Origin of the sequence: Tatumella sp. UBA2305 (assembly GCF_002345795.1) — a bacterium.
GTDB lineage: Bacteria > Pseudomonadota > Gammaproteobacteria > Enterobacterales > Enterobacteriaceae > Tatumella > Tatumella morbirosei.
Genome location: NZ_DDVT01000027.1, coordinates 1 through 50,690, shown reverse-complemented (window position 1 = coordinate 50,690; position 50,690 = coordinate 1). Strand labels below are relative to the sequence as shown.

Annotated in this window: 47 protein-coding genes; 12 read left to right on the top strand and 35 right to left on the bottom strand. The window is 48.9% G+C overall.

Going from position 1 to position 50,690, the window contains the following annotated elements; all coding sequences use genetic code 11:
- From fimA to B3Z23_RS18625, 7 genes are all read right to left on the bottom strand, one after another.
- Positions 1-589: type 1 fimbrial major subunit FimA (gene fimA, locus B3Z23_RS18655; RefSeq protein ID WP_294912911.1), on the bottom strand; the 589-nt coding region annotated here is incomplete at its 3' end.
- Positions 590-1,500: 911 nt separating this feature from the next.
- Positions 1,501-2,031, bottom strand: a complete 531-nt coding sequence (locus B3Z23_RS18650) for a phospholipase D family protein (protein ID WP_414716516.1) — start codon at positions 2,029-2,031, stop codon at positions 1,501-1,503.
- Positions 2,032-2,238: 207 nt separating this feature from the next.
- Positions 2,239-3,291 carry an ureidoglycolate dehydrogenase gene (gene allD, locus B3Z23_RS18645; protein ID WP_294912917.1) on the bottom strand — a complete coding sequence of 351 codons (1,053 nt, stop codon included), beginning with the start codon at positions 3,289-3,291 and terminating at the stop codon, positions 2,239-2,241.
- Positions 3,281-4,525, bottom strand: a complete 1,245-nt coding sequence (locus tag B3Z23_RS18640) for an amidase (RefSeq protein WP_294912909.1) — start codon at positions 4,523-4,525, stop codon at positions 3,281-3,283. Before B3Z23_RS18640 ends, allD begins: the two co-directional genes overlap by 11 nt.
- A 32-nt stretch (positions 4,526-4,557) precedes the next feature.
- On the bottom strand, positions 4,558-5,529 hold the full coding sequence (locus B3Z23_RS18635) for an ABC transporter substrate-binding protein (RefSeq protein WP_294912907.1): 972 nt from the start codon (positions 5,527-5,529) through the stop codon (positions 4,558-4,560).
- Positions 5,517-6,281 carry an ABC transporter permease gene (locus tag B3Z23_RS18630; protein ID WP_038016227.1) on the bottom strand — a complete coding sequence of 255 codons (765 nt, stop codon included), beginning with the start codon at positions 6,279-6,281 and terminating at the stop codon, positions 5,517-5,519. Before B3Z23_RS18630 ends, B3Z23_RS18635 begins: the two co-directional genes overlap by 13 nt.
- A gap of 11 nt (positions 6,282-6,292) precedes the next feature.
- Complete coding sequence (locus B3Z23_RS18625) at positions 6,293-7,102, bottom strand: ABC transporter ATP-binding protein (RefSeq protein ID WP_294912904.1); 810 nt, start codon at positions 7,100-7,102, stop codon at positions 6,293-6,295.
- Positions 7,103-7,475: 373 nt separating this feature from the next.
- Between B3Z23_RS18625 and B3Z23_RS18620 the strand changes: the two genes are divergently transcribed.
- The gene (locus tag B3Z23_RS18620; protein ID WP_294912901.1) at positions 7,476-7,610 is read left to right on the top strand and encodes a hypothetical protein; all 135 of its coding nucleotides are present in this window, start codon (positions 7,476-7,478) and stop codon (positions 7,608-7,610) included.
- Here the strand turns inward: B3Z23_RS18620 and kch are convergent.
- The 5 genes from kch to B3Z23_RS18595 form a co-directional block, all read right to left on the bottom strand.
- Positions 7,607-8,788 (bottom strand): voltage-gated potassium channel protein, encoded by a 1,182-nt coding sequence (kch, locus tag B3Z23_RS18615; protein WP_294912898.1) that lies wholly within the window; start codon positions 8,786-8,788, stop codon positions 7,607-7,609. The genes B3Z23_RS18620 and kch overlap by 4 nt on opposite strands.
- 193 nt (positions 8,789-8,981) lie before the next feature.
- Positions 8,982-9,866 (bottom strand): LysR family transcriptional regulator, encoded by an 885-nt coding sequence (locus B3Z23_RS18610; protein ID WP_294912895.1) that lies wholly within the window; start codon positions 9,864-9,866, stop codon positions 8,982-8,984.
- Between the two features lie 82 nt (positions 9,867-9,948).
- Entirely contained in the window at positions 9,949-10,821 is an 873-nt protein-coding gene (locus B3Z23_RS18605) for a DMT family transporter (protein ID WP_294912893.1), read from the bottom strand.
- Positions 10,822-11,002: 181 nt separating this feature from the next.
- Positions 11,003-12,340, bottom strand: a complete 1,338-nt coding sequence (locus B3Z23_RS18600; RefSeq protein WP_294912891.1) for an amidase — start codon at positions 12,338-12,340, stop codon at positions 11,003-11,005.
- The gene (locus tag B3Z23_RS18595; protein WP_294912888.1) at positions 12,341-13,171 is read right to left on the bottom strand and encodes an MBL fold metallo-hydrolase; all 831 of its coding nucleotides are present in this window, start codon (positions 13,169-13,171) and stop codon (positions 12,341-12,343) included.
- Positions 13,172-13,257: 86 nt separating this feature from the next.
- On the opposite strand from B3Z23_RS18595, the gene B3Z23_RS18590 reads away from it, so the two are divergent.
- A complete protein-coding gene (locus B3Z23_RS18590) occupies positions 13,258-14,190 on the top strand; it encodes a LysR family transcriptional regulator (RefSeq protein WP_294912886.1) in 933 nt (310 codons plus the stop codon).
- Positions 14,191-14,223: 33 nt separating this feature from the next.
- On the opposite strand, the gene B3Z23_RS18585 is transcribed toward B3Z23_RS18590, so the two are convergent.
- Together B3Z23_RS18585 and B3Z23_RS18580 are read right to left on the bottom strand one after the other, a co-directional pair.
- Positions 14,224-14,640 carry an Exc2 family lipoprotein gene (locus tag B3Z23_RS18585; RefSeq protein ID WP_294912883.1) on the bottom strand — a complete coding sequence of 139 codons (417 nt, stop codon included), beginning with the start codon at positions 14,638-14,640 and terminating at the stop codon, positions 14,224-14,226.
- A 142-nt stretch (positions 14,641-14,782) separates the two neighbouring features.
- Positions 14,783-15,739 carry a LysR family transcriptional regulator gene (locus B3Z23_RS18580; RefSeq protein ID WP_294912915.1) on the bottom strand — a complete coding sequence of 319 codons (957 nt, stop codon included), beginning with the start codon at positions 15,737-15,739 and terminating at the stop codon, positions 14,783-14,785.
- A gap of 185 nt (positions 15,740-15,924) precedes the next feature.
- On the opposite strand from B3Z23_RS18580, the gene B3Z23_RS18575 reads away from it, so the two are divergent.
- Together B3Z23_RS18575 and B3Z23_RS18570 are read left to right on the top strand one after the other, a co-directional pair.
- Positions 15,925-16,674, top strand: coding sequence for an SDR family NAD(P)-dependent oxidoreductase (locus B3Z23_RS18575; RefSeq protein ID WP_294912880.1), 750 nt, complete (start codon positions 15,925-15,927; stop codon positions 16,672-16,674).
- Positions 16,675-16,865: 191 nt separating this feature from the next.
- Positions 16,866-17,150, top strand: a complete 285-nt coding sequence (locus tag B3Z23_RS18570; RefSeq protein ID WP_294912877.1) for a putative quinol monooxygenase — start codon at positions 16,866-16,868, stop codon at positions 17,148-17,150.
- A gap of 57 nt (positions 17,151-17,207) precedes the next feature.
- Here B3Z23_RS18570 and B3Z23_RS18565 read toward each other — a convergent pair whose 3' ends face one another.
- Positions 17,208-18,281 carry a DUF2817 domain-containing protein gene (locus B3Z23_RS18565; RefSeq protein ID WP_294912874.1) on the bottom strand — a complete coding sequence of 358 codons (1,074 nt, stop codon included), beginning with the start codon at positions 18,279-18,281 and terminating at the stop codon, positions 17,208-17,210.
- Between the two features lie 29 nt (positions 18,282-18,310).
- Positions 18,311-19,081, bottom strand: a complete 771-nt coding sequence (locus B3Z23_RS18560; protein ID WP_294912872.1) for an ABC transporter substrate-binding protein — start codon at positions 19,079-19,081, stop codon at positions 18,311-18,313.
- An 842-nt stretch (positions 19,082-19,923) separates the two neighbouring features.
- Between B3Z23_RS18560 and B3Z23_RS18555 the strand changes: the two genes are divergently transcribed.
- A complete protein-coding gene (locus B3Z23_RS18555) occupies positions 19,924-20,829 on the top strand; it encodes a DMT family transporter (protein WP_294912871.1) in 906 nt (301 codons plus the stop codon).
- Positions 20,830-21,177: 348 nt separating this feature from the next.
- Here the strand turns inward: B3Z23_RS18555 and glmS are convergent, their stop codons facing one another.
- The 18 genes from glmS to ravA all read right to left on the bottom strand — a co-directional run bounded on the left by glmS (position 21,178) and on the right by ravA (position 40,718).
- A complete protein-coding gene (glmS, locus tag B3Z23_RS18550; protein ID WP_294912869.1) occupies positions 21,178-23,004 on the bottom strand; it encodes a glutamine--fructose-6-phosphate transaminase (isomerizing) in 1,827 nt (608 codons plus the stop codon).
- Positions 23,005-23,168: 164 nt separating this feature from the next.
- Positions 23,169-24,536, bottom strand: a complete 1,368-nt coding sequence (glmU, locus tag B3Z23_RS18545; protein WP_294912913.1) for a bifunctional UDP-N-acetylglucosamine diphosphorylase/glucosamine-1-phosphate N-acetyltransferase GlmU — start codon at positions 24,534-24,536, stop codon at positions 23,169-23,171.
- Positions 24,537-24,997: 461 nt separating this feature from the next.
- Positions 24,998-25,417 (bottom strand): F0F1 ATP synthase subunit epsilon, encoded by a 420-nt coding sequence (locus B3Z23_RS18540; protein WP_038016197.1) that lies wholly within the window; start codon positions 25,415-25,417, stop codon positions 24,998-25,000.
- 24 nt (positions 25,418-25,441) lie between these two features.
- Entirely contained in the window at positions 25,442-26,839 is a 1,398-nt protein-coding gene (atpD, locus tag B3Z23_RS18535; protein WP_038016195.1) for a F0F1 ATP synthase subunit beta, read from the bottom strand.
- A 155-nt stretch (positions 26,840-26,994) separates the two neighbouring features.
- Positions 26,995-27,861 carry a F0F1 ATP synthase subunit gamma gene (gene atpG / locus B3Z23_RS18530; protein ID WP_038016193.1) on the bottom strand — a complete coding sequence of 289 codons (867 nt, stop codon included), beginning with the start codon at positions 27,859-27,861 and terminating at the stop codon, positions 26,995-26,997.
- A gap of 52 nt (positions 27,862-27,913) precedes the next feature.
- Positions 27,914-29,455 (bottom strand): F0F1 ATP synthase subunit alpha, encoded by a 1,542-nt coding sequence (atpA, locus tag B3Z23_RS18525; RefSeq protein WP_294912866.1) that lies wholly within the window; start codon positions 29,453-29,455, stop codon positions 27,914-27,916.
- A gap of 14 nt (positions 29,456-29,469) precedes the next feature.
- Positions 29,470-30,003, bottom strand: a complete 534-nt coding sequence (gene atpH, locus B3Z23_RS18520) for a F0F1 ATP synthase subunit delta (RefSeq protein WP_294912865.1) — start codon at positions 30,001-30,003, stop codon at positions 29,470-29,472.
- A 14-nt stretch (positions 30,004-30,017) separates the two neighbouring features.
- Positions 30,018-30,488, bottom strand: a complete 471-nt coding sequence (atpF, locus tag B3Z23_RS18515; protein WP_038016188.1) for a F0F1 ATP synthase subunit B — start codon at positions 30,486-30,488, stop codon at positions 30,018-30,020.
- A 116-nt stretch (positions 30,489-30,604) separates the two neighbouring features.
- A complete protein-coding gene (gene atpE / locus B3Z23_RS18510) occupies positions 30,605-30,844 on the bottom strand; it encodes a F0F1 ATP synthase subunit C (RefSeq protein WP_038016186.1) in 240 nt (79 codons plus the stop codon).
- 49 nt (positions 30,845-30,893) lie between these two features.
- Positions 30,894-31,712: a F0F1 ATP synthase subunit A gene (atpB, locus tag B3Z23_RS18505; RefSeq protein ID WP_038016184.1), complete on the bottom strand. Its 819-nt coding sequence runs from the start codon at positions 31,710-31,712 to the stop codon at positions 30,894-30,896.
- 8 nt (positions 31,713-31,720) lie between these two features.
- A complete protein-coding gene (atpI, locus tag B3Z23_RS18500) occupies positions 31,721-32,101 on the bottom strand; it encodes a F0F1 ATP synthase subunit I (RefSeq protein WP_038016182.1) in 381 nt (126 codons plus the stop codon).
- A gap of 618 nt (positions 32,102-32,719) precedes the next feature.
- Positions 32,720-33,007: a hypothetical protein gene (locus B3Z23_RS18495; protein WP_294912862.1), complete on the bottom strand. Its 288-nt coding sequence runs from the start codon at positions 33,005-33,007 to the stop codon at positions 32,720-32,722.
- A gap of 596 nt (positions 33,008-33,603) precedes the next feature.
- On the bottom strand, positions 33,604-34,224 hold the full coding sequence (gene rsmG, locus B3Z23_RS18490) for a 16S rRNA (guanine(527)-N(7))-methyltransferase RsmG (RefSeq protein WP_294912860.1): 621 nt from the start codon (positions 34,222-34,224) through the stop codon (positions 33,604-33,606).
- 56 nt (positions 34,225-34,280) lie between these two features.
- A complete protein-coding gene (gene mnmG / locus B3Z23_RS18485; RefSeq protein WP_294912858.1) occupies positions 34,281-36,170 on the bottom strand; it encodes a tRNA uridine-5-carboxymethylaminomethyl(34) synthesis enzyme MnmG in 1,890 nt (629 codons plus the stop codon).
- Positions 36,171-36,609: 439 nt separating this feature from the next.
- Positions 36,610-37,050, bottom strand: coding sequence for an FMN-binding protein MioC (mioC, locus tag B3Z23_RS18480; RefSeq protein ID WP_294912856.1), 441 nt, complete (start codon positions 37,048-37,050; stop codon positions 36,610-36,612).
- A gap of 153 nt (positions 37,051-37,203) precedes the next feature.
- A complete protein-coding gene (gene asnC / locus B3Z23_RS18475) occupies positions 37,204-37,665 on the bottom strand; it encodes a transcriptional regulator AsnC (protein ID WP_294912854.1) in 462 nt (153 codons plus the stop codon).
- 99 nt (positions 37,666-37,764) lie between these two features.
- Positions 37,765-39,225, bottom strand: coding sequence for an ATPase RavA stimulator ViaA (gene viaA, locus B3Z23_RS18470; RefSeq protein ID WP_294912851.1), 1,461 nt, complete (start codon positions 39,223-39,225; stop codon positions 37,765-37,767).
- The gene (ravA, locus tag B3Z23_RS18465) at positions 39,222-40,718 is read right to left on the bottom strand and encodes an ATPase RavA (protein ID WP_294912849.1); all 1,497 of its coding nucleotides are present in this window, start codon (positions 40,716-40,718) and stop codon (positions 39,222-39,224) included. Before ravA ends, viaA begins: the two co-directional genes overlap by 4 nt.
- A gap of 272 nt (positions 40,719-40,990) precedes the next feature.
- Here ravA and kup point away from each other — a divergent pair, with 272 nt between their 5' ends.
- From kup to rbsR, 7 genes are all read left to right on the top strand, one after another.
- Positions 40,991-42,859, top strand: a complete 1,869-nt coding sequence (gene kup, locus B3Z23_RS18460) for a low affinity potassium transporter Kup (protein WP_294912846.1) — start codon at positions 40,991-40,993, stop codon at positions 42,857-42,859.
- A gap of 323 nt (positions 42,860-43,182) precedes the next feature.
- Positions 43,183-43,602, top strand: coding sequence for a D-ribose pyranase (gene rbsD, locus B3Z23_RS18455; protein WP_294912844.1), 420 nt, complete (start codon positions 43,183-43,185; stop codon positions 43,600-43,602).
- Between the two features lie 7 nt (positions 43,603-43,609).
- Positions 43,610-45,115 (top strand): ribose ABC transporter ATP-binding protein RbsA, encoded by a 1,506-nt coding sequence (gene rbsA / locus B3Z23_RS18450; RefSeq protein WP_294912841.1) that lies wholly within the window; start codon positions 43,610-43,612, stop codon positions 45,113-45,115.
- 1 nt (position 45,116) lies between these two features.
- Positions 45,117-46,085, top strand: coding sequence for a ribose ABC transporter permease (gene rbsC / locus B3Z23_RS18445; RefSeq protein WP_294912839.1), 969 nt, complete (start codon positions 45,117-45,119; stop codon positions 46,083-46,085).
- Positions 46,086-46,110: 25 nt separating this feature from the next.
- The gene (gene rbsB, locus B3Z23_RS18440; RefSeq protein WP_294912836.1) at positions 46,111-46,986 is read left to right on the top strand and encodes a ribose ABC transporter substrate-binding protein RbsB; all 876 of its coding nucleotides are present in this window, start codon (positions 46,111-46,113) and stop codon (positions 46,984-46,986) included.
- Between the two features lie 61 nt (positions 46,987-47,047).
- Positions 47,048-47,977 (top strand): ribokinase, encoded by a 930-nt coding sequence (gene rbsK / locus B3Z23_RS18435; RefSeq protein ID WP_294912833.1) that lies wholly within the window; start codon positions 47,048-47,050, stop codon positions 47,975-47,977.
- A gap of 2 nt (positions 47,978-47,979) precedes the next feature.
- A complete protein-coding gene (gene rbsR, locus B3Z23_RS18430; protein ID WP_294912831.1) occupies positions 47,980-48,981 on the top strand; it encodes a ribose operon transcriptional repressor RbsR in 1,002 nt (333 codons plus the stop codon).
- Here rbsR and mdtD read toward each other — a convergent pair.
- On the bottom strand, positions 48,978-50,375 hold the full coding sequence (mdtD, locus tag B3Z23_RS18425) for a multidrug transporter subunit MdtD (RefSeq protein WP_294912828.1): 1,398 nt from the start codon (positions 50,373-50,375) through the stop codon (positions 48,978-48,980). The genes rbsR and mdtD overlap by 4 nt on opposite strands.
- Positions 50,376-50,690 lie beyond the last annotated feature (315 nt).

The window sequence follows — 50,690 nt, the reverse complement described above, 5'->3', positions numbered from 1 at the left end:
ACTGATACTGAACCTGGAAGGTAGCATCGGCGTTGGCTGTACCTGCTTTCGCCTCACCCAGAGCGTAGTAACGTGCCTGGAATGGCAGGGTGTTGGTACCGTCAATCAGAGTTTGCGCAGTGCTGAAGCTTGCACCGTCCAGTTTCAGAGCAGAACCGGTGCTGTCCAGGATCTGGATACCAACGTTAGAGGCTGAACCTGCAGCAGAACCCTGCAGAGCTAATACGTCAGGATAAGATGTAGTGCCATAAGTTTCAGGATCGGAAGAATCATCATCGTTAGAAGTTGCAGTCACACCTGCAAACGCGATAGCCGCAGTTTTTGCCACTGTAGTATCACAGTCATCTAACTGGATATTGAAACCTACAGCGCTGCTGGTCTCTCCAACCGCACTCAAAGAACTGGCTTTTACCTGACCCAGTTGTACAGTCTGATTAACTGAACCGGCATCAACGGCACAGGCTGCGTTCACAACTTCGCCTTCGAAGTGCACAGTACCACCGTTGACTGTAGTTGTTGCTGCGTGAGCAACAGTTACAGACAGAGACAGAGCGGAAAGGACGCCAACTACCAGTGATTTTATTTGCATACAGTTTGCCTTTTAATCCAAAGATTAATGAATAAGAAATTGCAAAAAATTAATAAATAAGAAATTGGCGGCCAGCTTTCCGGTATGGTCAGAACCATTATTACAATAACCTTCATTTTGACCTGCCACTCTGGTTTCATCATTACAAAAGTTAACAACTCCGCCAGATGCCTATCAGGATAGGGCCATTACAGGTTATTTGGCAAATAACCACATCACATAAATTAATGAGATAATTAAAAAATTAATTTCGCTAATTTTTTAGACGGTTGACTTATCAAATCCATACTAAAAAGGCGTAGAGATAAATTATATCAATGCGATAAACTCACAATTAATTTAAATACTGTCAATAAGTTAAATTAAAATCCTGTATTATCATTAAATAACAAACCAATCATTAAACCTGAACAAAACCTAATCTATCCATTCTAAAAAAAATCAATTCGGGCATTGCAACACAATAATGAATGTTTTTACCGATTGATTTCCAGATTACAAATTAAATATATTATCTTACTACGATTAAATGCGTAAATTATTTTATATATTACAAACCAAAGAATAATTACTCACGTACTTCCCTATCAATTTCTGTTAATTGATATGTTTTAACGATTTTATGGGATAAAAAACCCGTATGTAAACGATTTCAATTTTTAAAAAATAACTCCTGCGTGAGAGTTATCGTTATAAATAAGCAGAATTAACCTGTTTATTTGCCGTTAATAAAACTATTAACTTTGATTAATATCAATATAAATGGATGACTTTTCATTTCCATGGCAGAAAAACATGATTGCTCTGCATTCACCGGGGAAGAATAATGCTGTCGGAGAAGTAAAAGGACAGGTAAAAATGTTTGGGATGCCAGGCCCGGGATAACAGACTGGCATCCGATGTTTCAGAATCTAATACTGAGAGTGATAATCCTGGCCTTTATCCCAACGATCCTGCCAGTGACTGGTATAAACACGGGCCAAATCAGGTGAATTATGGATCACCAGAACATTCTCAGAATTCCGGCGCTCAGCACTGGCAGTGTAATTAAACGAGCCTGTCTCAACGGTTTGATCATCCACGATGATCGTCTTATCGTGTTGTATCGGATAATGCTTGTCAGTTCTCAGGGGAATCCCCTGATTGACGATGAAATTCATCGCAGCGAGGCTGGATTTATTTCTGTTGCCTCGCTCATCCACCACAATTTTGACATCAACACCGCGCTTTTTGGCACTGGCCAATGCCTGCATGATATCTGGCGCAGTAAAAGAATAGGAAAGCATTCGGATACGATGTTGAGCACTATTGATAGTGTTCAGTACCAGACTGCGGGCCGTGCCTTCCGGTGAAAAACCCACTTCAACCGATGGGCTGGCTGCCATCGTCAGGGCCGGGGCGGCCAGTAATACGGCAGCCAGTAAATATGTACTTCTCTTCATTAATACATCCAATGACAACGGGGGAATCTCTCTGTGCTTATTTGCTATCAGATACGCGTTATTCACTGAATTAACTTTACTTTTCAGTGAGTCAGCAGCACCCTACCATTTATGCAGACAATAAAAAATCCGCATTTCCTGAAAACGGATCTGCGGAGAGAAATTACCGGTTTTCCCCTACGGGAGGAGATTCAGACGGGTCAAAGTTCAGCGACCATTAAACGGATTGCCGGTTTCATAGCGGTCAGAATGCAGAGTGTCGCTGTGCAGATAACGCCAGACATCTTCATTCACTGCCACGCCTTCGACCGCTGCCAGAGCCTCACGCAGAATACAGTCTTCACCCGGATAAAGTACCTGTTCAACTCCCTGCGCCGGTTTACTGGCCTTAAGCTCTGCCATTGAACGAGAAACACTGGCTCTGAAAACAGTACTATCGGTAAACGCCGCAGGATTAAAAATGATGTGTAACTGCCCGAGATTGCGGCCTTCCGACATATTCTGGTACATAGATGAGACATGTTTGCCAAAGGGCAGCCCAAGCAACATCCCTGCCAGCACATCCACCATCATCATTAATCCATAGCCTTTGGGTCCTGAAATAGCATTCAGGCCAGCCACAGCCGCAGGATCAGTGGTTGGCTGACCGCGACTGTCCACCGCCCAGTCGGCCGGGATGGGCTGATGCCGGAGACGCGCATCAAGAATTTTCCCCCAGGCCTGAACGCTGGTCGCCATATCCAGCATCATATAATCATCATCTTCCCCCGGGGCAGCAAAGGCTATAGGGTTGGTCCCGTAATAAGGTTCTGCGCCACCGTAAGGGACCACCATCGGATCAGACTGACATAACGACAACGCCACCATTCCAGATTTTGCTGCCTGCTCTACAAAAAACGACAGTGCGCCACTGTGGCTGATACGGCGAATGCCAACTGCACACAGTCCCTGCTGTTGAGCAATTTCGATTCCACGCTCCATGGCCTGTTGCGCGGCAAAATGCCCGGGGCCATTATCGCCATCAAAAATCATCACGGACGGTAATTCATGGCGAACAGTAAATTCGGGCGTTGTATTGATCCCTCCTTTACAGATTCGTTCCACGTAATATTCGGTCCGCAATGCTCCGTGCGAGTGAACACCGCGCTTATCTGCATGTACCAGCGATGCCGCGACGGTCTCTGCATGGAGTACCTGCAAACCGGCACGCTGCAGTTTATCGCTGATGAGAGTTAGCAACTGTTGAGGATCAACTCTTATCACGGTCATTCCCTCCACCGATCATCGGGGCTTTAATACGGGGTAAGCGAGACTCAAACCAGCAGGCCATCGAGATTAAATCACTTTCCTTCATCGAATGACCAATCAGTTGAAGACCTATCGGTAATCGCTGAGAGGAAATTCCGCCCGGTAACGTCATCGCAGGTAACCCGAGGAATGACCAGGGGGCGCAGAACGAGGCATCCCCCGTTGAAGTCAGCCCTTGCGGCGCTACTGACGGGGCGGCCAGCGACAGAATAACATCGCTGTCGTGAAAATAATCATCACGCTGACGACGACATTGCTGCATAAAGGTTATTGCCCGTTGATAGACCTGTGAAGAGATCTCACTCCCTTGCTGAATGAGTGCAGAGGTCGCTTTACCGACCGCAGATAAGTCCGCGCCAATTTTCGCTGACAGTCCCTGACAGGCTTCATACGCCAGAATGGTGTCCAGTGCCGCCAGCCATTCTGGTGCTTTATCTGCAGCCTCCAACGGCCGGCATTCAATCCCCTGCTCATTCAGCCAGCCAATAATCCCGGAAAACCAGCTTTTCAGTTCCTCATCTGCCGACTGCCACTGCGCCGGCATATACAACCGGACCCGGCGTGGCTTCACAGGGACAGGGGGAGATACTGTAGTCTGGTTGTCGACAATCACCTGCTGGCAAAGGCTGGCATAGTAGCAATCAGAGACAATAAAACCGGTATGGTCAAGCGAGCCTGCCAGTGGCTGAATACCTTCCACTGATACCCTTCCATAAGTCGGTTTAAATCCGACGACACCACAGTAGGCTGCCGGACGAATCACCGATCCTACGGTTTGTGTACCCAGGGCGATATTGACAATACCGGCCGCGACCGCAGCCGCTGAACCGCTGGAAGATCCGCCCGGAGTATGGCGATAATTCCAGGGATTTACTGTGGCGGCCGGGTGACGCCAGGCAAACTCCGTGGTAGCCGTTTTACCGAAAATCGTCGCACCTGCGGCTTTCAGTTGCCGGACTATCTTTGCATCTTCCGCCGGAAGGTGCCCCTGAAACAGCGGGCAACCGTAACCGGTAGGCATATCTTTAGTGTCTATCAGATCTTTTACCGCGACAGGTATACCTGACAGCGGTAATCCCACGGGTGTTTCCGGATAGTGCTCAGGCAGCCAGACAAAGGCCTTCAACTCAGGATTCCGTTGTTGTGCCGCAGCTATCGCCTGCTCCAGCGTGGTGTTCTGTTTCATAGTGCTTCCCGTCATGACCCGATAATCACGGACTATTTCTTATAGATGTTATGCACCACATCCGTGTAGGTGACCTGACCCGGTTTAATATTGCCGATGTACTGCTGCACATTAATGGCATTATTAAAGGCACCTTCGGAAATATACGGATCGACAGCATAAATGTTATTTTTTGCCAGCCGGTCAACCGCATTAGTCACGACTTTAGCATCTAACGTCGGGAACTCTTTAATCGCTACCTGACGGGCAATATCCGGAGAGTTATGGATCACTTTTTCGGCTTCAGCCAGACCTTCGATAAAGTTTTTCACCATCTCAGGTTTACTTTTAATGGTTGACTGCAGAGCATCAATAGCTGAGAAGGCAAATTCTCCCTGATACTTGTCATTAAACGAGTAAACAATCTTATAGCCGCTGGCAATCCCCTGGTCGACCTGAGGTTCATAAACGGTTGCAGCCTGCGCGCGACCGACACCCAGCGGCGATAACTCAGTACCCAACTGAACAGTGCTCAGATTCACTCCCTGAATCCCTTTATCTTTTATCAGTTGCTGTAACAGATAAGTGGTGGTACTCGGTGGCATCGCCGTAGAGACCGTTTTCCCCTTCAGGTCGGCTTCGGAGTGAAGATTGGCAGACGGCGGAGCAATAATCCATACCGGTACCCCGGCAACCACCAGCCCGATATTGGTGATCGGCGCACCTTTAATATGAGCCAGCACAGCCGTCATCGGATCCTGTAAAGAGAAATCGGCGTGCCCGCCAATCACCGCCGCCACGGCCTGAGCACCGCTTCCGGCAGTCATCAGTTTTAAATCCACGCCGTGTTTGGCAAAAATGCCCTGGTCGATACCGACATATAACGGCAGATACTGAATAGAGTGGAAAGCTTCATAAATGACAGCTGGCTGGTTTGCTTCTGCAAAAGAGGCAAATGCGGAGGTTCCGGCCAGCACAGCAACCGCAGCCAGTTTACGAACAGATTTCATTTTTATGCTTTCCATTTAACCACCCTTTTCTCAATATATTGAATACACCAGGTTACTAACGATGCCATCACTGTCAGTACAATGACGCCAAGCCAAACGGTATTAAGATCAAACAGCGAACCCGCCACAAAGATTTCATGGCCCAGACCGTTATTTGATGAGATATATTCCCCCACCACGGCACCAATCAGCGAAAAGCCGACGTTGATACGAATAATGGAAAAAATCCAAGGCACCGACGACGGGATAATCAGTTTCCTGAAAACCTGGGCATTGGATGCTTTAAATGAACGAAACAGATTCATTAAATCGCTGTCAATTTCCCTGGCTACCGCGCAGGCAGAAATCATGGCGACAGCAAATGAAGAGATCGCGGATAGCCAGATTTTTGATGTGGTATCTGAGCCGAACCAGATAATGATTAACGGACCAAGGGCAATTTTTGGGATGCTGTTAAGAATGACGGAAAATTGCTCGCCGACCTGCGACAACTTAGGGTAAAACCATAATCCCAGGCCGAGAATAATTCCTAACCCGCTACCAATCACCAGACCCATGATGGTTTCATAAAAGGTAATCCAGGTATCAAAGAGCAGTTGCCCCTGGGTCAGACCGATAACGGCTGAGTGATAAATACCGTAAGGTGAACCTAATAACTGGCCGTTAATCCAGTTTTGTTGCGCGGCCAGTCCCCATAAACACACAAGTAAAAAAAGAATAAAAAAGACAATGATTGTCGCTCTGCGCTTATCTGCATTTTGTGTCATTGATATCTGTCCTATTGACCGTGAGCCACGTTATTCATTCTTAAGCCGTCCCAGATTTGGGTATGGTAATCATGAAATTCAGGCGCCCCGCGGGCAGAAACGGCCGTTCTCGGTCCCTGGGTGGTAAGATCGATTTTTTGCTCCATCACGATTTTGGCCGGCCGGCCGCCCAGCAAGACCACCCGGTCACTCATGGCAATAGCTTCATCGATATCGTGGGTGACCAGAATGACGCTGGTCTCTCCGGTTCTGGTCAGATTCATGACGTCATCTTCCAGCATCAGCCGGGTTTCATAATCCAGTGCAGAAAAAGGTTCATCGAGCAGGATTACCGTTGGGTCACATAACAGTGTGCGGGTCAGCGCAACCCGTTGTTTCATGCCGCCGGAAAGCGAGGCCGGATAGGCATTCTCTACCGAGGAAAGGCCGTAACGTGCCAGCATATCAAGTGCTCGCTGACGATCAGCCGGAGTAATTTTTCGGTATAGCTCAATACCCAGCAGGGCATTATCCAGAATGGTCCGCCACGGTAATAACAGATCCTTTTGCAGCATATAGGCGATGCGGCCGACAGCACCATTTTTTGCCGGCCCTAATACCACACTACCGGAACTGGGTTTCAGTAATCCTGAGATCAGGTTAAATAAGGTGCTTTTTCCGGCACCACTCCGTCCAACAACCGCAACAATTTCACCGGCTTTTACCACGAAATTAAGAAACTGAAACAGCCGTAACTCTTCACCATTCTCCAGCACAAAATGGTGGCTTAACTGATTTATCTCCAGGGGATGCGGTGATTCAGATTCCTGCAAATGACTCATTATTCCTCTGCCTCATGGTTATCCGTAAATTCTGCTACAGATAACCGCTATGCACATAGCATGCCAGAAATGAATTAAATTAATCCTTTGTTTTATATGTATTTTTAAATTAAGAGTCTGAAACAAATAGCCGAAAAGAAATTCTGAACTCGCGGGAAATCACTGCAATGGTGCAATCGTACAATGATTATATATGACAGATATATATGACTATTTCCTGATACTGGTGCAATAAGTAATAGATGGGGATACTGGCAGGTAAAAAAATCGCCACTGAAAGAAGATAGCGTTTATCACCCATGAACTCTACGATACGACCCGCCGGTTATTACAGCAGGATATTTTATCCTACACTATTGATCAGAATCCGGAATTGCAGGCATTCAGGGCACTGGGTCTGATGATTAGTTATCTGGAAAAGCAAAATATTCCCGGGATGTACGACAGCGGCAATATTGAGTTGTCGATCTTTACCCCTGAAAACTGCGTTTCTCCCTCCGGCCATTAATGTTCTTCCGGCGAAGAGGTATTGTTGAAGAAAATATCGATATTCATCGGACTATTGCCATCCTCGCCATTCAGGGTACGTACCAGAATTTCACTACCAAGTTGCTGCAACGACAGTACGCCATCTGGCCGTACCCGCTTAATCTTAGTCATATTCTGGCTTTCATTGACCAGCGCAATAGTTTTGGTGTCATCGCCACCAGCCTCTTTGGCCGCCAGTACCACAAAGGCGTTATCGGCGTCATTATCCATCAGCGCCACAATATATTTCGCTTTGGAAGCGCCTGCCTGCTCCAGTATGGGAAGTGAGGAGGGATCACCTTCGATAACATCAGCCGTTTCGGGAAATTCAGATTTATTGCCCGGGTAACAGACAATAGTGACATTCCCGCCGGAGTCCGCCAGCCCCTGGCTGACACTTTGTGCCAGCGCTGAAGATCCGGCCACAATATAGTGATTTTTACGTACCACGTGAGAAAACCGTCCTTTTAGAATACGTTGAACATTCTGACTAATCAGTGAACCGGCTATCGAGGCAACCGATGCGGCAAAAATAGTGATACCGAAAATAATCACCGTCAGGGTAAACATCCTGGCCGCGGTGGTATGAGGCAGAATATCGCCAAATCCCACCGTAGACATACAGACAATCACAAAATAAAACGCCGTCGGCAGATCTTTAACCGGCGGGGTAAACTGGTCACCAAGATAAAGTGTTCCCAGCATGCCATAAACGATCAGTGACAGAACGCTGACCACAGCGAAAATACTGGTACTACCGAGGCTGTGCTTATCAAAATGCCGCCAGTAGAACAGTAATCCACCCATGGTAATTAGCGCATAGATCGCCTGAGTATGGTGAGCTTTCAGAATGATCAGGTTGGTCAGTGCAATACAGAACAACAACAGTAATGAACTGAACCAGGCAATCCTGGTACGCATCAGTAACGTAAAGGCCATGCAGAACAGCACCAGGCCCATCATAAATCTCGGGATATCAAAAGTTTCCAGGAAACTTAGTGCTTCCTGCCATGAATGGAAATTCCGGAGTTTTTCTGGTGCGTTCTCCATTACCAGCAATAGTATGGGCCGGAGCATCATGTAGCCGTTGTGCGCAACCATCAGTGCCAGGCAGTACACCACTATCATTGGATTTTTCAGAAAGCTGATAATTTTCATCTGATTGTTCACCACACCTCTGTTACAGGATCCCTTTCTGCATGGTTCCAACTTACGAAAATCACAGACTGATCCGATAAGCTAAAGCGTAGGGGGATTTTGGGGAACATCAATGAAAAAAGGGTGGCAATATGTTGCGGCAGCGCTAAAGAGTCGGGCGACTGAAAGAAATGTCTCCGGTGATTCAGCGCCTTCAGTCCACCACTGGCAGTGGACTGGTGCGAATTTGCTGTAATTTCGAAATAATTTCGGTACTCAGCAGATCATTAATGCTGCCGTCAGGGGATGAAGCCCGGGTAATGATGCAAACCTCCAGCGCTGGTAACGGTGGCAGATCGGGGTGAACAATTTTCTGCAGATAATCCGGCACACTGCACTCCGCCAGCACAGCAACCGCCATACCACTTTGGGCTATCGCTATCTGTCCGGCCAGATAAGGACTACTGTAAGCTATCCGGTAACTTCTGTTCATTTGCTCCAGAGAACTCAGGATATTCTCTCTGGCTTCGCTGCCATACTCATACACCGCGACTGGTAAGGGCTCATGTTCATTTTGCAGATGATGTGGGCTACCGATCCAGACCAGAGGTTCGGTAAACAGAAAAGTCCCTCTCTGAGGGGCATCCCGGGACACAATCGCAATATCCAGAGTGCCATCCTCAATCATTGGAATCAGTCTCAGCGAAGGTTCGCAAATAATAGACAGTTCGATAAACGGGAATTTCTCTCCCAACATTTGCAGAATAAATGGCAGGTAGCCCGCCGCATAATCATCAGGAATGCCCAGGCTGACCTTACCTCGCAGCTCGGTTCCACTGACATACTGTATGGCCTCTGCATGCAATTTTAAGATATCGTGAGCATAGGTCAGTAATTCTCTGCCAGCCCGTGTCAGTATCATTTTTTTAGCTTCACGGTGAAACACCGGCCGTCCGAGCAGAGTCTCGATATTTTTGATATGCATACTTATGGCTGACTGCGAACGAAATACCGACTGTGTGGCATCCGTCATCGAACCGGTACGGGCAACCGCAACGAAGGTTTTTAACCAGCGTATATCCAGCGTTTTATCTGCCATAAATCATCGCTCAGGGTGGTGGTGTCAGCAGGTGCAGTGAGATTACCGGAGCAGTTCACCACAGTGTTTATTAATGGCAGGACTACACATTATCCTGTAGTGCCGGTTTCGGTGGACAGACCACCGACAGTACCGAAGCCCCTGTCACCAAAGCCGCGGCCAGCAGCATTGTCGATTCCGGATTCTGGTGCAGAAATAATTTTGCCAACACCAGAGCATAAACCGGTTCAAGTATCAGGATCAAAGAGAGTGTACGTGGTAAGAGAGTCCTCAGGCTTAATGTCAGTAACCAGTAAGCCAGCGCGGTGCAAATCACCCCGAGCAAAATAATAAACAGCCAGTCGCTGGCCGAACTCCGCACCATTCCATGAAATCCGGCGGGCAGCGCAATCATGGCGCAACCAAAACACTGCCAGCAAGATGACTGCAAGGGTGAGGCGGCGGTGCGGTGATAACGGTTAAACATCACGACGACTGCCTGTGTCGCTCCGGCACTGACTGACCAGAACATACCGGCCATACTGTGATGAGGACCGATAGCTGAGGGCGCCAGAAATGCGATCCCCCCCATAATCATCAGGGCGATAAACAAATCACCACTCGCCGGGATTTTACGCCGTAGTAAACCTTCAAAGAAGATCACAAATGCCGGGAAACTGGCAAAGCCGATAGTCCCCATCGCTACCCCTCCTTCTCTGACCCCCAGAAAAAAACAGATCCAGTGGCATCCGAGCAACATGCCATTAATAAATAATTTCGTTCTGTCTGTTCCTGTCAGTGGATGACGTTTATTTCTGAGCAACAGCAACAAGAGTATCAGTGTCAGCATGCCTGTCAGCCCTCTGCCAGACACAATCGACGCAGCATCTGCAGTGATATGTTCCCCAAAAATGGCAGACAGCCCAAACAACAGGGTACAAAAATGGGCTAACAGTTGTGCTTTCAGAGCGCTCATCAGGTCTTCCATCTGGTAAATAAGAGAATCACGCTAGCATTCGCAGTAAAACCCGTAAAACGAATAATACACTGAAACATAATTTGAAAATCGAATAGATGCAGATAATTCTTTACTACCGTAATCGTACTCACCGGATATCAAAGCACCTGTCTGCACCCTCTGTCAGAATCTCACCACGTCACTCTGGTGGCAGGAAAGTACTGGCTGCTCTCAGCAACAGATCTTCTCTGTCACGCAGAGCCAGTAACTCCAGTCCCGTCGGCATTCCGCTGGAGGTGAAACCGGCCGGTAATGCCAGAGCCGGGGTGCCCGTAGTCGCTGAAATCAAAGCATTACTGCCGGTTTGAGCCTGACCGTGCCTGACCGGGGGCTGGCTTATCACCGGGAAAGCCAGCAGGTTAATCCGGTGACGGTGAAAGAAATCCACCAGATCCTGATAAAATGCGACCTGTTTTTGCTGTACCCGATAAAAATCAGCACTGTCAGTGCCGGGGTGCGCCGCACGGGTCTGAAATATCGTCCCGAGGTCGGGGTGATATTTCCCGGAATCAATAATCTGTGACAATGTTTTATACCGGACGGCTGGTCTGTCAGCTAAAAAGCCAGCCAGGGCTTCAGAGAATTCATAAGCAATAATATTGGCTTCACTGGCAAGATGGCTGATTTCCGGGTGGCTCACGGTGGTTAATCGAACCGTTGCGGGGAAATTCAGTGCCCGTCTGACCTGTTGCCCCACCGGATCCTGTTCATCGAATAACTCAGAAACAACACCTACCGATAACTGTTCTGTGGTCTCCGCCGGAGCCCTGCCGGTCATGATTTCATAAGTCCGCGGCAGATCACTGGCATGGCTCACCAAAGGCCCGGCAATATCCTGAGATGGCGATAGCGGGACAATTCCCTGCATATTCACCCGCCCCTGAGTTGGCCGTAATCCGTAAATCTGAGCAAACGCCGCAGGGATACGCACAGAGCCAGCAGTATCGGTGCCTATCGCCAGTGGAGTATATCCTGCGGCCACCGCCACTGCTGAACCGCTACTGGAACCTCCGGGTGAATAACCCGTATGAAAGACATTTTCGGTATACCCTGTCAGCGATGAAGCCCCGGTAATTCCCGCCGCTAATTCATGCATTGCGGTCTGCCCCAACAGAACAGCCCCTTCGCCGCGTAATCTGGCGATAAGCGGGGCATCTTCGCTGGCGACCAGCCCCTGTAATGCCACCGACCCTGCGGTCTGCGGCCAGCCACGTACCGCAATATTATCTTTGATCAGCAGCGGAATACCCTCAAGTTTCCCGACAGGCAACCCTGCAGCCCGTCGCTGATCACTGGCAGTGGCAGCAGCTCTGGCTTCTGCGGCATGCAGCCGGCTGATGGCATGCAGTCGCCGGTCATCAGCCGAAATTCGATCAAGTGCCCATTCGGTCAGCTGCAGCGCAGTAACCTCCCCCGCTTCTAACGCTTTAGACAGCCTCCCGACTGATGCCCGCGGATAGTCCTTACGCTGAAACATTTACACCTCCTGCCAGTGATACTGTTGATGAAGATCACGGGTCACTCGCCCCACCGAGGAACCGGCAAAGTGGGAACTAAACCAGAGGGCCTGATGCGCGGTAGCCCATTCCAGCGCCTTTTGACGCGAACGTACCGCCTGCAGTTTATTTTCACAAAATACTGAGTTCCATTGCGGAAAACGAAACTGTAGCGGGTGATGCATAATATCGCCGGTAAAAATTGCAGACTTCCCTGCCGAATGAAGGATCAGTGACGCATGATCAATACTGTGACCCGGGGTAGGTAAATAGCTCAGCACTCCGGCAAAACAGGGGGATTCATTCACATTGACAGTATCCAGTTGTCCGCGGGTAATCAATGGTAACAGGCTGTCGTTAAATAGTTCCTGCTGCTGCGGATCTGCCAGGCATGCTTCCAGTTCCGTGGCGGAACAGATATATCGGGCAGAGGGAAACAGAGGCTGCCATTGACCGTTAACCAGATGGGTATTCCATCCCACATGGTCGGTATGAATATGCGTCATTATAACCATCGACACCTCATCGGGATCGACACCACTGGCAAGAAGTCGGGAGTAATAGGGGGTATCCAGTTGATGAAAAAGGGGCTTATTATCGCGCTGACGACCATTTCCGGTAGCTGTATCAATCACAATCACCTGTTCAGGAGTTCTGACAAGCCAGCTATGTATTGATAGCTCAACATTTTGTGGACGGGTTTCTTCCCGTAACGGAGACTGATGATCCGGATAAAGTGCCGCCAACGGTAGGGTCGCCGTTTGTTCGGTAATTTTTTCAACCGTACAGTCGCCTACAATAACTTTTGTCATTTTTTCCTCTCACTGCCTGTTGTAGAAAAGGCTAAATTACCGGCACTATAGCCGGGCGAGTGGCATTAATTAAATTGATTGAAATTATGAATAACATCAAAAATATCGATTTTCATGGCGTAGACCTGAATTTAATCATTGTCTTCAGCGTATTGTATGAAGAGCGCAGTGTGACTAAAGCGGCAGCACGCCTGCACCTGGGACAACCCGCTGTCAGCGCCTCACTAAAACGGCTAAGAGTATTATTTGATGATCCGCTGTTTGTCCGCACCGCTCAGGGTATGCACCCTACACCTGAGGCGACTGTTTTATCTGCCCGGTTCGCTCCGCTGATTGCTGAACTGCATAACGTTTTGTTCAGCAGGCAGACATTTGACCCGGCAACCGATGAAATCACACTCCGCATCGGGATGAGCGACTGGATTGAACACTGGCTGATGCCAGACCTGCTGGCAGAAATTCTGAGGGATGCACCCGCCATTTCCCTTAATGCCGTGGCCTGTGACCCCTGGCAGGTCGTCAGCGAGCTGGAACTGGAAAATATTGATCTGGCGGTAAGCGCAGGTGATCAGTGTTCCTCCGCACTCAACCGTGAGCAACTGGCTACGTGCGGATTCACTACCGTCTGGGACAGTCAACAGATCCCCGTACAAAGACCTCTGACCCGCGAAGTATTTACCCGTCATCCACACCTGTTGGTGTCTTACCGGGGCGCCCGTCAGAGTGCTATGGACAAAATGTTGCTGGAGCAAGGAACATCGAGGCAGGTACGTTATATCAGTACACATTTTTCGGTACTGCCGGTGATTCTCAGCAAAATTCCGGCATTTGCCACTGTGCCGGCTTTGCTGGTTGATGACTGGCAGGAGCGATATGGTTTTGATTCAGCCCCGGTACCCGCAGCAATGCCAGATTTTGCTCTGGCCATACTCTGGCATCGAAACCGGTACAACGACCCTGCAGTACAATGGCTGCTGTCGCGTATCCGTCGCCTGATGCAGGAAAAACTCTCCCGCTGATGCTCCATCTGGAGGACGGCTTACCCGACTGTATTATTTAGCCCCGTTATAACCGTCGATAAAGGTACCCGCGACAGCCTGTGCCACCTGCTTTTTAGAGGCTTCAGACCAGGATGACGTATAGGTTTTCCCTGCAAAAGTATTTTGCGAGGGTAGCTGCCCCTGAACAATTCGCTCCCTCAGCAAAACAGCCACGGCCAGAGCCTGATCTTCCGACACCCCGGCAGCACGCATCTTTTTGCCCTCGTCATAAAAACGCTGCAGGAAATGCGTCAGATTTTTGGCCGTATCCGGAACCTGGGTTCTGAGTGAGGCAGAAAAATCCTGATCGGCCATCTGCCAGGCCAGATGATCTGCATTACGCTGAACAATAGTACGCTGGGTACTGCATCCGGTAAGGATTAACGATAGAGATAATAAGGTAGCGAAGCAGACTCTACTCACCTGCATGAGAACAAATCCTTACTTCCGGGGTAACATCCGAAAAATTGGTTATTTAAAGATAAAATAGCAGGTATCTGCTGCAAAAGTATGATGATCTGGTTAACAGGCCACGGAGGGGCACTATCATGGCTATTACCGCTCCCCGGCATCAAACAGATGGCTTACCGCCCGCCGGGCCTGTCACCTCTTTCCCGGCAGTTTCTCCGCTCAGTAACACCGGAAAGACTTCCGAAAGCCAGTCGATAAACACCCTCAGCCGGTGTGTTACATGGCGGTTTTGTGGATAAACCACATGAAACGGGTAACGTGGAGGTCGCCAGTCGCTAAGAACTTCCACCATTGTCCCCTGCTGCAATGCACTCTTCACTGAATAGGTAAAGGTCTGGACAATCCCTAACCCGGCTTGCGCTGCTGCGAGATGGGCGTTGCTTTCATTTATCCCCAGACTACGCTGTATTTTCAGTTCAGTCAGTTCACCCTCGCAGAGAAAACGAAAGGGAAAAACCCTGCCGGTCAGGGAAGAGAGATAACCAATCAGCCGGTGCTCGCCGTTCAGGTTCTGCGGTGTTGCCGGGATGCCATACTGTTGCAGGTAACCTGGCGTCGCACAGGTGATCATCACAGCATCACCAATATGGCGAGCAATCAATGATGAATCATTCATCGGCCCGCCACGGATCACACAGTCCACATTGCCACTAATCAGATCCACCTGCCGGTCTGCGACGCCCAGATCGAGTGTGATTTCCGGATAGCGCGCCATAAAATCCGGTAATGCAGGAATAAGCACATCGCGGGCGGTGGAGGCCCCGATATCTACACGTAGCTGACCCCGCGGACGCTGCCCGGCCAGACTCAGTGCACTGTCCGTTTCCTCAATATCTCTGAGAATTCTCGCGGTATTTTCATAGTACTCCCGCCCCTCCGGGGTGGGGGTTACCCTACGGGTAGTACGCAACAACAAACGGACACCCAGATGAGTTTCCAGCGATTTCACCAGTTTACTGACTGTTGAAACCGGCATATTCAGTGAATCTGCTGCCCGGGTGAAGCTACCGGTATCGGTGACCCGGGCAAAAGCGCGGATAGCTAATAACTGGTCCAGCACAGTGACTTTCTCCTGCAGGCTGATTCTAATTATCCACCAGTATGGATAGTTATTTTCATTTTTGCATATTTTTCGATAATCCCGTCAGGACTAGAGTAGCGACATCGCCTGTAACCACCGACGGAAATAGTGCCGGTGTCGGACAGACTCTTCATTCACAAGATTTCTGAAGGAATATCACCATGAGCAACTCACTGAACGGTAAAGTCGCGTTAGTCACCGGTGGCACTACCGGTATCGGCCTGGCATCAGCACAGGAACTGGCAAAACAAGGCGCACAGGTTTATATCACCGGACGGCGTCAGGCAGAACTGGATGCCGCCGTTGCCACCATTGGTCATTCAGCCATCGGCATCCGGGCCGATGTCTCGAAATTAGCCGAACTGGATAAACTCTATGACGCTATCGGGAAACATTCCGGACATCTGGATATTCTGTTCGCCAATGCCGGCGGCGGAGATATGATGGCGCTGGGCGACATTACTGAAGAACATTTTGACCGAATCTTTGGCACCAACGTGCGTGGCCTGTTATTTACGGTTCAGAAAGCGCTGCCATTACTGACTCAGGGAGCCTCGGTGATCCTGACCTCTTCCACCACCTCGATAAAAGGGACAGCCAGTTTCAGCGTCTACAGTGCCAGTAAAGCTGCAGTTCGGAATTTTGCCCGCAGCTGGGCGCTGGATCTGAAAGACCGCGCTATCCGGGTGAACGCCGTCAGCCCCGGTCCAATTCGTACCCCGGGATTGGGTGATCTGGTTCCGGAAGAACACCGTCAGGGATTATTTGATGCGCTGGCCGCTCAGGTTCCGTTAGGACGGCTGGGTGAACCTGGTGAAGTGGGTAAAGTGGTGGCGTTTCTGGCGTCCGATGCTTCAGGCTTTATCAACGGTACTGAACTGTTCGTCGATGGCGGACAAGCGCAAATCTGATCTATCGCCGGAAACCTGAGACGGGTTTCCGGCTTTATCGGCCATGTTAATTTTCCGCCGGAAGTCTCCGCAGCCTGCTAACGGCTGGTGAGTAGTAACCCGGCCTTGAACACCACCAGCCGCCAGGGTCTTACGCTGCCGGATCATAATCTGGTATAACGTTGAATCAGTCTGTGACCCTGGAGAATACGATGATCCAACTCAGTGGCCGTTTAATCTGCGAAAATGAACAGCAAGCCGAACGGGTACGCCAGTATCTGCCCGAACATACCCGGCTGACTAAGCTGGAGGCCGGTTGCCTCTCCTTCAGTGTGGCCCCGACAGAAGACCCTTTTATCTGGCGGCTTGAAGAAAGCTTTACGAACCAGCAGGCCTTTGCCCTGCATCAGCAGCGTACACGGGATTCTGAATGGGGCCGCCAAACACAGGGCATCTCCCGCGACATTCAGATTACCGACAGCGATTCGGAGCAGTGATCGAGTCCAGTGCCGCCGCTTCAGAGTAAAGTCGCCATTTCTGTGAAATGGCTCGTTTTATTTCGCAGCGAGAGCTTTCCAGCCACGCTGAAATATTTGCCGGGTACGAAAGGCGGTCAGCGCCCGCCAGTCAGGATCTGCTGGCCAGAAACCTTCAGCCAGTTGCTGTTTAATGGCTATCGCGGGTTCGCTGGTGGTATCCCCCTGCAGATACAGCCAGTGATCGTCCCTGACACGACGATGCATATCTTCTCCGGCATAAGTGCCACACTCCACCACCAGCGGTAATATGCAGGTTTCCGGTAATGAATTAATTAAAAACTGAGAAAGATAGCCGGTAGCAGAAGCCGCGACTCCGGTGTCACTCTGCCTGCCAGGTCCGGTAAACAGAAGGGTCAGCCATTCCCCATAGACTGCTTTTCCCCACTGATGTGCTGCCACCTGCTGCTCAGCTATCGAAAGCAGCATCGGGTGACCCCAGGCTCCTGCCCCGGTATGCAAATCAAAGCTCAGGATCACTTTCGCTTCACTCAGATGGTCCCGCAGGATAGTCTCCATAGTACGGTAAGACCAGCCAGGCTGCTGCCCGCCATAAAATATTCCGTCAGCCGACTGATACTGCCCGGCCTCGACGATTTTCTGCATGGTCTGCCAGCCATATGTCGCCAGCTTTTCTGACAATAAGCTGTCTGCACTGTGACGATCCCCGTGATAGACATCATGCCAGAAAGGATACTCCGGGTTTTCGGGCAACGGCTGGCTGAAATCGACAAAATGACGGTTAAGGTCAATATTGTCTTCATTGACCCGGCGCAGATGTGCAGTGCCCCAGGGATTAATCAGATGAACCAGCACAATGGCGGTATCATCGGGTAACGGGGACTGCCCGATAAATTCCAGCCAGTCAGACTGACTCTCCGAACCGTAATAACCTTCAACACCATGAGTCCCGGAAATGATCAGCATCAGCTTTTGAGCTGCGGGATTTCCAATGACCACAACATCGGTATACAGCGGTTCGCCCTGCGGCCCGGGTAGCGGATGTGGGTATGAAGTAACAATACCATTGCGCTGTTTAGCGGCGGTCATAAAATGCTGACGCTGGGTCTGGTAATCCGGCAATACTGACATACTCTGTCCTGTGGCAGTGGATAAACGGTTTACGGATAGACTTTAAAGGTAAAGTATTTTTTCGTCAGTCGATCATAAGTGCCGTTGGCGTGAAGTTCCGCGAGTGCATCATTAATCAGTTTCAGCTCAGCCACATCGCCTTTACGTACTGCGATACCTACACCGTTACCCAGTATTGCTTTGTCGGTCAGCATGGCTTTAATCTCAAAACCTTTTCCTTCCGGAGTTCCTAAGAACCCCTGTTCGGCCGAAACCGCATTGGCCACACTGGCATCCAGCCGGCCAGCCACTAAGTCCGGATACACTTCCATCTGATTCGCGTACGACACCACATTCACGCCCTGAGAAGCCCATTTCGATTTGGCATAAGCTTCCTGAATGGTGCCTTGTGCCACACCGATGGTTTTACCGCGCAGTGTTGCAATATCTGCGGTGAGTTTGCTGCCTGCCGGGGTAAGTAAGGCACTGGGAGTGTTGTATAGCATATTGCTGAATGCGACCTGCTGTTGGCGCTTTTCTGTCATCGACATTGCCGACAGGATGGCATCAAACTTTTTCGCCTGTAAGGCAGGAATACTGCCATCAAAGCCCATCTCAACCCACTGACATTTCACTTTGGCCTGGGTGCAGATGGCATTACCCAAATCAATATCAAATCCCTGTAATTTTCCATTACTGGCTTTTGATTCGAAGGGAGGAAAGGTGGGGTCTACGCCAAAACGCAGAGTCTGCTCTGCACTCGCCCACTGGCTGAATCCACTCAGCAAAAGTAATACACTCAGGGAGGCTATTTTTTTCATGGTTCTCTCCGGCAGTCAGTTATACGTCATGTCATAAAGAGTTAATAACATAGCCCGGAGACAGTCACCACCTTAAACCCTGATTTATCCAGAGCAAATTCTTATGTAATAACAATTAATTATCCTTTTTTTAAACAAAAATAGCAAAGTCAGTGATACATCCCGGATCAATGCAAATAAATTACATTCATCTATTGCTTCCGGTACCGAAAATAACGCAGATAACTGATCCATTGCCGGTTATTTGTTCGTCCACTAACAAAAAACCGGGACGTGTTAATCACTTCGCCGGGTGTTGATATTTTAGTCTTGATTCTCTTTTTAACCAGAAAATATGGGGTGACATAATAGTTCGAAGGTCTACATCCTTAACCTCCGGACAAGGTAATTTTCAAGGTCCCAACTTAATTTCCTACAACTTATACAAACTTCTCGTTTATCTGGCTGTTTGTTTGTATTTCACCAGAGGATTCATCAGGAAAAGACCCGCCAATAACGACAAACAAGAGAAGATATACAGGGTCTGTTTGAGTAAATGGTCTGTTCATTCGTCTTTTCTCATGTAAGTCAAATAATCATTCATTTACTGGTCAGTATTTATTTTAACTCAGAAAAAAGGCATATCAGACTCCGGGCCGACTTCAGACGAATAAACAGGTTCAGCATTAGCGTTTACCGGGGCATATTTTTTATGCATAAGCATTGCAATAAATATCTGAAGAAAGTGGACAGTTTTGACACTCTCTTCCGGACACTTCACTTGCTGTTGTTTTGCAAACGACTAAACTGATCTGTTTTACACTTTTCACCAGGACAAGAACACTAAGGAGTTTGTTTTGAAAATGTCAGGAGCTGTCGGTGCGCTATCCATATTCACAGGAGCTGTTTCATATGGTATGCCGGGAGTGATATTAAGTCTGGCCACAGCAAGTGGTTCGAAAATTGAAAGCCTTATCCCCACACAGTTTCTTTTTTCCTTCGTGCTGTTTTTCGTGTTTTCCGAGCTGAACCGTAATAGAGCAGGAGCGTTTCATGCCGGAGATAAGCTGCTCGTCCTCGCGACCGGTATTCCCGTTCTGTGCATCACTTACTGTTTTTATAACGCCGTTCATTACGTTGGTGTTCCCACCTCTACGTTGCTGGTGATGCAGTCAGCATGGATGGCACCGGCGATGAATGCACTGATAAAGAAAAAGCCTTTAACACGGCGTGAAATCACCAGCTTTATTTTCATTATGGCAGGTGTCGTGACATCCACAGGTATTTTTCATGGTGCGATAGAGATCAATTTACAGGGGCTTCTTTGGGGATTAGCAGCAGGGATCTCCTACAGCCTCGTTATCGTTTCATCATCGAATATCGCAAACGGTGTTCGCGTTATCGATAAAGCCAAAATACTGACGTTTGGCGCATTTATAGCATCGTTGTTTTTATTTAATAAAAATATAGATATCTCCCCTGTCAGCGAGAACAGTATGTGGTCTGTCATTAATGCTGTTTTTTCTTCTATCCTGCCTGTACTACTCTACGGGTTCGGGATGCCTAAAACAAATTCATCCCTTGCAGGGATGCTGGTAACCACTGAACTACCTGCTGCGTTTCTGTTTTCGCATGTTCTTCTGTCCGAGTCTATCACTCCGGACCAGATTACTGGCTGCGTGATCATTATTATGGCAATAGTAGTGCCAATGATTTTTCCGGGATTTAGAAATAAACCGAAAGATTCTGGACATCCCCCTTTAGGCTAAATCTTTACAAAATCTCTTTCATTTTGATTTCAGGCACAAAACATTGATTTCAATCCATGCCAGTGGGTGATATGACACTTTTATTCACTCAGCGATATGCGGATCAGATGCTGTTTATATAGCTATTTTTCCGGGTTACTTATATGCCCTGTCGATATTATGTGAATCAACCTGATGAAAATATCCCTGTCAGGGAGTATTTTGCACATAAATCCAGGGCTTATTCTTTCCCCAATACTTTGAGCTCTTCCCATAAAAAAGTCCAGTCTGCTTTTTGACCGCATGACTGAACTTTTCCACTTTAAACTATCTTGTCATCCCACAAGGATAACCAACCGAAGCTACGGATTACTCCACCGTCACCGATTTTGCCAGGTTACGTGGCTGATCAACATCGGTCCCTTTAATCAGGGCGATATGATAAGAAAGTAACTGCATCGGGATGGTGTAGAAAATCGGTGCCAGGACTTCTTCCACATGCGGCAGTTGAACGATTTTCATATTAGGGCTGTCGGTGAAACCGGCATCCTGATCGGCAAAGACATACAACAGACCGCCACGGGCGCGAACTTCTTCGATGTTGGATTTTAATTTTTCCAGCAATTCATTATTTGGAGCAATAATGATGACCGGCATATCCGCATCAATCAGGGCCAGAGGTCCGTGTTTCAGTTCTCCCGCGGCGTAAGCTTCAGCATGAATATAGGAGATCTCCTTCAGCTTCAGCGCCCCTTCCATGGCAATCGGGTACTGATCACCACGGCCCAGGAACAGTGCGTGGTGCTTGTCAGAAAAACCTTCAGCCAGGGCTTCAATCTGCTTATCATGGGACAGAATCTGCTCTATCCGGCTTGGCAGGGCCTGTAACGCATGGACAATGTCATGCTCAACCTGTTCCGGCTTACCGTTCAGCCTTGCCATCTGCGCCACCAGCATCAGTAGTACGGTCAACTGAGTGGTAAATGCTTTGGTGGAAGCCACCCCGATTTCCACACCGGCCCGGGTCATCAGCGCTAAATCTGATTCGCGTACCAGAGAAGAGGCTGCCACGTTACAGATAGCCAGAGATCCCAGGAAACCCAGTTGCTTAGACAGACGCAACGCCCCGAGAGTATCCGCAGTTTCCCCCGACTGAGACAGGGTAATCAACAGGCTGTTTTTTCTGACTGCTGGTTTGCGGTAACGAAATTCACTGGCAATTTCGACATCACACGGGATACCAGCCAGCGATTCGAACCAGTAGCGTGAAACCAGCCCGGAATTATAAGACGTTCCACAGGCCACTATCTGGATATGCTCAACTTTGCTGAGCAGAGCCTCTGCATCCGGGCCAAGTTCTTCCAGATCAACGACTCCCTGATGAAAACGCCCCTGCAGAGTGCTTTTCACTGCCATGGGCTGTTCGTAGATCTCTTTCTGCATGTAATGGCGGTAAAGACCTTTATCACCGGCATCGTATTGTGCGGAAGATTCAATCTCCGGACGGGAGACTACTTTACCATTGGCATAGATAGTGACTGAACGGCGGGTGACTTCAGCCACATCCCCTTCTTCAAGGTAGATAAAGCGACGGGTTACCGGCAGCAATGCCAGCTGATCAGAAGCAATAAAGTTTTCACCCACACCGCAACCAATCACCAGAGGACTTCCGGAACGAGCGGCCACCAGCACGGAGGGATCATTACTGTCCATGATCACCATGCCGTAGGCACCACGTAACTGTTTAATCACCCGCTGAACGATTTCACACAGTGATCCGCCACGCTTCTGCTCATCATTAATCAGATGAGCGACCACTTCAGTATCGGTTTCTGAAGTGAACTTATAGCCAAGTTCTGTAACTCTAACCCGCAGTTCTTCATGGTTCTCGATAATTCCGTTATGTACCAGCACAATATTACCGGAGACATGAGGATGTGCGTTCTCTTCGGAAGGTTCACCATGGGTTGCCCAACGGGTGTGGGCAATACCGGTACCACCAGGTAACGGCTGCTGCTCAGCGGCTTCCACCAGCGCCTGTACTTTACCTAAACGACGCAGACGGATAATTTCGCCCGGTTGATTGACCACTGCCAGTCCGGCAGAGTCATAGCCACGGTATTCCAGACGGCGTAAACCTTCCAGCAGAATTTCCGCAATATCACGTTGTGCAACTGCACCCACTATTCCACACATATTTTTTAATCCTGACGTTATGGCGTATTCGCCATAGAGATTGTCGTCTGACCTGATATTCCGTTGTACGGATCCCCCGAGCCTTGTAGAGAGTGGGGGTTATTATTGTTACAGCTTATCCGGCAGCCAGTCTTTGCCGGCTGTCCGGAAAAAAATCAGAATGTTTATTTTTTTGCAGGCCTTGACCAGCCGGTTTTTTCGGTTTGTTGCTTCGGATTATAAACCAGTGACTCCTCGTTTACATCCTTCATCACTGTCGTGCCGGCCGCAATAGTGACACCATCCGCAACAGTCACCGGTGCAATAAACTGGCTGTCGGATCCGACAAAAACATCATCGCCAATGATAGTTTGGGATTTGTTCTTCCCGTCATAGTTGCAGGTGATGGTGCCGGCACCGATATTCACATTGGTGCCAATCTGCGCATCTCCCAGATAGCTTAAATGCCCGGCTTTGGTACCTTTACCCAATATCGCTTTTTTGACTTCAACAAAGTTGCCGACATGTACCTGCTCCGCCAGAACAGTTCCCGGACGGAGACGGGCAAACGGCCCCACAGTACAGACAGCCTCCAGAGTGGCATCTTCGATCACCGAATAGGGACTAATTTCACAGCCATCGCCTATCACACTGTTTTTTATCACACATCCGGCACCGATGGTTACACCATTGCCCAGAATGACCTGGCCTTCCAGAATCACATTGATATCGATGGTGACATCACGGCCATGTTGCAGGGTGCCCCGCAAATCAAAACGTGTCGGATCACTCAGCATGACACCTGCCAGCAATAATTTATCTGCTGTTTCGCGCTGGTAGATACGTTCCAGCGTCGCCAGCTGCTGGCGGTTATTCACCCCTTCAGTTTCGCTGCTGCTTTGTGGATGAACGGCAACGATACGGCGGCCTTCCTGATGTGCCATAGCAATGATATCGGTGATGTAATATTCTCGCTGAGCATTATTATTGCTCAGTTTTGCCAGCCAACGTTGCAGATCGTTGCTGTCGGCCACAAGAATACCGGTATTGATTTCAGTAATATTGAGTTGCTCAGGGCTGGCATCTTTTTGCTCAATAATCCCGGTAATCTCTCCGTTTTCACGAACGATACGCCCATAGCCAAACGGATTTTCCAGCACTACCGTTAACAATCCGATGCCGCCTTCCGGTTTTTGCTCACGTAGCCGCTGTAACGTTTGTTGCGAAATCAGCGGTACATCTCCGTAGAGCATCAGAATATCTTCATCCTGAGCAAACCACGGAGCCGCCTGTTGCATTGCATGGCCGGTTCCTAACTGTTCGGCCTGTTCGATCCAGTGTAAAGCAGAATCATTGAGGGTGGTTTTCAGTAACTCTCCGCCATGACCATACACCAGATGTATATTTTCTGCGTTTAGCCCCTTTGCCGCATCAATCACATGCTGCACCATCGGTTTGCCTGCCAGCGGATGAAGAACTTTCGGAAGGTCTGAATACATTCGTGTTCCCTTGCCTGCTGCAAGGATAACCACACTCATTTGTTTATCTGCCATCATCCGCCATCGCTTTCATTCGTCGGTAAAAAATTCAGTATACCGCAAAGGATAATGATACTTTACTGCATAATCTACCCGAACGAAGAATGACAATACCCTTCAACTTTAATCCTCTGTGAGATGAATACCCGCCAATCCCGGACGATTTGACTGATAAATCACAAAGTCACCAGAGGGAGAGGCCGCTGGCGAAAACGAGAAGACCTTTACCATCATGGTGATACAGAAGGAGATTCCTCAGCTCACCATCAATTAGCCAGAAAGAGCTTATAGTTGTGGAAGGACACCGTACCGCAGTTTCATCTTAAAATATTGCCGAATCAGGATCTCGCCTGTATCAGCACATTAGACTGCTGGCACCAGTTGCAGATAAATCCCGGCGGCGACTGAGGGTGAGCTGATGCCATAAAAAAAGCCGGTAAGCTTCTGCTTACCGGCTTTTTTGCAACATAATGAATTTACATTGCTTTCCTGGTCAGTTCGATGACGCGCAACTTCGCAATAGCTTTCGCCAGTTCAGCAGAGGCCTGAGCGTAATCCACGTCTCCGTGGCTCTTACTCATGTGATCTTCTGCTTTACGTTTTGCTTCCAGAGCACGTGCTTCGTCCAGATCCTCACCACGGATGGCAGTATCGGCCATGACCGTCACATTGGTTGGCTGAACTTCCAGAATACCACCGGAGAGATAGATAAACTCTTCGCTGTTATTCTCTTTAACGATACGAACCATACCAGGTTTGATGGCAGTCAGGAGCGGAGTATGGCCGTGGAAAATTCCCAGCTCACCTTCGCTTCCTGAGACCTGGATATGCTGTACATTACCGGCAAACATCTGCTGTTCAGCGCTGACAACATCCAGGCGATAACTCTTAGCCATATCAATCCTCCCGGGAAACTGAAATTACAGTTTCTTCGCTTTTTCTACAGCTTCGTCGATGGAACCAACCATATAGAAAGCTTGCTCAGGCAGATGGTCAAACTCGCCATCCATAATTCCTTTGAAGCCACGGATGGTGTCTTTCAGAGAAACGTATTTACCAGGTGCGCCGGTAAAGATCTCTGCGACGAAGAATGGCTGAGACAGGAAACGCTGAATTTTACGTGCACGAGACACCAGCAGTTTGTCGTCTTCAGACAGTTCATCCATACCCAGAATTGCGATGATGTCTTTCAGTTCCTGATAACGCTGTAACAGAGACTGAACGCCACGAGCTACATCGTAGTGCTCCTGGCCAACTACCATTGGGTCCAACTGACGGCTGGTGGAATCCAGCGGGTCAACGGCCGGGTAGATACCCAGGGATGCAATCTGACGGCTCAGAGTCACGGTTGAGTCCAGGTGAGCAAAGGTCGTTGCCGGAGACGGGTCAGTCAGGTCATCCGCAGGAACATACACCGCCTGTACGGAGGTGATAGAACCTGTTTTGGTTGACGTGATACGTTCCTGCAGCACACCCATCTCTTCTGCCAGTGTTGGCTGATAACCTACCGCAGAAGGCATACGACCCAGCAGAGCTGATACTTCAGTACCGGCCAGGGTATAACGGTAAATGTTATCTACGAACAGCAGAACATCACGGCCTTCGTCACGGAATTTCTCAGCCATAGTCAGACCAGTCAACGCAACACGCAGACGGTTTCCTGGTGGCTCGTTCATCTGCCCATAAACCAGAGCAACTTTATCCAGAACGTTAGACTCGGTCATTTCATGATAGAAGTCGTTACCTTCACGAGTACGCTCACCGACCCCTGCGAATACAGAGTAACCGGAGTGTTCGATCGCGATGTTACGGATCAGTTCCATCATGTTTACGGTCTTACCAACACCCGCACCACCGAACAGACCCACTTTACCACCTTTAGCAAACGGACAGATCAGGTCGATAACCTTGATGCCAGTTTCCAGCAGTTCAGTGGAGTTAGCCAGTTCTTCATAGCTTGGTGCGGCACGGTGGATTGAGTTAACCTCAACAGTGCTACCATCTTCGTTCTGCAGTTCGCCTTTCATATCGATTGGCTGACCCAGGACGTTCATGATACGGCCCAGAGTCGCTTTACCGACCGGAACCTGAATCGGTTTCTGCAGATCGGTCACCTTAAGGCCACGCTTCAGGCCGTCAGAAGTCCCCATTGCAATCGTACGAACAACACCACCGCCCAGCTGCTGCTGAACTTCCAGCACCAGAGGGGTATTACCATTTTCAACCTCAAGAGCGTTGTACACCTGCGGTACAGCTTCCTGAGGGAACTCGACGTCAACTACGGCGCCGATAATCTGGACAATCTTTCCAGCTGCCATCTTGAATCCTCTACCTAATTCGTTTTTCCCGTCTAATTTGACGTTACAGCCGCGTTATCTGCGTTCTTTCATCCGGGTCACTGACCTGAGTCAGCTTACCTGGATTCGCTCACTGGCCGCCTTGCTGTAACACCAACTCATCAGGGAATACCTGGTTAAACCGCGGAGGCCCCCGAGACGATCTCGGTAAGTTCCTGGGTGATGCTGGCCTGGCGGGCTTTGTTGTAAACCAACTGAAGCTCTTTGATAAGTTCGCCACCGTTATCGGTTGCGGCTTTCATCGCCACCATACGTGCTGCCTGCTCGCTGGCCAGGTTCTCTACAACACCCTGATAAACCTGAGACTCGACATAACGACGCAGCAGAGTATCCAGCAGCGCTTTCGGATCGGGTTCGTACAGGTAATCCCAGGTTTTCTTCTTCAACTCTTCATCATTTTCTGCTGGCGGTAAAGGCAGCAGCTGATTGAGGGTCGGAGTCTGGGACATGGTGTTGTTAAATTTGTTACTGACGACATAAAGCTTATCGATCCGGCCTTCGTCGTAGGCTTGCAGCATGACTTTTACCGGGCCAATCAAATCAGACAGTGCAGGTTTATCACCTAAACCGTTGACCTGAGCCACAATATTTGCCCCTGCAGCACCGAAGAAAGACAGGCCTTTAGAACCAATAATGGCCAGATCACTCTGAACACCTTTATCGGACCATGCTTTCATATCTGCCAGCAATTTTTTGAACAGGTTAATGTTCAAACCACCACAAAGCCCGCGGTCGGTAGAAACGACCAGATAGCCGACGCGCTTAACGTCACGCTCTTCCAGGTAAGGGTGCTTGTATTCCAGATTACCTAACGCCAAGTGACCAATCACTTTGCGAATGGTTTCTGCATACGGACGGCTGGCCGCCATGCGTTCCTGCGTTTTACGCATTTTGGAGGCGGCGACCATTTCCATCGCTTTGGTGATCTTCTGCGTATTTTTTACGCTACCGATCTTACTACGTATTTCTTTTGCGCCGGCCATGAGCTTCTCCTCAAAGTCAGACGGCCTGCCCTTTCAGGCAAGCCGCACGACATTACCAGGACTGAGTTGCTTTAAACGAATCGAGCAGAGCTTTCAGCTTCTCTTCGATTTCGCCATTAAAGTTACCCGCTTGGTTGATTTCCTGCATCAGTTCAGCGTGTTCGCGATCAGCGAACGCCAGCAGAGAGGACTCAAAGCTGAGGATTTTAGCAACCTCAACATCGCCCAGGTAACCGCGCTCAACCGCGAACAGGACCAGGCCCTGCTGAGCAACAGACATCGGTGCGTACTGTTTCTGCTTAAGCAGTTCAGTCACTTTCTGACCGTGTTCCAGTTGCTTACGGGTAGCATCATCAAGGTCAGAAGCGAACTGAGAGAATGCAGCCAGTTCACGGTACTGTGCCAGAGCGGTACGAATACCTCCGGACAGTTTCTTGATGATTTTAGTCTGTGCAGCACCACCCACACGGGATACAGAGATCCCTGGGTTAACTGCAGGACGGATACCGGAGTTAAACAGGTTAGATTCCAGGAAGATCTGACCATCAGTAATCGAAATTACGTTAGTCGGAACGAACGCTGAAACGTCACCCGCCTGAGTTTCAATGATAGGCAGAGCTGTCAGAGAACCGGTTTGACCTTTCACTTCACCCTTAGTAAATGCTTCAACGTAATCAGCGCTTACGCGAGATGCACGTTCCAGCAGACGGGAGTGGAGGTAGAAAACGTCACCAGGGAAAGCTTCACGACCTGGCGGACGACGCAGCAGCAGTGAAATCTGACGGTAAGCAACAGCCTGTTTAGACAGGTCATCGTACACAATCAGTGCATCTTCACCGCGGTCACGGAAGTATTCACCCATCGCACAACCAGCATAAGGCGCCAGGTACTGCAGGGCAGCAGATTCGGAAGCAGAAGCTACCACCACGATGGTGTTGGCTAATGCGCCGTGCTCTTCCAGTTTACGAACCACGTTAGAGATAGTGGACGCTTTCTGACCGATAGCAACGTAAACACATTTGATGCCGGAATCACGCTGGTTGATGATTGCATCGATAGCCATCGCGGTTTTACCGGTCTGACGGTCACCGATGATCAGCTCACGCTGACCACGACCCACTGGGATCATGGAGTCAACAGCTTTGTAACCGGTCTGAACAGGCTGGTCAACAGACTGACGATCGATAACGCCCGGAGCGATAACTTCTACAGGAGAGAAGCCATCGTTGTCGACCGGACCTTTACCATCAATCGGCTCACCCAGGGTGTTAACAACACGCCCCAGTAAACCACGACCAACCGGTACTTCCAGAATACGGCCAGTACATTTCACTTTCATGCCTTCGGCAAGATCCATGTATGGGCCCATAACCACTGCACCTACAGAGTCACGCTCCAGGTTCAGTGCGATAGCGTAACGGTTACCCGGCAGGGCAATCATTTCACCCTGCATAACATCGGCCAGGCCGTTGATGCGGATGATACCGTCACTTACAGAAACAATAGTACCTTCATTGTGAGCTTCGCTCACCACATTGAACTGAGCAATGCGCTGCTTGATCAGTTCGCTGATTTCGGTGGAATTCAGTTGCATATGCTCCAGTCCCCTTAAGACTGCAAGACGTCTGCCAGGCGATCAAGACGGCCGCGAACGCTACCATCAATGACCATGTCACCAGCCTGGATGACTACGCCCGCAATTACAGACTTATCGATTTTGCAATTCAGCTTAACTTTGCGTGACAAACGTTTTTCCATCGCAGCACTGATTTTAGTCAGCTGCTCTTCACTCAATTCAGTGGCTGAAATAACATCAACCTCGGCAGTCGCTTCATAAGCGTCGCGTAATTGAATGAACTGTTCCAAAACCGCCGGAAGCGCTTTCAAACGTTTATTATTTGCCATCACCTTAATCAGGTTCTGGCCATTCTCATCGAGTTGATCACCGCAGATAGCAATAAAGGTTGATGATACTGCTTCAGGTGCTTTCGCGCCGGAAAGGATATCAGCAACTTGTTCATCACGTGCAACATCTGCAGAAAATGCCAGCATAGATTGCCAGCGATCAATACTTTGATGCTCAACAGCAAAGTCAAAAGCTGCTTTGGCGTAGGGGCGAGCTACAGTAGTAAATTCAGACATCAGCCCCTCCCTCCTTACAGTTCAGCGACCAGTTTATCAACGATGTCGCTGTTAGCAGCTTCATCAACGGAACGCTCAATAATCTTCTCGGCACCCGCAACGGCCAGTAACGCAACCTGCTTACGTAATTCTTCACGAGCACGTTTACGTTCAGCATCGATTTCGGACTGAGCCTGAGCAACGATTTTGTTACGTTCAGCTTCAGCTTCAGCTTTCGCTTCATCCAGAATCTGGGCACGACGTTTATTTGCCTGCTCGATAATCACCTGAGCATCTTCTTTGGCTTTTTTCAGCTGGTCGGACGCATTAGCCTGAGCGATATCCAGCTCTTTCTGAGCGCGTTCTGCTGAAGCGAGACTGTCAGCAACTTCTTTCTGACGTTTCTCGATAGCTGCCATAATCGGCGGCCATACGTACTTCATACAAAATGCGACGAACAGGATAAACGCAATGGCCTGGCCGAGGATTGTTGCATTAATATTCACAGCACAATGCCTCTTCTTAAGTTAGCTTGATCTGCCGCAACCAATTGCCTGGTCAGCGGCAGAATTCGTTCATTCGCGTTAAACCGCGCCATGAACAACCGTATTACCAGGCGTGACTAGGCGACAGCAAACATCACGTAGAGACCCAGACCTACAGCGATCATTGGGATAGCATCCACCAGACCCATAACAACAAAGAACTGAGTGCGCAGCAGTGGAATCAGGTCAGGCTGACGAGCAGCACCTTCCAAAAATTTACCCCCGAGGATGCCGATACCGATCGCAGCACCGATTGCCGCCAGACCCATCATAATAGCAGCAGCCATGTACAGCAGATCCATACTCACGTTTTCCATGACAGTCTCCAGTTTGTTTCAATAAAATCAGTTGTGTTGAGAGAAAAAATCAATGCTCTTCAGATGCCATCGAGAGATAGACAATCGTGAGGACCATGAAAATAAACGCCTGTAACGAGATAATCAAAATGTGGAAAATGGCCCATGGCACATTCAGAACCCACTGTGACCACCACGGTAACAGTCCCGCAATCAGGATAAAGATCAGTTCACCCGCATACATGTTACCAAACAGTCGCAGACCCAGAGATACTGGTTTAGACAGCAGGCTAACACCTTCAAGAATCAGGTTGATGGGGATAAAGATCGGGTGGTTGAAAGGCTGTAAAGTCAGTTCTTTAGCAAAACCACTTACGCCTTTCATTTTGATGCTGTAGAACAGAATCAAAATAAATACGCCCAACGCCATAGATAATGTGACATTCACGTCAGCGGACGGCACAACACGCAATGCCGGCAAACCAAGAACATGCTCACCCAGATAAGGCAGCAGATCGATTGGTAACAAATCCATGAAGTTCATTAAAAAGACCCAGACAAAAATTGTCAGAGCCAGCGGGGCGATAAGTTTGCTTTTGCCGTGATACATATCACGAACGTTGCCATCGACGAAACCAACAACCAGTTCAATAGCCGCCTGCAGTTTTCCCGGAACGCCGCTGGTGACGTGTTTTGCCACTTTACGGAACAGTACCAGAAAGACCAGACCCAGTACGACAGAGAAAAACATGGAATCCAGGTTTAACGTCCAGAAAGTTGCCGGAGCGTCGTGCGCATTCACCAACTGGAAAGTACGTAAATCAAGCTGCAAGTGCTGCAGGTGATGACTTATGTATTCCTGTGGGGTTGAGATTTCTCCTGCGGCCATGATGCATCTTACCCTTTTTTGTTAATTACAACCGGTGCAATGATTTGCACCACCAGCACCGATAACCAGCTCAGTCCAAGAGGCCAAAACACCGCCCCGAACACACCCAACGCCACAACAAGCAATACGATGGTGGTGAATACCTTGAGTACCTCACCTAATGCAAAGCTCCAGGCAACACGCCCTTTTGCTGGTAATTGCCCTTGCAGGCGCCAGGCCAGAAACGTAAACAGGACAGCCGGCAACCAGGCCGATAGCCCCCCTGCCAGAGCAGAAGCTCCCCAGTGAATGCTTTTCAAAGCAAAGAATGAACTGATGAGTAAAAAAGTCATCAGTTGAATAAGCAGCACTGTCCTTGCTAATCTCAAACTATAAAGAGATACAGACATTACTCTCTTACTCTCCCTTACTCATGTTGGGTATATCGTGTGCTTCACAAACTGCTGTGGTCACTCCCGGAGGAATGAACAGCAAAAGCCGTGCAAATTATACGGGGCACTCCTACGATTTCAATCTGTAAGTAGAGAAAAGGTGAACAATTATTTAAAATTCTTTCTGGAAAGGACTTTTTCCCAATAATCTTCGCCAAAAATCGCAGATTTACGGTGTTTTCACCCTGCCGCCCCGTGGTTTTCGCCTGTCCTGTCAGTGACTGCTTTTACGGTGAAATGGATATTACTCCTGAAAAACACAATTAACCTCACAAATCGTGTTGTTATTAGCGCGCACATTATTTCATTTTATTAGCAATTATTTTACAACTCAGTCAGGTATAGCATGACAGAAAAAGTTTAATGATTAAAAAAAAACAATAAATTAAAGTTTTTTCTGTATCATTAATTTCATATTTTCGCTGGAATTATAAATGTTATTTTTATTGCGGGAAAAAGCAGAATAAACGAGAAAAAACTCACAACAGATCAGTAAATCGATAAAAAGGGATTGAACCGATCAATCCCCATGAAAAAACCGTCAGCAATAACGGTCCGAACATCAATTAACGACGATCAACCCGCCATCTGCTCTTTGATACTCCGGGCATTTTTGACAATGCTCGAGACTCCTAACCCAATACCGGCCGTCGCCAGAATAGGTGATAAACCCACAATCGCGCCAATGCCAGCCCCTAATATGGCGCCTGATGTTTTAAAATTTGAACTCAGATTACGTGAAGCGTAACCGGAATCTACAATTGAGCCAATCGTAAAACCCATTAAAGCGCCAATAGGACCGGTGATAAATGTAAACAAACCACCACTGACCTGATTCGATTCGATCACTGAAAGCTCTTTCATAAAATATCCTTATTTAAACAATGAGTTGATTACATTTTAAGGCGTGAAATCATTCACTCCTGTTCGGATAGCAGAAACTATCACTTTGTTAATTTATATCAAACAAAATGCTTAGTAAACAATAAGATACAAAGATAAAAATAATTAAAACCAGGAGGTATTGTACTAAGCTAAAAATGATCATATTACTTTATGTTTTTTGGGGTTTTTAAGTTCTGGTGGGAAAAATACCTATAAATCAGAGTATAAGATTCCAGTTAAAACCATTTAATTCATAAAGATATAATGACTTAAAGCATGAGTTTACTAAATTTCAGATAACACAGACTTTCATGCTGTTCAGGTAATTATCCCATTAACGAAACCTGTACTTAGTGCGAAAAAACAGGCAAATGTTGTTAGCTGATAGTCCGCTATCAATACAGAATGATTAATCATTGTCTGAGAAATATCGACCAGAGTACCGAATCTGGCGGTGATTGCTGTTTAACATGGTTTTTAGAGGGGAATAAGGATGACCCACGGTGATTATGTGCAAACGGAAAAATCTAAAACAGAGTGATACCTGAAGGCTTCAGGCATCACTTAATCGGCATTTAGTGTTGGCTAAGTATGACCAGATGGCGTTCACCTTCCAGTTCAGGCACCTGCAATGTTATAACCTGCTCAACACGGAGATGGTCGGGTAATGCCGACAGCTCATCTTCCGGCACAACCCCTTTTAGAGCATAGAAACGGCCCTGCTCTGCAGCAGGCAGATGACCACACCAGTTGACCATATCCTGTAACGAAGCAAAGGCTCTGCTGATAACACCGTCAAACAAAGGCTGATCAGTGAACGCCTCCACCCTGCTCTGAACAGGGATAATATTATCCAGATTAAGTTCATGCTGAACCTGACGTAAAAAACGAACCCGTTTTCCCAGGCTGTCGAGCAAGGTAAAACGGGCCCCTGGGCAGACAATTGCCAGCGGGATACCAGGTAAACCCGGGCCGGTTCCCACATCAATGAACTTTTCCCCTTTCAGATACGGAGCAACGACAATGCTGTCCATAATATGACGAATCAGCATTTGCTGAGGGTCACGAACAGAGGTGAGATTGTAGGCTTTATTCCATTTATCCAGTAAGCCTACATAGCCAACAAGTTGTTGTTTTTGCTGATCGGTTAGCGTAATGCCAGCCTTATTAAGCAATGCAGAAAGTGTATTAATCACGGGGAATTCCTGTTTTCAGAGGAAACCCGCCGGTTTCCTCTGTTGTCGCTAAGAACTCAGGCGCTTTTACGCAGTAAGCCCTGTTTTTTCAGATAGATCAGCAAAATAGAGATTGCCGCAGGGGTGATCCCTGAAATCCGGGATGCCTGACCGATAGAAGAAGGTTTATGATCGTTGAGTTTGGCGATCACTTCGTTGGAAAGCCCGCTGACATTCCGGTAATCAAGATCGGTAGGTAACAGCGTGTTTTCGTTGCGCTGCTGACGATCGATTTCTTCTTTCTGACGGGCAATATAACCTTCATATTTTACCTGAATCTCAACCTGCTCAGCAGCCAATGGATTGGTCAGTGAAGGGCCGAAAGCCGGTAACGTCACCAATTGAGAATAAGTGAGTTCAGGACGGCGCAGTAAATCTTCTCCGTTAGCCTCTTTGGTCAGATCTGCGCTCAGCAGGCTGTTAACCTCAGAAACGATATCAGATTTAGGATGGACCCAGATATCCCGAAGCCGCTGGCGCTCAAGTTCTATCGATTCGAGCTTCTGATTAAAGCTCGCCCAACGGTCGTCATTGACCAGACCCAGTTCACGCCCAATCGCCGTCAGGCGTAAATCCGCATTATCTTCACGCAGCATCAAACGGTATTCGGCACGCGAGGTAAACATCCGGTAGGGCTCTTTGGTACCCAGTGTGCACAGATCATCCACCAGTACTCCGAGATAAGCCTCGTCACGACGTGGAGTCCAGCCCTCTTTATCTGCAGAATAACGACCTGCGTTTAAGCCAGCCAGCATTCCCTGAGCGGCTGCTTCTTCATAGCCAGTGGTACCGTTAATCTGACCGGCAAAAAATAAGCCATGGATGTATTTGCTTTCCAGAGTCGGTTTCAGGTCACGAGGGTCGAAGAAATCATACTCAATCGCATAACCCGGGCGAACGATCTTCGCATTTTCCAGACCCTGCATGGAACGGACAATTTTCATCTGCACGTCAAACGGAAGACTGGTTGAAATTCCGTTCGGGTAGATTTCATTACTGGTCAGTCCTTCCGGCTCAAGGAAGATCTGATGCGCATTACGATCCGCAAAGCGCATTACTTTATCTTCGATAGACGGGCAGTAACGAGGGCCGATCCCTTCGATCACTCCGGCATACATCGGACTGCGGTCGAGGTTATTACGGATCACATCATGAGTGGCTTCGTTAGTATGGGTGATATAACAGGCCATCTGTGCCGGATGATCCGAGGCTTTACCCATAAACGAAAATACCGGCATAGGATCATCACCATGCTGCGCTGCCAGTACAGAGAAATCGATAGTTCTGGCATCAATTCGTGGCGGAGTCCCGGTTTTCAGACGACTGACACGCAGTGGCAGTTCACGTAACCGTCGTGCCAGAGGGATGGAGGGTGGATCACCGGCACGTCCGCCGCTGTAATTGTCCATTCCGATATGAATTTTACCGTCCAGGAAAGTCCCGACAGTAAGTACTACGGCTTTGGCACGGAAACGTAATCCCATCTGAGTCACAGCACCTACGACCTGATCATTTTCTACAATCAGGTCTTCCACCGCTTGCTGAAAGATCATCAGATTCGGCTGGTTTTCCAGTGCGGTTCTGACAGCCTGACGGTAAAGCACACGGTCAGCCTGAGCACGGGTAGCACGGACAGCAGGTCCTTTGCTGCTGTTTAGTATTCTAAACTGAATGCCGGCTTTATCGATAGCTTCAGCCATCAGACCGCCCATAGCATCAACTTCTTTCACCAGATGTCCCTTGCCGATCCCGCCGATCGCCGGATTACAAGACATTTGTCCCAGCGTATCGATATTGTGGGTCAGTAGCAGGGTTTGCTGACCCATACGGGCAGCTGCCATCGCGGCTTCCGTTCCTGCATGACCACCACCAATGATGATGACGTCAAAAGGATCTGGATAAAACATGAAGTGATACCTCGGTAAATTAACGGGTGGGATCATATCCCGGCAGTGGATTCTACTTAAATTCCGGGTTTTGCGAAAGTGGCAGGATCCTAAGCTTTTAAAAGAAAGATCTTTATTTTATGTATGATCTTTCTGTTAGATCTCTTATTAGGATCGCCCGATCTTGTGGGTAAGTACCAATTCCCTATAGTTAACAGTAAGCTAATAAGGATCGAATGCTGTGAATGATCGGTGTGCCTGTCGCGAATAAGCTGAGATCAAAATAGCCACTTATGCACAGCTCAAAAAAGCATCTCAGGTTATTCATTGGATAACTACCGGTTATACGCAATATAACAGGCTAGTTATCCACAGAAATAATGATAAAAAAGATCATGAAACAGCACTATTCACCACGGATCATGACAATTAAACGATCAACAGCCACTGAAAGATGATCTTAAATCAGGTTTTTCCAGTGTGATAACCATTCACTGGCCGGGTCTTCAGGGACGTCATGTAACAAAACATCAATCTCCAGACGATCGCCGATCCTTGTCGCCCCAAGAGACTGAAGTAACTGATCCAGAGTTCTGATCGCGCCGCAAAACAGATCGTACTCGTGATTCCCCAGACCTATCGCCCCGTACCTTACCTCTGACAGATCCGGTTGCTGTTCTTTAAGTGCTTCCCAGAAGGGTAAAAGATTATCCGGGATTTCGCCGGCACCATGTGTGGATGTCACCAGTAACCAAAATCCTTTGGTGGGAACATCTTCGAGTGCGGGTCCGTGAAGGATTTCTCCGGAGATATCATCTTCTTCAAGTAGTGCTGCTAATTCTTCAGCAACGTACTCAGCACTGCCCAGGGTGCTGCCTGTGATAAACGTAATATCCGCCATCGGTCTTCCCTCTGTTAAAGGCCGCATTGTACGCTGTGATCAAGCAGTGATCCACCTGTGGACAACAAGGTTATTCATTTTTATTTTTTACAGAAAAGGCAGATAAAGCAGGGACCTGTGCGGGTATAAGGTTATCCACACAGATCCTGCTGGTCAGGGTTTGATTGTACGGCTGATGGGGTTTTGCAATGAGATAAGGGTTTCGGTTGACTGGATTTCATCAATGGTTTGAATTTTATTGATCAGAACCTGTTGCAGCGCATCTATTGAGCGGCACATTACTTTAATAAAAATACTGTAATGACCCGTGGTATACCAGGCCTCGACCACTTCATCCAGAGCTTTCAGTTTACTTAGCGCTGACGGATAATCCCTGGCACTCTTCAGAATAATGCCGATAAAGCAACATACGTCAAACCCCAGTTTCCGGGGGTCTACATCAATACGGGTACCAAGAATAATCCCGGCCTGACGCATTTTTTCGACCCGGACATGGATAGTCCCTGCGCTGACATTAAACTGCTTAGCCAGCTCCGCATAAGCGGTTCTGGCATTATTCAGTAACACATTCAGAATATCGCGATCGAGCTGATCGAGTTGCATCACATCCGCCATTTTTTTTCCTTAATCATCCAGCCACAGGATGCCGTATACAGCATCAGCAGGAGTGACAGTAATGCGGATAAGTAGTGCTGGCAAGTGACGTAAAGCGGATCAGCGTTTTATACGTCGTAGCAGGCGTGTTCTGAGGCGGGTATCGAACTTCCAGATATGGTCAAATATTTGCAGTATTCCGGGTTTGCCGTGCACTGACATTGATACCGCATGGAATCGTTGTTTACTCTGCTGCTGGTGGTGTGAGACCCGCTGTATCAGCTTCTCAGGCAGACGCTGAGCAATAAAGTCAGAAATGATGACGGCATCAGCCTCCAGCCAGGCCGGAAGTTCCATCTTATCCAGTACGGTACTCAGACACAGCGCCAGATCAGTTCCACCGCGAAAACGCTGGCTGAGAAAACGCATAGCCTGTTCAAGTCCGTTGTCGGCGGTCAGTTCATAACTGATCACTTCATGGGCGAACAGCATAATAAAACAGCCGCGTTTTTCTGCCAGGGCGATTTTTAGCAGTGCGAGGCAAAAAGCCTTGGCACAGCGTTCATTAAACCCTCCCATCGAGCCGGAGGTATCGACGCAGACAATAAACGGGCCTTTAGGGTGTTGCTCTTTGTGCCGGTAAGTGACCGGTCGTTGCCGGATATCCTGACGGACTGATTCCCCCTGTAACTGATAGGTTAACAGACGCTTTTCCACCAGCCGACGGTAAAATTCCAGTTCCAGTTCCGTCATACTCAGCGCCGCCAGTTCAGGCGGCAATAAGCGCAAAACATCATCGCTCTGGTGAATACCACTCACTTCTTCCGGCACGGCTTCGGTTTCCCTGATCTCAACGGTCTGCTGACCAGGTGGGGCTTTCTCCGTAGGAATGGCCTGTGCTTCTCTGCTGCGACCTAACCGTTCAGCGAGTGTCTGTAATTCATGGTGAGTGCTCAGGAATTCGCTGTATTGAATAATTAAGTCCGTATCGCCTTTTTGCAGCGGTGCCTTACTCATGTCCCACAAATGTCCGGCGGCGGCTTCTTCATCTTCGGCCAGCAGAGGGGTGAGCTGGCCGGAGAGAGCCATGCGTTGCTGTAATTCGGCGATAAGCTTATCCCGCTGAGCTTCCAGCAGACCTTCATTTAATGTCACGGTTTGCAGCGTAAGATTCAGTCGCCAACGCTGGAAGAACAGGGTGTGCTGGGCGACGGTCAGTACATCTTTATCCGCCTGTTCAGCCAGTTTTTCTGCTTCTTCGGTAAAGGGGGAATTCAGCTGTTCCAGTTGCGTCAGAGTCGCGGATAAATTCTGGCTAAATGCATATAAACTCAGAGACTTTTGCTGAGTAAATAAACGGAATTCCTGTGCCAGGCTGGCGGGGACCGGGGTGTTTTTTTGCTCTTCACTGATAGCGGCCCGGATACCGGGCAGATCGCGCAGCAGGGCCTTTTTTAATGCCGGACTTTTTTCAAGGAAGACCACTAATTGCGGGGCTGCCAGCAGTGCCGACAGAAAATCATTAATTGAATCGTAGTTGTTAAAAGTTAACAGGTTTAACAGGGTATCGATGGAGATCATTGGGTAGCCTGCTCAATCTGTTCAGCAACATCCTGCAGGCTGCGTTCAATCACTGCCAGCCACTCGTCATCAATAAATAAACAATGTTGTTGCTGGCGAAATTGCAGACGCTGAGCTTGCAACTGCTCTTTCAGTTCGTTCAGTCCGTGCGTAATTTCCTCCGGAATTTCCTGGCCGGTCTCGTGGGGGACGGTACTGAGTAACGACGACTGCAGGCTGATATCTCTGATATTCAGACAGTCCCGGTCATCAATATATAAATCCAGCGGCTGAGAAAACCCCATTCCATTAAGTTGCCCTTTTATTTCTCCTCCCCTGACTAACCACTGGTTCAGGTCCTCTCTGACGATCACCAGGTGGTTGATTTTCTGATCATGCAGGATCAGTGTTTTTTGCAGTATCAGCGTTAGCTTATCTCCTCCGGGCAAATCAGGCAGAATATGGTGAGGTTTACGGCTGAAGAGTGTGTTCTGTTTTTCCAGCTTCACGGCTCTCTCAAGGCTCATTTGTTGCTGAAGAGCCAGTTTTCGGGCCTGAAGCTGGTGGAGTCTGACCAGCATAGCTTGTTGTCGCCAGCCATGTCCGGTGACAAGCTCTGTTATTTCACGTTCCACCAGCAGCATGGTGGCATTGTCGTGCCACAGACAGTCTTTTAGTAAAATAAGATCGATCGGCGCTATCGACTGGCGACCGCTAAAATAAGCACTGGCCTGCAATAAATGGGTCGCTTTTTTCCATCGGCGATCGGAAACATAAGGAGCATCGGCAAGGTTTTCCAACTGACGCCGCAGCTGAAAGATAAGGTCAAAGACATTATCAGGTAAATTCACCTTTACTATCTCCTTCTGCCACTGATGATATTCCTCTTTGGTAATCCGCAGGGTTTCTTCTGCGGAAGAAAAGGATTCTTCCCCGGACTGTACCAGCATGCTACGGAAATTATTTTTACTGCTAACGTTATCCAGCCTCAAACGAATCAGCATCCGGTCATACAAGGCCGCCAGACCACTGTCTGCGTCCGGTAATTCATTAGAAGCGGCAATCAGTAGCCGCATCGGGATGGTAGTTTCATGATCACCGTTACGGAAGCGCCGTTCATTTATCGCGGTGAGTAAGGTGTTGAGGATTGCCGGGCCTGCTTTCCAGATCTCATCCAGAAACACTATTTCAGCTTCAGGCAGATAGCCGTGGGTCAGTCGCTGATAGCGACCTTCATCTTTCAAAGCCTGAATGGATAACGGACCAAACACCTCTTCGGGGGTAGAAAATCGGGTCATCAGGTATTCAAACGCACTGGCATCCAGGAAAGCGTATTTTAACCGGCGGGCAATCAGGCTCTTTGCAATCCCCGGAGGACCCATCAGAAATACACTTTCACCGGCTAATGCTGCCAGCAGACACAACCGGATAGTATGGTGTCTTTCATACAGACCTTTTTCCAGCATATTGCTGAGGCGTGTAATTCTGTCAGCTAAAAGATGAGTCAGTGCCATAATAGTTATGAAGTCCTTGTAAGAGTCGCCGGGTCTGCATTCCGGCAGAGATTTTCCTGAATCAGTACAATGCCAGTCGTAAGGGGTTAGGGTAAACGTTCATAGTAAGATTTCTTAAACTGAGTATGGTTCACCGGCCTGCGCAGTATGGATTTTCGGTGCCATTTTATAATAACCGGGTGGGTTTTCAGATGAATAAGTGCATACTGTGCCACTTTGGCAAGCAGTTAAGCACCTGTTTACGGGATAGGTTAAAAACAAGATAAAATGATATGAGCTCAAATAACAAACAATCGACCGGCGCACTGACGCTAGCAGCTATCGGGGTGGTGTATGGTGATATTGGTACCAGCCCACTGTATACATTGCGTGAGTGCCTTTCAGGACAATTTGGATTTGGCATTGAGCAGCAGTCAGTATTTGGCTTTCTGTCATTAATTTTTTGGTTATTGATTCTTGTCGTATCGTTAAAATATATTTGCTACGTGATGCGCGCTGATAACGCCGGAGAAGGGGGGATTCTGACCCTGATGTCTTTGGCGGGCAGAAATACCGGGGCCAGAGTAACAGCGATTCTGCTGATTATGGGGTTGGTCGGAGGGAGTTTCTTCTACGGTGAAGTGGTCATTACCCCGGCAATCTCGGTGATGTCAGCAATTGAAGGGCTGGAAATTGCGGCTCCGTCGCTCGACAGTTACATTGTTCCGTTGTCAATTGCGGTATTAACCCTACTATTTCTTATCCAGAAACATGGCACCGGGCTGGTGGGCAAGATGTTTGCTCCGGTCATGTTGTTGTGGTTTATCGTGCTGGCGGTTCTTGGAGCGAACAGTATTTTCCACAACCCTGTCGTACTGCGGGCGCTTAACCCCTGGTATGCCGTCGAGTTTTTCCTCCATTATAAAAGTGTTTCGTTCTTTGCTTTGGGCGCGGTGGTGCTATCTATCACCGGAGTCGAGGCACTCTACGCAGACATGGGACATTTCGGTAAACTCCCGATCCGGATTGCCTGGTTCGGAGCGGTGCTTCCTTCACTGGTGATAAACTATTTTGGCCAGGGGGCATTACTGCTAGCCCATCCTGAGGCTATCAAAAACCCGTTCTTCCTGCTGGCGCCTGACTGGGCCCTGATACCTATGCTATTGCTGGCCACCCTGGCCACCGTGATTGCTTCTCAGGCGGTGATTTCCGGGGTGTTCTCGCTGACCCGCCAGGCGGTACGTTTAGGCTATCTGCCACCAATGCGTATTATCCATACCTCGGAGATGGAATCAGGACAGATTTACGTGCCGGTCATTAACTGGCTGCTGTATATCGCAGTACTGCTGGTGATCATCAGCTTCCGTCACTCAAGCAACCTTGCGGCAGCTTATGGTATTGCCGTGACCGGTACGATGATCCTGACCACCATACTTTCCTGTACCGTGGCGCGTAAAAACTGGCGCTGGAATATTTTTCCTGTTTTGCTGATTTTTATCGTCCTGATGTGTATTGATGTACCGTTGTTCAGCGCTAACCTGATCAAGATATTCTCCGGCGGCTGGTTACCGCTTTGTCTGGCGCTGGTAATGTTTATCATTATGACGACCTGGAAAAGCGAACGATTCAGGGTGCTCCGAAGGATGCATGAACACGGTAACTCCCTGGAGGCGATGATAGCTTCTCTGGAGAAAAATCCACCGGTCAGAGTGCCCGGTACCGCAGTCTTTATGTCCAGAGTGCTGAATGTCATTCCGTTTGCCATGCTGCATAACCTGAAGCACAACAAAGTGCTGCATGAACGGGTGGTGTTACTGACCCTGCGTACCGAAGACGCGCCTTATGTTCATAATGTGCGGCGTGTCACCATAGAACAGTTATCTCCGACTTTCTGGCGGGTGGTCGCCAGCTATGGCTGGCGCGAAACACCGAACGTTGAGGAAATTTTCCACCGTTGTGGGTTAGAAGGCCTGAATTGTCGGATGATGGATACCTCATTCTTTATGTCGAGGGAGTCGCTGATTCTTGGGAAACGGCCCTGGTATCTGCAACTGCGTGGCAAGTTGTTCCTGGCCTTACAACGGAATGCCCTGCGTGCTCCTGATCAGTTTGAAATCCCGCCTAACAGGGTGATTGAACTGGGGACTCAGGTAGAATTTTAGCTATTGTGGAGCGGTCTTAAGCAGACCGCTCCCTGACTGACTGCAAACCATACTCTTAACTCTGTGGTTCAACGACCAGAATTCATCTTTGTGCCTGCGTCGTTGTATTTATCTTACTGTTTTATCTTCGGTTTTACTGACGCGTCAGTATCTGTTCCTGCCGTTATTCCCATTATTGGCGATGCCTGCGATGAGGCAACCCCTCTCTCCGGGGTCGCTGCGAAATGTTTGGATAGCCATCACAGATTCGTTATATCCCGATTGTTTTCCCCCAGTGGTTACTTAAACTCCACTCAGCGAAACGTTTCGCTGGGGAGTAAAAAATGAAAAAAGGCAGCTTACTGAACTCCGATATTTCGTCTGTGATTTCACGTTTAGGGCATACCGACAGCCTGACCATCAGTGATGCGGGATTACCTGTCCCGCAGGGCCCGCGGCGCATCGATCTCGCTCTGACTGCCGGGATCCCCGGTTTTTTACAGGTTGTTAAAACGGTGACGGACGAATTGCAGGTAGAGAGTGTCATTCTTGCGGAAGAGATGTTGCAGCATAACCCGTGCCTGCACAGTGACCTGCTTAACCTGCTCGAATCTTTGCAACAGCAGCAGGGTAATACCATCGATATCAGTTATGTCAGTCATCAGCAGTTCAAAGAAAAAACACGGTGCAGTCAGGCGGTTATTCGCAGCGGAGAGTGCACACCCTACGCGAATATTATCCTTAATGCTGGCGTGACCTTCTGAGGGTGTTATGCAACCTTTATTGCAACTTAAAGGTATTGAGAAATCCTTCCCCGGAGTGAAAGCCTTGTCCGGGGCTGCTATTTCTGTCTATCCCGGTCGGGTAATGGCGCTGGTGGGCGAAAATGGCGCCGGAAAATCGACCATGATGAAAGTGCTGACGGGTATTTATTCCCGTGATGCCGGCAGCTTCGAGTGGCTGGGCAAAGAGATGATGTTCGACAGCCCTAAAGCCTCCCAGGAGGCCGGGATTGGGATTATTCACCAGGAACTTAACCTGATTCCCCAGTTGAGTGTGGCAGAAAATATTTTCCTGGGACGGGAGTTTGTGAACCGCTTCGGCTGCATTCAGTGGAAACAGATGTATCAGCAGGCAGATGAATTAATGAAACGCCTGAATTTGCGCTTCAGCAGCCATAAGCGAGTGGAGGAGTTATCCATTGGTGATCAGCAGATGGTTGAGATTGCTAAAGTGCTGAGTTTTGAATCCAAAGTGATAATCATGGATGAACCCACTGATGCGCTGACGGATACCGAAACGGCGTCCTTATTCCGGGTCATTAATGAGCTGAAATCCCGGGGGTGCGGCATTGTTTACATCTCTCACAGAATGAAAGAAATTTTCGAAATCTGCGATGACGTGACGATTTTTCGCGATGGTCAGTTTATTGCCGAGCGGCCGGTCAACACGCTGAGTGAAGATTCACTGATTGAGATGATGGTCGGTCGCAAACTGGAAGAACAATATCCCAGACTGGATAAATCGCCAGGGGGGACCCTGATGGCAGTGGAGAATCTCAGTGGTTCCGGAGTAGAGAATGTCAGCTTTACCCTACGGAAAGGCGAAATTTTGGGAGTCTCCGGCCTGATGGGGGCAGGACGTACAGAATTAATGAAAGTGCTTTATGGTGCGCTACCACGCACTGCCGGCACAGTGACTCTGGAGGGCAAACCTGTGATGGCCCGTACTCCGGAAAAGGGGCTACAGAACGGTATTGTCTATATCTCGGAAGACCGCAAACGTGATGGGCTGATACCGGGGATGTCGGTCAAGGAGAACATGTCGCTGACGGCTCTTAAGTATTTCAGTCACATGGGGGGGCGTCTGAAACATGCCGCGGAACAACTGGCGGTGAGCGACTTTATTAAGCTGTTTAACATTAAAACCCCCTCGATGGAACAGACCGTGGGTCTGCTCTCCGGGGGAAATCAGCAGAAAATTGCGATCGCCCGTGGCCTGATGACCCGGCCGAAAGTCCTAATCCTCGACGAACCTACCCGTGGAGTGGATGTCGGTGCAAAGAAAGAGATTTATCAGTTGATCAATCAGTTTAAAGAAGAGGGGATGAGCATCATTCTGGTGTCTTCTGAAATGCCAGAGGTCCTGGGGATGAGTGACCGGATACTGGTGATGCATGAAGGACGACTGAGTGGTGACTTCACGATAGAACAAGCCTCACAGGAAATTCTGATGGCGGCAGCAGTAGGTAAACAACACATCGCGGAGCTGGCATAATATGAGTACGCACACCATCCCTTCACGCCGCCTGTTCAGTAAGGCCTGGCTACTTGAACAAAAATCACTGATAGCACTGCTGGTGCTGATTGCCATTGTCTCCGGCATGAGCCACAACTTTTTCACCCTGGCTAACCTGTTCAATATTCTGCAACAGACCTCGGTTAACGCCATTATGGCGGTAGGGATGACGCTGGTTATTCTGACCTCAGGTATCGATCTTTCCGTCGGTTCTCTTCTGGCATTGACCGGCGCGGTGGCGGCATCGCTGGTGGGCATGGAAGTTAATGCACTGCTGGCTATTGCCGCATCACTGTTACTGGGGGCATTTATCGGCGGGATTACCGGCGTCATAGTGGCTAAAGGCAAGGTTCAGGCTTTTATTGCCACGCTGGTCATGATGTTACTGCTGCGGGGCGTCACGATGGTATACACCAATGGCAGTCCGATCAGTACGGGGTTTAGTGATAATTCAGATCTGTTTGGTTGGTTCGGTATTGGTCGTCCGTTAGGCGTGCCAACCCCGGTCTGGCTGATGGCTATCATCTTCCTTGCAGCATGGTACATGCTCCATCACACACGGCTGGGGCGCTATATCTATGCGCTGGGTGGCAACGAAGCAGCAACCCGTCTCTCCGGGATTAGCGTTAACCGGATAAAAATCATTGTTTATGCGCTGTGTGGCATGCTGGCTGCGCTGGCCGGAACCATTGAAGTGGCGCGTCTTTCTTCGGCACAACCGACGGCAGGTACCGGCTATGAGCTGGATGCTATCGCGGCTGTAGTGCTTGGAGGGACCAGCCTGTCCGGAGGTAAAGGAAGGATTGTGGGTACTCTGATTGGTGCGCTAATCCTTGGTTTTCTCAATAACGGGCTGAATCTGATTGGTGTTTCTTCTTACTACCAAATGATCGTCAAAGCTGTAGTGATTTTACTGGCGGTGCTGGTAGACAACAAAAGCAGTAAATGATTGATTACCCTACAGGATTAATAATATGAAAAAACTCACTGCACTGGCCTTACTGTTAGGCGCAACATTAAGTACACAGGCGCTGGCTAAAGAGACTATCGCACTAGTGATTTCCACGCTGGATAACCCTTTCTTCGTCTCTCTTAAAGACGGTGCGCAGAAAGAAGCCGACAAGCTGGGATATAACCTGGTAGTGCTGGATTCGCAGAATAACCCGGCGAAAGAACTGGCGAACGTACAGGATTTGATGGTTCGCGGGACCAAAGCCATTTTGATTAATCCCACTGATTCTGATGCAGTAGGTAATTCGGTAAAAATTGCTAATCAGGCGCATATCCCGGTGATCACGCTTGACCGTGCAGCCAGTCAGGGTAAGGTTGTCAGCCATATTGCCTCTGATAATGTAGCGGGCGGTAAAATGGCGGGTGACTTCATTGCTAAGCAACTGGGTGACGGTGCAAAAGTGATTGAACTGGAAGGGATTGCCGGAACGTCGGTCGCCCGTGAACGTGGTGAAGGTTTCAAACAGGCGTCTGAAGCCCATAAATTCGATATTATTGCCAGTCAGCCTGCCGATTTCGACAGAACTAAAGGTCTGAATGTCATGCAAAACCTGCTGACTGCTCATCCGGATGTTCAGGCGGTATTTGCCCAGAATGATGAAATGGCACTGGGTGCAATGCGGGCGCTGCAAACTGCCGGTAAGTCCGGTGTGTTGGTGGTAGGCTTTGACGGAACACCTGATGGTGTGAAAGCCGTTCAAAGTGGCAAACTGGCAGCCACAGTGGCTCAGTTGCCGGAGAAAATTGGTGAAATTGGTGTAGATACGGCGGATAAAGTGTTGAAAGGCCAACAGGTTGAGGCCCGGATTCCGGTGGATCTGAAGCTTATCACCAAATAAATCAGATCAAGTTTGATGCGCGCCACCTTCGGGTGGCGCATTTATCTGGACGAATTTCTTTATGAAAAAAACCGGTAAACTCGTTGTTCTTGGCAGTATTAATGTAGATCACATTGTGAGTCTGGTGCAGTTCCCGCGTCCGGGTGAGACGGTGACTGGCAAGCAATATCAGGTTGCTTTCGGTGGTAAAGGGGCGAATCAGGCTGTAGCGGCCGGCCGCAGTGGGGCAGATATTGCGTTTATTGCCTGTGTGGGCCAGGACGATATGGGGGAGCGTATTCGTCAACAACTTGCAGACGATCGTATTGATGTGACGCCTCTGGCCACCGTGGAAGGAGAATCCACCGGTGTTGCGTTGATTTTCGTGAATGGTGAAGGCGAAAACTCTATTGGAATTTATTCCGGAGCGAATGCTGCGTTGACACCTGACCGTGTTGATCAGCAGCATCAGGTGATTGCTGATGCGGATGCGTTGCTGATGCAACTGGAGTCTCCGTTAGACAGCGTGCTGGCTGCTGCACATATTGCCCGCCAGAATCGGACCCGGGTCATACTGAATCCGGCACCCGCGACAGAACTTTCAGATGAACTGTTGTCGCTGGTGGATATCATTACGCCAAATGAAACCGAAGCTCAGACTCTGACCGGAGTCACCGTAAAAACCGATGATGATGCCGCGAAAGCCGCACAGGTGCTGCATGATAAAGGTATCAGTTCTGTATTAATCACTCTTGGCCAGCGCGGGGTGTGGCTGAGTGAACAGGGGAGAGGACAGCGTATTCCGGGATTCCGTGTGGAGGCGATAGATACTATTGCCGCCGGAGATACGTTTAATGGCGCTCTGATTACGGCATTGCTGGAGAATAAAACCTTGGAACAATCGGTACGCTTTGCGCATGCTGCGGCTGCTATCGCCGTCACCCGTCATGGAGCACAGCCTTCCGTCCCCTGGCGGGATGAGATTGACCACTTTTTACAGGCTCAGGGCTAAAGATGGCTACCATGAAAGATGTGGCCAGGTTGGCGGGGGTATCCACATCCACCGTATCTCATGTCATTAATAATAACCGGTTCGTCAGTGACACGATTCGGGAGAAAGTGACCTCCGCTGTCAGCCAACTGAACTATGCCCCCTCAGCATTGGCGCGGAGCCTGAAAATGAATCAGACCCGAACGATTGGAATGTTGTTAACTGCCAGTAGTAACCCGTTTTACGCTGAAGTGGTGCGGGGAGTAGAACGGAGTTGCTATGAACGGGGATACAGCCTGATTCTGTGTAATACAGAAGGGGATAAGGACCGTATGGACCGAAGCCTCGAAACATTACTGCAAAAGCGGGTCGATGGATTACTTATTATGTGTACCGAAAGACGCCGGCCATCTGCTGAGATCCTTGGGCGTTACCCATCAATACCTTCTGTCATGATGGACTGGGCACCATTTGAAAGCAGCAGTGATATTATTCAGGATAACTCATTGCTCGGGGGAGAAATGGCCACCCGGCACCTGATTTCCCGGGGTTATACTCGGATTGCCTGTATCGCCGGGCCCGGGGATAAGACTTCTGCAGGTTTGCGTCTTGAAGGCTACAAACGAGCGATGGCTACGGCAAAGCTGGAGGTGCCGCCTGGTTATATCGTCGAAAGTGATTTTGAATTTGAGGGCGGCTTTAACGCGATGCAGCAGTTGCTGATGGTTGACCCACGCCCTCAGGCTGTTTTTACCAGCAATGATGCGATGGCTGTGGGGGGATACCAGGCCCTCTACCAGGCCGGATTAACTATTCCTCAGGATATGGCGGTGATGGGATATGATGATATTGAGCTGGCCCGCTATATGACGCCTCCGCTTAGCACGATACGTCAGCCTAAAGATGAACTGGGTGAACTGGCCATCGATACTCTCCTTCACCGAATGGAGACTCCTGATGCCAGCCAGCAATTGCTGGTACTGACACCAGAGTTAATGCTACGTGCCTCGGTGGGAGACGCTTAGCCTTTCTTCTTAGCGCGGTCGTTAATCAGATTTTTTCCATCTTCCGGTTTCAGCAGCAGGAACATAAACGCTGATAACAGGGTGATGACCCCCATGGTCATAAAGGTCGAATGGAAATGATTCAGAGTCGTACCGGAAAAACTCTGCCAGAAACTTAATACAGCTGCACTGACTGCTACCCCAAAACTGATGGATAACTGTTGTGTCACCGCCAGTACACTATTACCGGCACTGGCATTCTCATCGGTTAAATCTGCCAGGGTTATGGTGTTCATGGAGGTAAACTGCGTTGACATAAACATCCCCATGACAAACAGTGGGATCAGCAGCATCCATAACGGATGGGCCGGAGACTGCAATGAAAAGCTTGCGACGAACAAACCGATAATAATGGTCACGGTCACCAGTGTTTTACGATATCCCAGTAAACGTAGTACCCGTGTCACCAGCGATTTCGCCAGTATCGAACCTATTGCGGTAGGAACCATTATACAGCCAGCCAGTATTGCCGGATAACCAAAGCCTATCTGCAACATTAGTGGCATCAGGAATGGAATACATCCGGTACCCAACCGTGAAGCTATATTTCCGATAATACCAATTGAGAATGTTCGGGTCTTAAACATCGGCAGGCCAATGAGCGGCGCGGGATGGCGTTTGGCATGCCAGATGTAAGTCAGTAATAACAGAATCCCCACCAGTAATATGGCTGTAGCCAGTAATCCCGGGACCAGCCGTTCACCAAATAATTCAATACCTATAGAGATAGCCACTAACCCAAGCCCAAACAGTAAAAAGCCCGGGATATCAAACCGCCGTTTTGGGGTGGTAAAGTCGGGCATATATTTACGGGCAAAGAATATCCCGGCCAGGGCGATAGGAATGTTAATCAGAAATATCCAGTGCCATGTTGCATAGGTGACCAGCACACCTCCCAGTACAGGTCCTAACACTGGGCCGACCAGACCTGGCATAGTGACGAAATTGAGAATCGGCAGCAGTTCGCTTCGCGGATAAGCTCTTAATAAAGCAAGACGAGCCACCGGCATCATCATCGCTCCACCAATTCCCTGAATCACCCGTGAAATAACCAGTAAAGAGAGTGAACCGGATAAAGCACAAATCAGTGATCCCAGTGCAAACAGGCTAACCGCAGCGATAAAGACTTTTCGGGTACCGAAGCGGTCGGCAAGCCAGCCGCTCACAGGAATCAGCATAGCGACGGTCAGTGTGTAACTGATGACCGCAGATTGCATAGCTAAAGGAGGACGGTCAAGGCTGCGCGCTATCGCGGGTAATGCGGTGTTGAGAATTGTCGCATCCAGTGATTGCATGAAAAACGCCATGGCGGCTATCCAGGGCAGACCGGCCATACTACGTGCAGAACGAACCATTAAATTTCCTTTTGGCTGTGAGGGCTCTTTCCGGAGAGACCCCTTAGGCAAAGTTCTGTCATTATTCTAATGCGTTTCCACTAAGAATAATGAGTTTGCAGAAAAAAACGCAGATATTCGTGTCTTTCCTGAACAAATTGACTATTTTCCCTTCCTTGTGGGTAAAAAAACGACACTTGAAAATTATTTTAAAATAAACCCTTGCGGGAAAAATTAATCTCCCTATAATGCGCTCCCACTGACACGGCAAAGCGCGATGCGCCAAGGTGTGACAGGGACTGAAGTGATTCGGCCCGGAGAAAAAATCACGAAATA

What these genes read in the sequence shown, in the direction of transcription:
- ravA (WP_294912849.1), bottom strand. Translation starts at nt 40,718, where the DNA reads ATGGCACTGACTCATCTTTTAGCTGACAGAATTACACGCCTCAGCAAT.
- B3Z23_RS18605 (WP_294912893.1), bottom strand. Translation starts at nt 10,821, where the DNA reads ATGAGCGCTCTGAAAGCACAACTGTTAGCCCATTTTTGTACCCTGTTG.
- rbsA (WP_294912841.1), top strand. Translation starts at nt 43,610, where the DNA reads ATGCAACCTTTATTGCAACTTAAAGGTATTGAGAAATCCTTCCCCGGA.
- B3Z23_RS18650 (WP_414716516.1), bottom strand. Translation starts at nt 2,031, where the DNA reads ATGAAGAGAAGTACATATTTACTGGCTGCCGTATTACTGGCCGCCCCG.
- B3Z23_RS18595 (WP_294912888.1), bottom strand. Translation starts at nt 13,171, where the DNA reads ATGACAAAAGTTATTGTAGGCGACTGTACGGTTGAAAAAATTACCGAA.
- rbsC (WP_294912839.1), top strand. Translation starts at nt 45,117, where the DNA reads ATGAGTACGCACACCATCCCTTCACGCCGCCTGTTCAGTAAGGCCTGG.
- mnmG (WP_294912858.1), bottom strand. Translation starts at nt 36,170, where the DNA reads ATGTTTTATCCAGATCCTTTTGACGTCATCATCATTGGTGGTGGTCAT.
- B3Z23_RS18590 (WP_294912886.1), top strand. Translation starts at nt 13,258, where the DNA reads ATGAATAACATCAAAAATATCGATTTTCATGGCGTAGACCTGAATTTA.
- glmS (WP_294912869.1), bottom strand. Translation starts at nt 23,004, where the DNA reads ATGTGTGGAATAGTGGGTGCAGTTGCACAACGTGATATTGCGGAAATT.
- viaA (WP_294912851.1), bottom strand. Translation starts at nt 39,225, where the DNA reads ATGATCTCCATCGATACCCTGTTAAACCTGTTAACTTTTAACAACTAC.
- atpD (WP_038016195.1), bottom strand. Translation starts at nt 26,839, where the DNA reads ATGGCAGCTGGAAAGATTGTCCAGATTATCGGCGCCGTAGTTGACGTC.
- B3Z23_RS18555 (WP_294912871.1), top strand. Translation starts at nt 19,924, where the DNA reads ATGTCAGGAGCTGTCGGTGCGCTATCCATATTCACAGGAGCTGTTTCA.
- rbsR (WP_294912831.1), top strand. Translation starts at nt 47,980, where the DNA reads ATGGCTACCATGAAAGATGTGGCCAGGTTGGCGGGGGTATCCACATCC.
- mdtD (WP_294912828.1), bottom strand. Translation starts at nt 50,375, where the DNA reads ATGGTTCGTTCTGCACGTAGTATGGCCGGTCTGCCCTGGATAGCCGCC.
- mioC (WP_294912856.1), bottom strand. Translation starts at nt 37,050, where the DNA reads ATGGCGGATATTACGTTTATCACAGGCAGCACCCTGGGCAGTGCTGAG.
- kup (WP_294912846.1), top strand. Translation starts at nt 40,991, where the DNA reads ATGAGCTCAAATAACAAACAATCGACCGGCGCACTGACGCTAGCAGCT.
- B3Z23_RS18570 (WP_294912877.1), top strand. Translation starts at nt 16,866, where the DNA reads ATGATCCAACTCAGTGGCCGTTTAATCTGCGAAAATGAACAGCAAGCC.
- B3Z23_RS18610 (WP_294912895.1), bottom strand. Translation starts at nt 9,866, where the DNA reads ATGGCAGATAAAACGCTGGATATACGCTGGTTAAAAACCTTCGTTGCG.
- B3Z23_RS18640 (WP_294912909.1), bottom strand. Translation starts at nt 4,525, where the DNA reads ATGAAACAGAACACCACGCTGGAGCAGGCGATAGCTGCGGCACAACAA.
- B3Z23_RS18635 (WP_294912907.1), bottom strand. Translation starts at nt 5,529, where the DNA reads ATGGAAAGCATAAAAATGAAATCTGTTCGTAAACTGGCTGCGGTTGCT.
- atpE (WP_038016186.1), bottom strand. Translation starts at nt 30,844, where the DNA reads ATGGAAAACGTGAGTATGGATCTGCTGTACATGGCTGCTGCTATTATG.
- glmU (WP_294912913.1), bottom strand. Translation starts at nt 24,536, where the DNA reads ATGGCAGATAAACAAATGAGTGTGGTTATCCTTGCAGCAGGCAAGGGA.
- atpI (WP_038016182.1), bottom strand. Translation starts at nt 32,101, where the DNA reads ATGTCTGTATCTCTTTATAGTTTGAGATTAGCAAGGACAGTGCTGCTT.
- rbsK (WP_294912833.1), top strand. Translation starts at nt 47,048, where the DNA reads ATGAAAAAAACCGGTAAACTCGTTGTTCTTGGCAGTATTAATGTAGAT.
- atpB (WP_038016184.1), bottom strand. Translation starts at nt 31,712, where the DNA reads ATGGCCGCAGGAGAAATCTCAACCCCACAGGAATACATAAGTCATCAC.
- B3Z23_RS18625 (WP_294912904.1), bottom strand. Translation starts at nt 7,102, where the DNA reads ATGAGTCATTTGCAGGAATCTGAATCACCGCATCCCCTGGAGATAAAT.
- atpG (WP_038016193.1), bottom strand. Translation starts at nt 27,861, where the DNA reads ATGGCCGGCGCAAAAGAAATACGTAGTAAGATCGGTAGCGTAAAAAAT.
- B3Z23_RS18540 (WP_038016197.1), bottom strand. Translation starts at nt 25,417, where the DNA reads ATGGCTAAGAGTTATCGCCTGGATGTTGTCAGCGCTGAACAGCAGATG.
- B3Z23_RS18495 (WP_294912862.1), bottom strand. Translation starts at nt 33,007, where the DNA reads ATGAAAGAGCTTTCAGTGATCGAATCGAATCAGGTCAGTGGTGGTTTG.
- rbsB (WP_294912836.1), top strand. Translation starts at nt 46,111, where the DNA reads ATGAAAAAACTCACTGCACTGGCCTTACTGTTAGGCGCAACATTAAGT.
- B3Z23_RS18565 (WP_294912874.1), bottom strand. Translation starts at nt 18,281, where the DNA reads ATGTCAGTATTGCCGGATTACCAGACCCAGCGTCAGCATTTTATGACC.
- atpH (WP_294912865.1), bottom strand. Translation starts at nt 30,003, where the DNA reads ATGTCTGAATTTACTACTGTAGCTCGCCCCTACGCCAAAGCAGCTTTT.
- rbsD (WP_294912844.1), top strand. Translation starts at nt 43,183, where the DNA reads ATGAAAAAAGGCAGCTTACTGAACTCCGATATTTCGTCTGTGATTTCA.
- B3Z23_RS18585 (WP_294912883.1), bottom strand. Translation starts at nt 14,640, where the DNA reads ATGCAGGTGAGTAGAGTCTGCTTCGCTACCTTATTATCTCTATCGTTA.
- atpA (WP_294912866.1), bottom strand. Translation starts at nt 29,455, where the DNA reads ATGCAACTGAATTCCACCGAAATCAGCGAACTGATCAAGCAGCGCATT.
- asnC (WP_294912854.1), bottom strand. Translation starts at nt 37,665, where the DNA reads ATGGCGGATGTGATGCAACTCGATCAGCTCGATCGCGATATTCTGAAT.
- kch (WP_294912898.1), bottom strand. Translation starts at nt 8,788, where the DNA reads ATGAAAATTATCAGCTTTCTGAAAAATCCAATGATAGTGGTGTACTGC.
- B3Z23_RS18575 (WP_294912880.1), top strand. Translation starts at nt 15,925, where the DNA reads ATGAGCAACTCACTGAACGGTAAAGTCGCGTTAGTCACCGGTGGCACT.
- B3Z23_RS18560 (WP_294912872.1), bottom strand. Translation starts at nt 19,081, where the DNA reads ATGAAAAAAATAGCCTCCCTGAGTGTATTACTTTTGCTGAGTGGATTC.
- B3Z23_RS18630 (WP_038016227.1), bottom strand. Translation starts at nt 6,281, where the DNA reads ATGACACAAAATGCAGATAAGCGCAGAGCGACAATCATTGTCTTTTTT.
- B3Z23_RS18600 (WP_294912891.1), bottom strand. Translation starts at nt 12,340, where the DNA reads ATGTTTCAGCGTAAGGACTATCCGCGGGCATCAGTCGGGAGGCTGTCT.